Annotated in this window: 43 protein-coding genes and 1 pseudogene (1 of these 44 running past the window's edge); 14 read left to right on the top strand and 30 right to left on the bottom strand. The window is 67.0% G+C overall.

Going from position 1 to position 57671, the window contains the following annotated elements:
* The 3 genes in view from ASC91_RS26550 to ASC91_RS26540 are tightly spaced (at most 9 nt apart) and all read right to left on the bottom strand, a layout consistent with a single transcriptional unit that may run on beyond the window.
* A protein-coding gene (locus ASC91_RS26550) for a LysR family transcriptional regulator (protein WP_056204673.1) crosses the window boundary here: on the bottom strand, positions 1–54 show its start. It extends 846 nt beyond the left edge of the window; the window shows 54 of its 900 coding nt (coding positions 1–54); it begins with the start codon at positions 52–54; the stop codon falls past the left edge of the window.
* Positions 55–58: 4 nt separating this feature from the next.
* A complete protein-coding gene (locus tag ASC91_RS26545) occupies positions 59–928 on the bottom strand; it encodes a pirin family protein (protein WP_056204670.1) in 870 nt (289 codons plus the stop codon).
* Between the two features lie 9 nt (positions 929–937).
* Positions 938–1543 carry an FMN-dependent NADH-azoreductase gene (locus ASC91_RS26540; protein ID WP_056204668.1) on the bottom strand — a complete coding sequence of 202 codons (606 nt, stop codon included), beginning with the start codon at positions 1541–1543 and terminating at the stop codon, positions 938–940.
* Between the two features lie 111 nt (positions 1544–1654).
* On the opposite strand from ASC91_RS26540, the gene ASC91_RS26535 reads away from it, so the two are divergent.
* The gene (locus ASC91_RS26535) at positions 1655–2572 is read left to right on the top strand and encodes a LysR family transcriptional regulator (RefSeq protein ID WP_235532116.1); all 918 of its coding nucleotides are present in this window, start codon (positions 1655–1657) and stop codon (positions 2570–2572) included.
* Here the strand turns inward: ASC91_RS26535 and ASC91_RS26530 are convergent.
* The 3 genes from ASC91_RS26530 to ASC91_RS26520 all read right to left on the bottom strand — a co-directional run bounded on the left by ASC91_RS26530 (position 2534) and on the right by ASC91_RS26520 (position 4976).
* Positions 2534–3559: an SGNH/GDSL hydrolase family protein gene (locus ASC91_RS26530; RefSeq protein ID WP_056204665.1), complete on the bottom strand. Its 1026-nt coding sequence runs from the start codon at positions 3557–3559 to the stop codon at positions 2534–2536. The two genes, ASC91_RS26535 and ASC91_RS26530, sit on opposite strands and share 39 nt — an antisense overlap.
* 99 nt (positions 3560–3658) lie before the next feature.
* On the bottom strand, positions 3659–4420 hold the full coding sequence (locus ASC91_RS26525) for a TonB family protein (RefSeq protein WP_056204662.1): 762 nt from the start codon (positions 4418–4420) through the stop codon (positions 3659–3661).
* Between the two features lie 154 nt (positions 4421–4574).
* Positions 4575–4976: a MerR family DNA-binding transcriptional regulator gene (locus ASC91_RS26520; protein ID WP_056204659.1), complete on the bottom strand. Its 402-nt coding sequence runs from the start codon at positions 4974–4976 to the stop codon at positions 4575–4577.
* A 40-nt stretch (positions 4977–5016) separates the two neighbouring features.
* On the opposite strand from ASC91_RS26520, the gene ASC91_RS26515 reads away from it, so the two are divergent.
* Positions 5017–6075 carry an MBL fold metallo-hydrolase gene (locus ASC91_RS26515; RefSeq protein ID WP_056204656.1) on the top strand — a complete coding sequence of 353 codons (1059 nt, stop codon included), beginning with the start codon at positions 5017–5019 and terminating at the stop codon, positions 6073–6075.
* Between the two features lie 335 nt (positions 6076–6410).
* Here the strand turns inward: ASC91_RS26515 and ASC91_RS26510 are convergent, their stop codons facing one another.
* The 7 genes from ASC91_RS26510 to ASC91_RS26480 form a co-directional block, all read right to left on the bottom strand.
* Positions 6411–7220 carry a M48 family metallopeptidase gene (locus ASC91_RS26510; protein WP_056204652.1) on the bottom strand — a complete coding sequence of 270 codons (810 nt, stop codon included), beginning with the start codon at positions 7218–7220 and terminating at the stop codon, positions 6411–6413.
* A 5-nt stretch (positions 7221–7225) separates the two neighbouring features.
* Positions 7226–8026: a 1-acyl-sn-glycerol-3-phosphate acyltransferase gene (locus ASC91_RS26505; RefSeq protein ID WP_056204649.1), complete on the bottom strand. Its 801-nt coding sequence runs from the start codon at positions 8024–8026 to the stop codon at positions 7226–7228.
* Positions 8027–8167: 141 nt separating this feature from the next.
* Complete coding sequence (gene gmhB / locus ASC91_RS26500) at positions 8168–8812, bottom strand: D-glycero-beta-D-manno-heptose 1,7-bisphosphate 7-phosphatase (RefSeq protein ID WP_235532115.1); 645 nt, start codon at positions 8810–8812, stop codon at positions 8168–8170.
* 7 nt (positions 8813–8819) lie between these two features.
* Positions 8820–10949, bottom strand: coding sequence for a glycine--tRNA ligase subunit beta (glyS, locus tag ASC91_RS26495; protein WP_056204646.1), 2130 nt, complete (start codon positions 10947–10949; stop codon positions 8820–8822).
* Positions 10949–11881, bottom strand: a complete 933-nt coding sequence (glyQ, locus tag ASC91_RS26490; RefSeq protein WP_056204643.1) for a glycine--tRNA ligase subunit alpha — start codon at positions 11879–11881, stop codon at positions 10949–10951. The genes glyS and glyQ overlap by 1 nt, the downstream gene beginning before the upstream one ends.
* A gap of 29 nt (positions 11882–11910) precedes the next feature.
* Positions 11911–13353: an apolipoprotein N-acyltransferase gene (gene lnt / locus ASC91_RS26485; RefSeq protein ID WP_056204641.1), complete on the bottom strand. Its 1443-nt coding sequence runs from the start codon at positions 13351–13353 to the stop codon at positions 11911–11913.
* The gene (locus ASC91_RS26480) at positions 13350–14231 is read right to left on the bottom strand and encodes an HlyC/CorC family transporter (protein WP_056204638.1); all 882 of its coding nucleotides are present in this window, start codon (positions 14229–14231) and stop codon (positions 13350–13352) included. Before ASC91_RS26480 ends, lnt begins: the two co-directional genes overlap by 4 nt.
* Positions 14232–14345: 114 nt before the next feature.
* Between ASC91_RS26480 and ASC91_RS26475 the strand changes: the two genes are divergently transcribed.
* From ASC91_RS26475 to hslU, 5 genes are all read left to right on the top strand, one after another.
* Complete coding sequence (locus tag ASC91_RS26475) at positions 14346–15398, top strand: GTP-binding protein (RefSeq protein ID WP_056204635.1); 1053 nt, start codon at positions 14346–14348, stop codon at positions 15396–15398.
* Positions 15399–15555: 157 nt separating this feature from the next.
* Positions 15556–16191: an RNA polymerase-binding protein DksA gene (gene dksA / locus ASC91_RS26470; protein ID WP_235532114.1), complete on the top strand. Its 636-nt coding sequence runs from the start codon at positions 15556–15558 to the stop codon at positions 16189–16191.
* A gap of 249 nt (positions 16192–16440) precedes the next feature.
* Positions 16441–18198 (top strand): hypothetical protein, encoded by a 1758-nt coding sequence (locus ASC91_RS26465; RefSeq protein ID WP_056204632.1) that lies wholly within the window; start codon positions 16441–16443, stop codon positions 18196–18198.
* A gap of 57 nt (positions 18199–18255) precedes the next feature.
* Complete coding sequence (gene hslV / locus ASC91_RS26460) at positions 18256–18819, top strand: ATP-dependent protease subunit HslV (protein WP_056204631.1); 564 nt, start codon at positions 18256–18258, stop codon at positions 18817–18819.
* Positions 18816–20141: an ATP-dependent protease ATPase subunit HslU gene (hslU, locus tag ASC91_RS26455; RefSeq protein ID WP_056204628.1), complete on the top strand. Its 1326-nt coding sequence runs from the start codon at positions 18816–18818 to the stop codon at positions 20139–20141. The genes hslV and hslU overlap by 4 nt, the downstream gene beginning before the upstream one ends.
* 3 nt (positions 20142–20144) lie before the next feature.
* On the opposite strand, the gene ASC91_RS26450 is transcribed toward hslU, so the two are convergent.
* From ASC91_RS26450 to ASC91_RS26440, 3 genes are all read right to left on the bottom strand, one after another.
* Positions 20145–25907, bottom strand: a complete 5763-nt coding sequence (locus ASC91_RS26450; RefSeq protein WP_056204625.1) for an alkaline phosphatase D family protein — start codon at positions 25905–25907, stop codon at positions 20145–20147.
* 6 nt (positions 25908–25913) lie between these two features.
* Positions 25914–27818 (bottom strand): hybrid sensor histidine kinase/response regulator, encoded by a 1905-nt coding sequence (locus ASC91_RS26445; RefSeq protein ID WP_056204621.1) that lies wholly within the window; start codon positions 27816–27818, stop codon positions 25914–25916.
* Between the two features lie 118 nt (positions 27819–27936).
* Positions 27937–28569 (bottom strand): LuxR C-terminal-related transcriptional regulator, encoded by a 633-nt coding sequence (locus ASC91_RS26440; RefSeq protein WP_056204618.1) that lies wholly within the window; start codon positions 28567–28569, stop codon positions 27937–27939.
* Between the two features lie 158 nt (positions 28570–28727).
* Between ASC91_RS26440 and ASC91_RS26435 the strand changes: the two genes are divergently transcribed.
* Positions 28728–29504 carry a response regulator transcription factor gene (locus ASC91_RS26435; protein ID WP_200955353.1) on the top strand — a complete coding sequence of 259 codons (777 nt, stop codon included), beginning with the start codon at positions 28728–28730 and terminating at the stop codon, positions 29502–29504.
* Here the strand turns inward: ASC91_RS26435 and ASC91_RS26430 are convergent.
* Together ASC91_RS26430 and ASC91_RS26420 are read right to left on the bottom strand one after the other, a co-directional pair.
* Positions 29450–31762 (bottom strand): ATP-binding protein, encoded by a 2313-nt coding sequence (locus ASC91_RS26430; protein ID WP_082533040.1) that lies wholly within the window; start codon positions 31760–31762, stop codon positions 29450–29452. The genes ASC91_RS26435 and ASC91_RS26430 overlap by 55 nt on opposite strands.
* Positions 31759–32688 (bottom strand): ABC transporter substrate binding protein, encoded by a 930-nt coding sequence (locus ASC91_RS26420; RefSeq protein WP_235532125.1) that lies wholly within the window; start codon positions 32686–32688, stop codon positions 31759–31761. The genes ASC91_RS26430 and ASC91_RS26420 overlap by 4 nt, the downstream gene beginning before the upstream one ends.
* Before the next feature lie 126 nt (positions 32689–32814).
* On the opposite strand from ASC91_RS26420, the gene ASC91_RS29735 reads away from it, so the two are divergent.
* Together ASC91_RS29735 and ASC91_RS26415 are read left to right on the top strand one after the other, a co-directional pair.
* Positions 32815–33108, top strand: coding sequence for a hypothetical protein (locus ASC91_RS29735; RefSeq protein WP_157282161.1), 294 nt, complete (start codon positions 32815–32817; stop codon positions 33106–33108).
* Positions 33109–33159: 51 nt separating this feature from the next.
* Positions 33160–33879: a phosphatase PAP2 family protein gene (locus ASC91_RS26415; RefSeq protein WP_082533038.1), complete on the top strand. Its 720-nt coding sequence runs from the start codon at positions 33160–33162 to the stop codon at positions 33877–33879.
* 47 nt (positions 33880–33926) lie between these two features.
* Here the strand turns inward: ASC91_RS26415 and ASC91_RS26410 are convergent, their stop codons facing one another.
* Positions 33927–34691 (bottom strand): type III pantothenate kinase, encoded by a 765-nt coding sequence (locus tag ASC91_RS26410; protein ID WP_056204595.1) that lies wholly within the window; start codon positions 34689–34691, stop codon positions 33927–33929.
* Positions 34692–34809: 118 nt separating this feature from the next.
* Between ASC91_RS26410 and ASC91_RS30830 the strand changes: the two genes are divergently transcribed.
* A complete protein-coding gene (locus tag ASC91_RS30830; RefSeq protein ID WP_056204591.1) occupies positions 34810–36360 on the top strand; it encodes a methyl-accepting chemotaxis protein in 1551 nt (516 codons plus the stop codon).
* A gap of 222 nt (positions 36361–36582) precedes the next feature.
* Here the strand turns inward: ASC91_RS30830 and ASC91_RS26400 are convergent, their stop codons facing one another.
* Positions 36583–37065 (bottom strand): GreA/GreB family elongation factor, encoded by a 483-nt coding sequence (locus ASC91_RS26400; RefSeq protein WP_056204588.1) that lies wholly within the window; start codon positions 37063–37065, stop codon positions 36583–36585.
* Positions 37066–37288: 223 nt separating this feature from the next.
* Between ASC91_RS26400 and ASC91_RS26395 the strand changes: the two genes are divergently transcribed.
* The gene (locus ASC91_RS26395) at positions 37289–37978 is read left to right on the top strand and encodes a glutathione S-transferase (protein ID WP_056204585.1); all 690 of its coding nucleotides are present in this window, start codon (positions 37289–37291) and stop codon (positions 37976–37978) included.
* A 128-nt stretch (positions 37979–38106) separates the two neighbouring features.
* Here the strand turns inward: ASC91_RS26395 and ASC91_RS26390 are convergent, their stop codons facing one another.
* The 8 genes and pseudogenes from ASC91_RS26390 to nirB all read right to left on the bottom strand — a co-directional run bounded on the left by ASC91_RS26390 (position 38107) and on the right by nirB (position 51405).
* Positions 38107–40983, bottom strand: a complete 2877-nt coding sequence (locus ASC91_RS26390) for a TIM-barrel domain-containing protein (RefSeq protein ID WP_056204583.1) — start codon at positions 40981–40983, stop codon at positions 38107–38109.
* A gap of 5 nt (positions 40984–40988) precedes the next feature.
* The gene (locus ASC91_RS26385) at positions 40989–43379 is read right to left on the bottom strand and encodes a glycoside hydrolase family 3 N-terminal domain-containing protein (protein ID WP_056204581.1); all 2391 of its coding nucleotides are present in this window, start codon (positions 43377–43379) and stop codon (positions 40989–40991) included.
* A 500-nt stretch (positions 43380–43879) separates the two neighbouring features.
* The gene (gene cobA, locus ASC91_RS26380) at positions 43880–44629 is read right to left on the bottom strand and encodes a uroporphyrinogen-III C-methyltransferase (RefSeq protein ID WP_056204574.1); all 750 of its coding nucleotides are present in this window, start codon (positions 44627–44629) and stop codon (positions 43880–43882) included.
* Complete coding sequence (locus ASC91_RS26375; protein ID WP_056205252.1) at positions 44626–47367, bottom strand: nitrate reductase; 2742 nt, start codon at positions 47365–47367, stop codon at positions 44626–44628. The genes cobA and ASC91_RS26375 overlap by 4 nt, the downstream gene beginning before the upstream one ends.
* 30 nt (positions 47368–47397) lie before the next feature.
* A pseudogene (locus tag ASC91_RS30985) lies at positions 47398–47513 on the bottom strand (hypothetical protein); the annotation flags it as partial.
* A 29-nt stretch (positions 47514–47542) separates the two neighbouring features.
* Entirely contained in the window at positions 47543–47926 is a 384-nt protein-coding gene (nirD, locus tag ASC91_RS26370; protein WP_056204572.1) for a nitrite reductase small subunit NirD, read from the bottom strand.
* Between the two features lie 255 nt (positions 47927–48181).
* Positions 48182–48955, bottom strand: a complete 774-nt coding sequence (locus ASC91_RS26360; protein WP_056204567.1) for a type IV pili methyl-accepting chemotaxis transducer N-terminal domain-containing protein — start codon at positions 48953–48955, stop codon at positions 48182–48184.
* A complete protein-coding gene (gene nirB, locus ASC91_RS26355) occupies positions 48955–51405 on the bottom strand; it encodes a nitrite reductase large subunit NirB (protein ID WP_056205249.1) in 2451 nt (816 codons plus the stop codon). The genes ASC91_RS26360 and nirB overlap by 1 nt, the downstream gene beginning before the upstream one ends.
* Positions 51406–51743: 338 nt before the next feature.
* Here nirB and ASC91_RS26350 point away from each other — a divergent pair, with 338 nt between their 5' ends.
* A complete protein-coding gene (locus ASC91_RS26350) occupies positions 51744–53492 on the top strand; it encodes a bifunctional protein-serine/threonine kinase/phosphatase (RefSeq protein WP_056204564.1) in 1749 nt (582 codons plus the stop codon).
* 267 nt (positions 53493–53759) lie between these two features.
* Here the strand turns inward: ASC91_RS26350 and ASC91_RS26345 are convergent, their stop codons facing one another.
* Together ASC91_RS26345 and ASC91_RS26340 are read right to left on the bottom strand one after the other, a co-directional pair.
* Positions 53760–54224, bottom strand: coding sequence for a hypothetical protein (locus ASC91_RS26345; RefSeq protein ID WP_056204561.1), 465 nt, complete (start codon positions 54222–54224; stop codon positions 53760–53762).
* 60 nt (positions 54225–54284) lie between these two features.
* The gene (locus ASC91_RS26340) at positions 54285–55544 is read right to left on the bottom strand and encodes a nitrate/nitrite transporter (RefSeq protein ID WP_056204558.1); all 1260 of its coding nucleotides are present in this window, start codon (positions 55542–55544) and stop codon (positions 54285–54287) included.
* Between the two features lie 195 nt (positions 55545–55739).
* Between ASC91_RS26340 and ASC91_RS26335 the strand changes: the two genes are divergently transcribed.
* A complete protein-coding gene (locus ASC91_RS26335) occupies positions 55740–56996 on the top strand; it encodes an ANTAR domain-containing response regulator (protein WP_056204553.1) in 1257 nt (418 codons plus the stop codon).
* Positions 56997–57671: the final 675 nt, after the last annotated feature.

The raw sequence follows: 57671 nt of genomic DNA, 5'->3' as shown, positions 1-57671 counted from the left end.
GCCGCCGCTGTCGACAACGGCGACGAAGACTTCCATGGCCTGCAAGCGGTCCATGCGTTCAGGCGAGTCTGCCGGCCTGGAAGTCGCGCACGGCCTGCACGAGCTCCGCCTCGGTGTTCATGACAAAGGGGCCGTACTGCGCAATGGGCTCGCCCAGCGGCTTGCCGGCAATCAGCAGCGCGCGGGTCGGCTGGTCGCCAGCTTGCAGGCGTACGCCGTCGCTGCCGGGCGTGTTGGCGAGGATGGCCATGCGGCCCGAGGGCACCTGGCAGCCGGTCTCGAACTTCAGCCCGCCTTCGTAGACATAGACGAATGCATTGAACTCGGGCGGCAGCAATTGCTCGAAGCGGGCGCCGGGCGCGAAGTGCAGGTCGAGGTATAGCGGCTCGGTGCTGTCGCGCTGCACGGCACCCTCGACACCATGGCTCGCGCCGGCAATGACGCGCGCCTTGACGCCGTCGCGCTCGAACTCCGGCACCTCGTGGCTGGCCACATCGCGGTACCAGGGCGCGCGCAGCTTGTCCTTGGCGGGCAGGTTGAGCCAGAGCTGGAAGCCGGCCATGCGGCCCGCGTTCTGCTCCGGCGTCTCGCTGTGGATGACGCCGCGGCCGGCGGTCATCCATTGCACGCCGCCGTCGCTGATCAGGCCTTCGTTGCCGGCCGAGTCGCGGTGGCGCATGCGGCCATTGAGCATGTAGGTGATGGTCTCGAAGCCGCGGTGCGGGTGGTCAGGGAAGCCGGCGATGTAGTCGTCGGGGTTGTCCGTGCCGAAGGCGTCGAGCATCAGGAAGGGGTCCAGCCGGCGCTGCAGGTTCTGCGTCAGCACGCGGTTGAGCTTGACGCCGGCACCGTCGCTGGTCGGCTGACCAGCGACGAGGCGCTCGACCTCGCGCGGTTGGTTCAACAGGGAAGTGGCGACGGTGTTCATGGCGTTCTTTCAGGCGATCAGAAATTCGGAGATCTGGGCGCGGGCGTTGGCGAGGCCTTGCTCTGCGGCGAAGGCCATGCCCTCAGCGTAGACGAACTCGACATCGGTCATGCCCAGGAAGGCCAGCACGGCGCGCAGATAGGGCGTCATCTGGTCGCTGGGCTGGTCGCGATGGATGCCGCCGCGGCTGGTGACGATGTAGACCTTCTTGCCGGTCACCAGGCCGACAGGGCCCTTCTCACCGTACTTGAAGGTGACGCCGGCGCGGGCGACGGCGTCGATCCAGTTCTTGAGCTGGGCGGTGATGTTGAAGTTGTACATCGGCACGCCGATGACGACGGTGTCGGCGGCCTGCAGTTCGGCGATCAGCGCGTCGTCCAGCGCGACGCGGGCGGCCTGCTCGGGCGTGCGCTGGTCGGCTGGCGTGAACAGGGCGCCCAGCGCGGCTTCGTCGAGCACAGGTTGGGGTGTCAGCGTCAGATCGCGCACGGTGGTCGTGGCGCCAGGGTTGGCGGCGCGCAGGCCGGCGGTCAGTTCGCTGGCCAGGCGGGTGGAAACCGAACCTTGGTCATCGGTGGCACGACGGGCGCTGGCGTTGATTTGCAGGATGTTCATTCGGGTGCTCCAGGTTGGCGGTTGCGATGGAATGAACTCTAGGACTGTCCAATCAACTTCAGAAGTCGGTGATTTGCATATGATTGTTCCGCCAATGGATCAATGGGGCCAATGATGGAATCAGACGCCGACGACCTGCTGCTGTTTGCCCGCGTCATGGAGGCCGGCAGCTTCAGCCGCGCCGCCGAGCGGGTGCACTGGCCCAAGAGCACGGTGTCGCGGCGCATCGGCGCGCTGGAGACCCGGCTGGGCGAGAAGCTGCTGCAGCGCACGACGCGCAAGTTGACACTGACTGACTTCGGCGCCGGCGTGCTGGAGCACGCGCGGGCAGTCGCTTCAGAGGTGGATGGCGCGCTGGCGCTGGCCCTGCACCGCCAGCAAAAACCCAGCGGCCGGTTGCGCGTCAGCATGCCGGCGGACTTCGCCCAGGAGGTGGCGGCCGGCATGCTGGCCGAATTCGCGCTGGCCTACCCGGAGGTGCAGCTGGAGCTGGACCTGACGCCGCGGCGCGTGGACCTGATCGGCGAGGGCTTCGACCTTGCCATCCGCATGGGATCGATGGACGAGGACAGCCAGCTCGCCGCGCGCAAGCTGGCGACGACGCATTGGGGCCTGTACGCGTCACCGGGCTATCTGGAGCGGGTCGGCGAGCCGTTGTTGCCGCAGGCCTTGGACACCATGCACGGGCTGATGCTGCTGACCCGCCACGGCGAGCCCGTGCCCTGGCGGCTGCAGCGCGAGGGGGCCGAGCCCCACCTTGCCCGGCCGGCGCAGCGCACGTTGGCCAATGCGCCCAGCCTGCTGGCTCAGCTGGCGCAAAGCGGCGTCGGCATCGCCGGCATTGACCGCCTCATCGTCAGGGATGCGCTGGCGCTGGGCCGGCTGCAGCGCCTGCTGCCGGACTGGCACCTGCCGGGCTCGAGCTGCTGGGCGGTGTTCCCGGAGCGCCGGCTGATGCCGTTGCGCACCCGGGTGTTTCTGGAGGCGATGTCAGCCCTGCTGGACAACTGCCCGGCGCCGGGCCCTTGAGCCCGCCAGCGCCACGACGACGAGGCCAACGGCCAGCAGCGCGGCCATGTCGGGCTCAGGCACGGCCACCGCGAACACGGCTGCAGCGAGCTGCTGGTGCGCCAGGGTCGTGGGGTGGATGCCGTCCCAGAACAGCGCGGTGCTGAGATCGCAGCTGCTGGTGGTTGCTGCGCAGGCATTGGTCCAGTTGCTGAAGCCCAGCTGCGAGGCATTGTCCACGGCGCTCGTCATGAAGCCGTACATGTCGAAGACCTGTGCGCCGCTGCCAGCCAGCGCGCCGGTGAGGGCGGTGTCCATGGCGAAGCTCAGCGCCGAGGCCTGGCCGCTGGCGCCCATCGCGTTGGCCAGCGGCGTGAGGCCGAAGTTCGGCGTGTTCAGCACCAGCACATGCTGGGCGCCGGCGAGCTTGAGGCTGCCAACGATGCCGGCCATGTCGGCGGCGTAGCTGGCCACTGTCGCGGCAGCCGTGGCGTCAGCGTCGGCACCCATGGCGATCGCTTCCAATGCGACACGGATGTTGTTGCCGCCGCCGGCCACCACGTAAAGAGCGTTCGGATCGGCGAGGTTGCCGGTGGCGCCCAGATACATGCCAAGCTGGGTTTGCATGCTGTACGGGAAGCCCGGCAACTGCGGAATCTCGCCACCGTTCAGACTGGTCTGTGCACCACCGAAGGCGAAGTTATTGCCGCCGGCCAGTGAGGGCGATAGCGCCACGCCGAGCGATTGCGCGAAGTACTGCGTCCAGACCCAGCCATTGGAATACGTGCCCGCCGTCGACGGGATCTTGCTGTAGTAGCCGTCGCCCGGAATGTTGACGGGCGGCAGCCCACCGGGGCCCTGAGACAGCAGCAAAGCGTTGTTGCCGCTGTCGGACAGGCTGTCGCCGAAAACGACGAGTCCGGAATACGGGCCGGTGGCCGAGGCTGCGAAGGCGGCAGCACAAAGACCAATGCCCGCGAGCATGCGGGCGAGCAGACGGATGGACATGGAAACTCCCTGATTTGTGGCCGCAGGACTTCTAACGGCTCGACAACAGCATCTCCGCCCGTTGGCTCAGCGTCAACCCGGGGACGCCCGAGACTGAAATCAGTCGGTGTCGCTCTTGAAGGCGACTTCGACAGCGGCCTCGCGGGCCTTGCGGATGGGAGCGAAGCGCCATTGCTTGACGGCCTCGACGGCCGCCGTGCCCAACCGCGAATGGCTGGCCTTGATGACCGAGGCCTGCTGGACCGCGCCGTCAGGCCCGACCGTGAACTGCACCTGGGCAAAACCGTTGCGGAAGGTGCTCTGCTGCTGCATCTGGCGCGGGATGGCCGGTTCGACCTTGGCCAGCAGTTTCAGCGGCTCCTCGGCCTCTTCCTCGGCCGGCTTGGGCGGCGGCTCCGCGGCCCGTGCCGCGGCGGCCATCGGGGCAGCGGGGGCGGGCGTCGGCGCCGCAGAGGCGAGCAGCACGGGCGTGCGCTCAACTTCAGGTTCAGGCTCGGGCGCCGCCTGCGGCGCGGTAGCAACGGTGGTCGGGGGCGCAACAGCTGCGGCAGCGGTCGGTGCGGGTGCCGTGCCGGGCGTTGGGGCAGGCGCGGGCCGGGGCGCGGCCGCCACGGGAGCCGGAGCCGGCTTGCGCGGCGCGGCGGCTGGCGCCGGCGCCGGTGCGGGCGCCTGACGGTTGGCGCCCTTGTCGGCGTTGAGCTTGATCCAGTGGAAGACGGCGTCGGCGGCCTTCTGCGCACGCTCGAGGCTCTCGGCCTTGGGTGCTTCTTGTTGGGCGCTGGCCGCTTGGGCCAGCATCAGCAGGGCGCCCGCGATGGCGGGCAGGGCAAGCGCCAGGGTACGGCGCGGTCCGAGTGTCATGACAGCTCCACAAAGACATTTCGGCCGGTGGCAAATGCCACCTCGGTCGAGGGGCGGACTCTAGTCAGACTGTGGGATGGCGTCAGCGGGGTTTGTCCCGCATGCGACGCAATTTGAGGCCGCTCCCGGCAAAGCGTCACGCTTGGCCGATGGTTCAAGACCCCAGCAAGGCGCGGCAACGCTTCTCGTGCTGCTGGATCTCGGCCAGCGTGACTTCGATGTCGTGACGCTGCTGTTCGAGCTGCTGGCGGTGCTGCGCCAGGATGGTGAGGAAGGCCCGCAACTGGGGCGCAGCGCTGGCCTGGCTGTCATACATGTCGACGAGCTGCTTGATCTCCTGCAGGGCCAGGCCCAGGCGTTTGCCGCGCAGCGTCAGCTTCAGCCGAGTGCGGTCGCGCGGCGTGTAGACGCGGTTGCGGCCCTTGCGGCCAGGCTCCAGCAGGCCCATGTCCTCGTAAAAGCGGATCGCACGCGGCGTGATGTCGAACTCGGCGGCGAGTTCAGTGATCGTGTAGGTCGTTTCGGTCGCGGCGGGGACAGGTCGGCGGGAGGGCATGGCTACACTCAATTGACGTAAACGTCAGTCTAGAGCGGTCATGGCCAATCCACGCGAATCCGAACTGCATTACCCCCTGGGCGATACCCTGCCCCAACCCGGCGAGGCGTTGGACCTGGCACCCGGCGTGCGCTGGGTGCGCATGGGCCTGCCCTTTGCGCTGGACCACATCAACCTGTGGCTGCTGCGTGACCGTCTCGATGGTCGCGAGGGCTGGACCATCGTCGACTGCGGCATCGCCAGCGACGACACACGCGCCAACTGGGAGCAGGTGTTTGCCGCGCACCTGGACGGTTTGCCCGTGCTGCGTGTCATTGCGACGCACTTCCACCCTGACCACCTCGGGCTCGGGCACTGGCTGACCGAGAAATGGAACTGCCGGTTGTGGATGAGCGCGACCGACTACAACCTCGCCCGCCTGGCCAGCGGCTCGACGGTGGGCATGGGCGGCGCTTCGGCAGCGGCCTTCTTTGGCAGCCATGGCCTGACCGACCCGGAGTCGCTGGAGAAGATCCGCGCCCGTGCCGACTACTACCCCAAGATGGTGCCGGTCGTGCCGGCCAGCTACCGGCGGCTGATGGATGGCAGCGAGATCGACATCGGCGGGCGCACCTGGCGCTGCATCGCCGGCTACGGCCACGCGCCCGAGCACATCAGCCTGTTCTGCGAAGAAGCCAAGCTGCTGATCAGCGGCGACATGGTGCTGCCGCGCATTTCGACGAATGTTTCCGTCGTCGACGTCGAGCCCGAGGCCGACCCGCTGACGCTCTATCTGGACTCACTCAAGCGCTACCTGGAGCTGCCGGCCGACACGCTGGTGCTGCCCTCGCACGGCAAGCCTTTCACCGGCCTGCATGCGCGCATCGACCAGTTGCAGGAGCACCATGTCGAGCGCCTCGCCGAGGTCATCGCCGCCTGCCGCGCCGAACCGACGCATGCGGCCGGCCTGCTGCCCGTGCTGTTCAAACGCAAGCTCGACCTGCACCAGACGACGTTCGCGATGGGCGAGGCCATTGCCCACCTGCACGCGCTGTGGCTCAAGGGCGAACTCAGGCGCGAACTGGGCGCCGACGGCGTCTACCGCTTCCTGCCCGGCTGACGCCGGCGCCAAAGAGAAACGCCGCCGACGATCAAGATCGTGCGGCGGCGGTCCGGCTTAGCGCGGTACCTTCACTCCCTCCGGCTGGGCCGGCTGCGGGTACCTGTGTGACAGCGTCAGACGAAGTGTTGCGCTTTGTGAAGGCGGCAGGGTGACCGTGGCTCGGTAGTATTCACATGCAAGCCATTGCGGCGTCTTTCGGGCCGAGTGCCGGGCCGCCCCAAGCCGGCCCGCCTTGGCGATGTGCTTGCAGCTCAATGCTGCAAGCATCGCCGTCCCCCAGGGGGACCGGCCAGGTTGGCCGGCGTTCAGCCGGGCCAGACTGGACGAGGGGCCTACTGAACCACGATGGATTCCTCACGCAGCGCATCGCGCGAGCGCTCGAAATCGGGCAGCACGGAGCGCACCGTGTCCCAGAACGCCGGGCTGTGGTTCATCTCGCGCAGATGGGCCAGTTCGTGAGCAACGACGTAGTCGATGATGGCCGGCGCGAAATGGATGAGGCGCCAGTTCAGGCGGATGGAGCCGTCGGCGCTGGCGCTGCCCCAGCGCGTCTGCGCCGAGGACAGGCGCAGCGACTTCATGGCCACGCCGAGCTGGTCGGCGAACTGGCGGCAGCGCGGCAGGAAGTCCTCGCGCGCGCGGGCCTGCAGCCAGGACTGGGCCAGGTCTCGGATCTGCTCGGCCGAGGCGCCCTGGGGCAGTGGCAGGCGCAACTGGCGCGTGGCGGCATCCCACACCACCTCGCGCTCGGCAGGTGCCAGCACCAGCGTCAACGCTTCGCCGAGATAGGGCAGGCGGCCGCCGTCCAGCCACTCGATGCGCGACGCCTGGATGCGCTGCTGGCGTTCGCGCTGCTCGACGAGCTTGCGCAGGATCCAATCGCCCTTGTGATGCAGGGCGCGTTCGATCTCGTTGATGGGCACCCAGCGCGGTGCGCTGACGCGCAGGCCCTGCGGCCCGACGACGAAGCCGATCGAGCGCCGGCGCGCCCGCTTGAGTTCATAGCCGATGCGATGCTGGCCCAGCAGCAGCTCACGCCGCGCGCGCGGCGCGCCGGGCTCGGCTGGCGTGATCTCCGGCTCCACGTCGAACAGTGACAGCTGGCTGTCCTGCAGGAGTGGGGCCGGGCGCTTGGCGGGCATGGTGATCAGCGTTGGTTCGCCGCCGGGTCGCCGGCGACGCCGGCGGACGGAGGGTTGGCATAGGCCTCGGGGTCGAGGCGGCGCATCTCGGATTCGATCCAGTCCTTGACCTCGTTCATCAGCTCGGCTGGCGAGCGACCCTCGGGCCGGATCTGCCGGCCGATGGAGATGTCCACCACGCCCGGACGCAGCAGGAAGCTCTTGCGTGGCCAGCAGCGCGCCGCCGTCGCGGCGATGGGCACGACGGGCAGACCGGCCTCGATGGCCAGGCGGGTGCCGCCGGTCTTGTAGTCGCCGACCTGGCCGCGCGGGATGCGCGTGCCTTCGGGGAACATGATGACCCAGTTGCCCTGGCCACCGAGGCGTTTGCCCTGGCTGAGCACCTTGTTCCAGGCCTCCGTGCGGCGGCCACGGTCGATGTGGATCATGTCCATGCGCGCCATCGCCCAGCCGAAGAAGGGCACGTAGAGCAGTTCGCGCTTGAAGACATAGGCCAGCGGATGGCTGAGCAGGGCCGGGTAGGCAAAGGTCTCCCACGTGCTCTGGTGCTTGGACAGCAGCACGACGCCGGCGCGGCGGTCCGAAGCCGACGGCAGGTTCTCCATGCCCTGGATGCGCCAGCGGATGCCACAGATGAGGCGCGCGCTCCAGATGGCGACCTTGAGCCAGCCGGCACAAGCCCAGTAGACCGGGTCGCCGCGGCGGAAGATGGACAGGATGACGACACCGGTCGCCCAGGGGATGACGGTGACGACGAGAACCAGGACAAAGATCAGCGAGCGGATAGCGCTCAATAGCGTTGCCATCAGGACTTCCGAATCAATAGGTGCGCAACGGTGGCGCCAGAGTGCATGGCCAAGCGGATGCCGCAGAACCGGCTTTGCCGGGCTGCTGGCATCGCCCCCTTGAGGGGGCCGGCGAAGCCGGTAGGGGGTGGGCTCATCACTTCAGTTCAGGTCTCCGGCCTGGGTGTCGGGGGTCAGAACCTGGCCGCGCTGCACGGCAACGCGGCGGCGCTCCTCCTGGATGATGGCTTCGGCAAAGCTCATCAGGTCGTCGTGCACGCGGGCCGTGGGCACCTGCACGAGCAGGTTGGCGAGCTCGTTGGTGCCGAGGCTGCCGAAGGGGCCGGTCAGCACGAGGTGGGGCATGCAGCCGGCGTTCTGCGCCGTCAGCAGGTCGGTCAGCGACGCGCCGACCATGTGGATGGTGGCGAGCGCGACGTCGAAGCGCTCGCCGATCTGCTGGATGAGGCCGGGCAGGGGCTTGCGGCAGTCGCAGCCTTCTTCGGGCGTGTGCGGGCAGAAGAACGCCGCGTCCAGGCGCCCGCCCTTTTCGGCCAGCAACTGGTTCAGGCGGATGTGCACGGCATTCAGCGAAGCCATGTCCAGCAGGCCGCGGCCAATGCCGGCCTGGTTGGTCGCCAGCACCGTGTGCCAGCCGGCGTGATTGAGGCGCGCGACGGCCTCCAGCGCCCCCGGCAGCGGGTCGAGTTCCTCCGGCGCCTTGACGTGGTCGTCGCGGTAGCGGTTGATCGTGCCGTCCCGCCCGAGGATGACGAGCTTCATGCCGTGGGCGTGGTCGGCGCGCATTGAGGCTTTAGGCAAGGCGCGACAGGTCGGCGACCCGGTTCATGGCGGCGTGCAGGCGGCCCAGCAGGGCCAGCCGGTTGGCGCGGAGCAGCGGATCCTCGGCGTTGACCATCACGTCGTCGAAGAAGGCGTCTACCGGGCCCTTGAGCGCGGCCAGGGCCTTCAACGAACCGGTGTAGTCATGCTGCTCGAACAGCAGGTCGGCAGTGGGTTGGACTTCGGCAATCGCGGCGGCCAAGGCCTGCTCGGCGGCTTCCTTCAGCAGCGCATCGTTGATGGCGTGGGGCAGTTCGCCTTCGACCTTCTTCAGGATGTTGCCGACGCGCTTGTTGGCAGCCGCGAGCGACGCCGCTTCGGCCAGGGCGGCAAAGGCACGCACGGCTTCGAGACGGCGCGGCACGTCACCCAGGCGAGCGGGGTTCAGCGCCAGCACGGCGTCGACTTCCTGGGCGCTGTAACCCTGGTCACGCAGCGACACAGACAGGCGATCAGCGAAGAAGCTCAGCAGCGGTTCACGTGGGTTCTCGATGAGCTCGCCGAAGGCCGGCACGGCCGCGTCGATCAGCGCGGGCAGGTCCAGCGGCAGGTTCTTCTCGACGAGGATGCGGATGACGCCCAGCGCATGGCGGCGCAGTGCGAACGGGTCCTTGTCGCCGGTGGGCAGCTGGCCGATGCCGAACAGGCCCACCAGCGTCTCCAGCTTGTCTGCCAGCGCCACGACGGTGCCGGTGTGGTTGCGCGGCAGCGCGTCGCCGGCGAAGCGCGGTTTGTAGTGGTCCTCGATGGCGATGGCGACGCCGTCGCGCAGGCCTTCGTGGCGGGCGTAGTAGCCGCCCATGATGCCCTGCAACTCGGGGAACTCGCCGACCATGTCGGTCAGCAGGTCGCACTTGGCGAGCTGGCTGGCCTGCTGGACCTTGCTGTCCAGCACCTTGAACTCGTCGTCGGCGTCGACCGTGTAGGGCAGGGTCGCCATGCTCAGCTGGTTGACGATGGCATGCGCGATCGACCTGACGCGCTCGGCGCGCTCGCCCTGGCTGCCCAGCTTGCCGTGGTACACGACCTTGGCCAGGCCCGGCAGGCGGTCTTCGAGCTTCTTCTTGCGGTCCTGGTCGAAGAAGAACTTGGCGTCGGCCAGGCGCGGGCGCACGACGCGCTCGTTGCCCTGCACGACGGCGCCGGCGTCGGCGGGCGCGATGTTGCTGACGACCAGGAAGTGGCGGGTCAACTTGCCTTGAGAGTCCAGCAGCGGGAAGTACTTCTGGTTGGCCTTCATCGTCAGGATGAGGCACTCCTGCGGCACGGCCAGGAACTCGGCCTCGAACGCACAGGTCAGCACATTGGGGCGCTCGACGAGGGCGGTGACTTCGTCGAGCAGGGCCGCGTCATCGATGGGCGTGAGGCTCAGCGCATCGGCCGCACCCTTGAGTTGGCGCGCGATCTCGGCGCGCCGCTCGGCAAAACCGGCGATGACGGCGCCCTGGTCACGCAGTTGAGTGGCATAGCTGTCGGCCGATTTAATGCTGACCGTGGGCTGGGCGGCTTCAAAGCGATGGCCGCAGGTCGTGCGGCCGGCAGTCAGGCCCAGGGCCTGCACGGGCACGATCTCGCTGCCGTGCAGCGCGACGAGGCCATGGGCCGGGCGCACGAACTTCACGTCGGTCCAGCCGTCTTCGAGCTGATAGCTCATGACCTTGGGGATGGGCAGCTTGGCGAGGGTTTCATCCAGCGCCTTCTGCAGGCCCTGCGCGAGCGTGGCGCCGGCTTGCATGCTGTCCCAGAACAGCGCCTCGGCCTTGCCGTCGGGCAAGCGCTTGAGTTGCGGCACGACTTCGGGGCCGGCGCCGATGGAGGCCAGCTTCTTCAGCAGCGCGGGCGTGGCCTGGCCATCAGCGGTGAGGGCGACGGCGACCGGCATCAGCTTCTGCTGCACGGCCTTGTCGGCGGCCTTGGCGGCGACGTTGGCCACATGCACGCCGAGGCGGCGCGGCGACGCGAACGACGTGACGGCGGCGTCCGCAGCGGCGAGGCCCTGGGCCTTCAGGCTGTCGGCCAACACGCTGGCGAAGGACTCGCCCAGCTTCTTCAGCGCCTTGGGCGGCAGCTCTTCGACAAACAGTTCAACGAGCAGATTCATCAAGCGGCCGCCTTCTTGCTGTTCTTCAGTTCGATCTGCGCGACGACTTCATCCGCCCAGGCCTTGGGGGCCATCGGGAAGCCGAGGCGCGCGCGGCTGTCCAGATAGCTCTGCGCAACGGCGCGGGCCAGGTTGCGGATGCGGCCGATGTAGGCCGCGCGCTCGGTCACGCTGATGGCGCCGCGGGCATCCAGCAGATTGAAGCTGTGGGCGGCCTTCAGCAGCTGCTCGTAGGCGGGCAGGGCGAGCTTCTCGACCATCAGCTCCTGGCTCTTCCTTTCATGCGCGGCAAAGGCCGACAGCAGGAAGTCCACATCGCTGTGCTCGAAGTTGTAGGTCGACTGCTCGACCTCGTTCTGGTGGAACACGTCGCCATAAGTCAGGCCGTCGGTGTAGACCAGGTCATAGACCGATTCCTTGCCCTGCAAGTACATCGCCAGGCGCTCCAGGCCGTAGGTGATCTCGCCGGTGATGGGCTTGCAGTCGATGCCGCCGACCTGCTGGAAATAGGTGAACTGCGTGACCTCCATGCCGTTCAGCCACACCTCCCAACCCAGGCCCCAGCAACCGAGCGTCGGGTTCTCCCAGTCGTCCTCGACGAAGCGCACGTCGTTCTTCTTCAGGTCGAAGCCCAGCGCCTCCAGCGAGCCGAGATAGAGCTCCAGGATGTTGGCCGGCGCGGGCTTGAGCACCACCTGATATTGGTAGTAGTGCTGCAGTCGATTCGGGTTGTCGCCGTAGCGGCCGTCCTTGGGGCGGCGGCTGGGCTGCACATACCCGGCCTTCCAGGGCTCGGGGCCGAGGGCGCGCAGGAAGGTGGCGGTGTGGCTGGTGCCGGCGCCAACTTCCATGTCGTAGGGCTGGAGCAGGGCGCAGCCTTGCTTGGACCAATAGTCCTGCAAGGTCAGGATGATTTGCTGGAAGGTCAGCATGAGGCGAGGGGGAGAGGGGGTGGCCGATTCTATGAGGCCGCCCTGCGCACGCCCGCCAGGGCCAACAGGGACAAAAGCCAGAGCGGCCAAAGCCCCAGCGCGGCCAGCCAGCGGGCATAGGGCGTGGAGCCGCTGCGGCCGTCGACTTCGACCTCCAGCACGCCGCGCTGCAGGGCGGGCAGCCGGGCGGTGATGTGGCCGTGATGGTCAACAAGGGCAGTGGCGCCAGTGTTGGTCGAGCGGGCGACGGGGCGCTGGAACTCGAGAGCGCGCATCTGCGAGAACTGCAGATGCTGGTCCTGGATCATGACGGTGCCGAACCAGGCCAGGTTGCTGACGTTGACGAAGGCGGTCGCCGCGTCGGGCCCGACGGCGCTCTGCACGAAGTCCTCGCCGAACAGATCCTCGTAGCAGATCAGCGGCCGCAGCCTCTGGCCGGCGACGGCCCAGGGGCGCTGGTGGCCGCCGCGGGCCTGGTCGTCCAGCGGGATGTTCATGGCATGCACGAACCAGCCAAAGCCCGGCGGGATGAACTCGCCGAAAGGCAGCAGATGGCGCTTGCCGTAGTGGTAGTCGCTGCCCAGGGCGACGACGGAATTGACGAAGCCCTCGTCGGCATTGCCGAGGAAGGCGCCGAGCAGTGCGGGGCGTTCGGGGCGGGCCAGGCGCACGAGGGTGGCGCGGTCCAGTTCGGCCAGCGGCAGCGGCACGACGGACTCGGGTGTGATGACGACCTGGCCGCGCGCCGACTCGATGAGCCGGGCCAGCAACTCCAGATTGGCGGCGAAGCGGGCCGGGTCGAACTTCTGGTCCTGCGGGATGCTGGGCTGGACCAGGGACAGGGCCAGGCGGCCCGTGGAGGTCGTGAAGTCCTGCGGCAGCAGCAGGCCTGCCAGCGGGATCAGGAGCGCAGGCGCGGCCCAGGCAACGGCGCCGCGCTTTAGCCATACCAGGCCGGCGGCCGCCAGCGCTGCCAGCGCGGAGATGCCGTAGACCCCCACCCAGGGCGCCCAGCCCGCCAGCGGGCCGACGGTGTGGGCATAACCCGCCGCGATCCACGGGAAGCCGCTGAGCCAGGTCGCCCGTGCCAGCTCGGCCAGCAGCCAGGCTGGCGCAAAAGCCAGCAGCCGCCAGCGGCCCGGCGCGATCCAGCGCGCGGTCAGGCCCAGGGCCAGCGCGTAGAAGCCGCTGAGAAAGGCCGCCAGCAATGCCACCGCCAGCGCGGCCAGCAGCCAGGGGATACCGCCGAACTGGTGCATGCTGATATGCAGCCACCACAGGCCCGAGGCCAGCCAGCCAAAGCCGAACAGCGCGCCGACGAGGGCCGCGAACCTGGGGGTGGCCTGCTCGATGGTGGCGAACAGCAGCGCCAGCGCGATGGGCTGCAGATACCAGGCGCCGGTGGGCGCGAATGAGGCCGTGTGCAGCAGGCCTGCGGCCAGTGCGACAGCCGCAGCCCTCGCGCCCTTCACGCCTCGGTCTCGTCTTCGGGGGCGCGCGTGACCTTGAACCAGCGCACCGCGCCGCCGCGGGTCAGCATGACGGCGAAGTTCAGGCCGCCCACCTGCACGGTCTCGCCGCGGCGCGGCACGCGGCCGTGCTCATGGGCGATGAGGCCGCCGATGGTGTCGAAGTCGTTGTCCGGCAAGGCCAGGTTGAAGCTGCCGTTGACGGCCGCGATGGTCGCGTCGCCGGCGATGCGCTGGCTGCCGTCGGCCAGGGTGTAGATGCCGGATTCGCCATCCTTGTCGTCGAACTCGTCCTCGATCTCGCCGACGATTTCTTCGAGCACGTCTTCGATGGTGATGAGGCCGGCGGTGTTGCCGAACTCGTCGATGACGATGGCCAGGTGGTTGCGGTTGGAGCGGAAGTCGCGCAGCAGCTCGTTCAGGCCCTTGCTCTCGGGCACGAAGACCGTCGGGCGCAGCAGGGCGCGCAGGTTCAGCTCAGGCGCGCGCTGCATCTTGAGCAGGTCCTTGGCAAGCAGGATGCCCATGATGTTGTCGCGGCTGCCCTCGAAGACGGGGAAGCGCGAATGGCCGGTGTCGATGACGAGACCAAGCAGCTCGTCATAGGGCGCGTCGATGTCCAGCAGGTCCATGCGCGGTGCGGCCACCATGGCGTCGCCGGCCGACAGCTCGGCCATGCGCAGCACGCCTTCCAGCATCTGGCGCGACTCGGGCTCGATCAGCTCGCGCTGCTCGGCGTCGGCCAGGGTATCGATCAGTTCGCTCTTGGAGTCGGGGCCGGGGTGCAGGAACTCCAGCATGCGCTCCAGCAGGCCACGGGCCTCGGGCGGGTGTTTGGCGGCCCCGCGAACTGGGGGCCTGCCTGAATGCGGTTCGCTCAAGGGGAGCTGTCAAGGTATTGCGGAAGGGACAGAATAGCCGATTGATTTGACAAAACCTTGTGCTGGGCCTCCCAGCCCCCATATCTGCCGCCTTCGACGAAAACGGTTCCCATCATGTCCAAGCCCCAAGGCCTCATTCCCGCCACCATCCTGACCGGCTTCCTCGGTGCCGGCAAAACCACGCTGCTCAAGCGGGTGCTGACCGAGGCCCATGGCCAGAAGATCGCCGTCATCGAGAACGAGTTCGGCGAAGAGAACATCGACAACGACATCCTGGTGTCCGACACCAACGAGCAGATCATCCAGATGAACAACGGCTGCGTCTGCTGCACCATCCGCGAGGATCTGCGCACGACCCTGTCCGACCTGGCCGCCAAGCGCCGCAAGGGCGAACTGGACTTCGAGCGCGTCGTCATCGAGACCACCGGCCTGGCCGACCCCGGCCCCGTCGCCCAGACCTTTTTCATGGACGACGAGATCGCCGAGAGCTATCTGCTGGACTCGGTGCTGACGCTGGTGGACGCCAAGCACGCCGAGGAGCAGCTCAACAGTCGCCAGGAAGCGCGCATGCAGGTGGGTTTTGCCGACCAGATCTTCATCAGCAAGGCCGATCTGGTCGAGCCGGCGGCCGTCGAGGCCTTGGTGCACCGCATCAAGCACATGAACCCGCGGGCACCCATCCAGACCGCCCATTTCGGCGAGGTGGCCCTGGCCAAGGTGTTCGACCTGCGCGGTTTCAATCTGAACGCCAAGCTGGAGATCGACCCGGATTTCCTCAAAGCGGACGCTCACGACCACGGCCATCATCACCATGATCACGATCATGAACATGGCGAGCATTGCGACCATCCCCACCACCATGCCCATGATGACGACGTGAAAAGCTTCGTCTTTCGTGCCGACAAGCCTTTCAACCCGGCCAAGCTGGAGGACTTTCTGGGCGCCATCGTGCAGGTCTACGGTCCCAAGATGCTCAGATACAAGGGTGTCCTACACATGAAAGGCACGGACAAGAAGGTCATCTTCCAGGGCGTGCATCAGATGATGGGCTCCGATCTCGGCCCGAAGTGGATGCCGGGAGAGAAAAAGCAGAGCAAGATGGTGTTCATTGGTATCGACCTGCCAAAAGAGGTACTGATGCAAGGCTTGGAAGGCTGCTTGGCGTGATGTTTTTTTGCCCCGGGAGCACCGTTTCCCGGGGGGTGAAGGCTGAAGATTCCCTGTGGCTACAATCCGCCGCGCTCAAAATTGGGCAGCCGGCTGAAAAGCAGTGGGATCAAGGTCTGACACCGCGCCGATGCAAGCCCTGAGCGAGGAGAAGACAGTGAGCAAGACCCCGGCCCCCAAAACCGCCCCCAAGGGCGCCAAGAAGACTGACCCCGGCGCCGACGTCGCGATGCTCGAGGCGCCCGCGCCAGCCAACCGGTTCGCCGACCGGTTCGCTCCGCCCAAGCCCCCCGTGCGTGGCGCTGGCCATGTCGACGAGACGCCGCGCGTGGCCGCCAAAGGCGACCCCAAGCTGGTCAACGCCTGGAAGACCAAATCGGGCGCCGAGCTGACGGACGCCGAGGTGCTGGCCATGCCGGACTCGGAGTACATGAACGCGAAGCAGATCGAGTTCTTTCGCGCCAAGCTGACCGAGCTGAAGGACGGCGTGCTGTCCAATGCGGGCGAGACGACCGAGCATCTGCGCGAGGACACGACCATCGTCCCCGATCCGGCCGACCGCGCCACGATCGAGGAAGAACACGCCCTGGAGCTGCGCACCCGTGACCGCGAGCGCAAGCTGCTGAAGAAGATCGTGCAATCCATCGCGCGACTGGACACCGGCGAGTACGGCTACTGCGACGAGACCGGCGAGCCCATTGGCCTGGGCCGCCTCATCGCCCGCCCGACGGCCACGCTGTCGCTCGAAGCGCAGCAGCGCCGCGAGCTCAAGCAAAAAATGTTCGGGGACTGAATGGAGCCCCTCGTCCAAGGTGAACCTTGGCCGGCCTTGCAGGCCGCGCTGCGGCATGAGCCGCAGCCCTTCGCCAGGCACGGCGCGCCCACAGGGCGCACCGTGTCCGGGCTCAGCCCCCGAGGGGACGGCGATGCTTGCGGCGTTGAGCCGCAAGCACATCACCTGGGCGGGCCGGCTTGGGAGCGGCCCGGCGCTCGGCCCGTGGGTCGCTGACACCCGTTCGTTTCCACGAGGCATAGTCCAGACATGTCCGAATCCAAGCCCGCAGACCCGAAGGAAGGCGACAGCTTCTTCCGCAAGGTGGCGCGCTTCGTGGCCAACCCCACGACGGACTGGGCCGAGATCAATTCGCGCCAGGACGACCCCGAGGGCGACCTTGCCAAGGCCGAACTGCGTGCGATGGTGGAGCGCAAGCGCCGCAACGATTTCGTGCGCAAGCGCGAGCTCGACATGCTGCGCCGCATCCGCCGCGAGGGCCTGACACCTGAGCAGCTCGCGGCCCTGGCCTCGTCGCCGTCCCGGATGGGCGACGACGAGCGCATCAGCGAGCCCAATTCCAAGATCGATCTGGGCGTGAAAGCCAAGATCGACGAGATCGAGCAGCAGATGGTGGGCGAGAGCTTTGCGACGACGCAGGCTGTGCCCAAGCAGCAGCCCGGGTTCTTCGACACCAGCACGCGGCCGGTGGCCTTCTCGTCCTCCGTCGCGGCGCCGTCGCCTGCCGAGGCCAACGGCGGCCGGGTCAGCGAGTTCTCGACGCCGCGTGAGGTGCAGCGCCTGCAGGCGCCGACGCCGCCGGCTGCCGTGACCATGGGCGCGGCCATCCCGCCGCTGTCCGACTCGCCGCCCAGCCGCCTGCCCGACCTGCCGCCGCTGGACATGCCGCTGTCCTTCACGCTGGCCGAATCCACGCCCGATGTCGAGGTGCAGGAGGTCGTGCACGACCCCGAGCTCGACGAGGCAGTCATCGCCTTTGCGAACGCCGACTACGAGAACAGCGAGCGTGCCCTGACCGAGCTCGTGCGCCCGGGCGGCAGCCGCAATCTGCACGGCGAGACCTGGCTGGTGCTGTTCGACCACTACCGCGCCACCGGCGCCCAGGGCAAGTTCGAGGCGCTGGCCGTCGAGTACGCCCAGCAGTTCGGCCTGTCGGCACCGCAGTGGTTCTCCATGCCCAAGCTGGTGGCCGAATCGACACGCCAGTCCAACCGCTCGCCCATGGCCAAGGCCAGCCAGGTCAGCTGGACGGCGCCCTCCACCGTGAGAGCCGAGGATGTGACGCTGCTGCAAAAGCGCAGCGAGACCCTGCCCATGCCTTGGGTCTTCGACTGGGGCCCGCTGGAAGAGATCGAGATCGAGGCCGCCATCCAGATGCGCCAGCTGTTTCGGGTCTGGGCCCAGCAGCAGGTCGACCAGCGATGGGTGGGCGGCGACCGCTTCCTGAACCAGCTCAAGGAGCTGGCGCCAGTGGGCGAACGCGACACCGACCCGGTGCTCTGGATGCTGCGGCTGGAAGCGTTGCGCCTGGCCAACCGACCCGATCAGTTCGACGAGGCCGCCATCGACTACTGCGTGACCTACGAGGTCTCGCCGCCGTCCTGGGAGCGCGCCAAGTGCCGCGTGCGCATCGGCGGCGAAGGCTCGTCGACCAACAGCCCGGCCACGAGCTCGATGCAGAGCGAGGCGCAGTCGACCTTCCTCGACACGAGCGTTGCCGAGGCCAGCCTGGCCCAGCTCGAATTGATGGGCCAGATGAGCGGCGATATCTCCGACAGCCTGCGCACGCTGTCCACCGAGGTCGGCGACGCGAGCATCATCAACATCTCCTGCACCAAGCTGATCCGGCTGGACTTCATGGCCGCCGGCGACCTGTTGAACTGGGTGCTGCAGCGCCGGACCGAGAACCGCATGGTCGTCTTCACCGACGCCCACCGGCTGGTCGCGCTGTTTTTCGGCGCGATGGGCATCAACGAGCATGCCAAGGTCAAGGTGCGGATCAACTGATCCCGCGGCCGCGGCCGACCTTGCGAAACCGCGGCTGAACCTCAACTGGGACGGCCTATGTCTTCAGAATCTTCTGCCGTCTATCACGGCACCACCATCGTTTCAGTGCGCCGCCAGACGCCCACCGGCTGGCAGGTCGCCATCGGCGGCGATGGCCAGGTGACCCTGGGCAACGTCGTCGTCAAGGCCAGCGCGCGCAAGGTGCGCAAGCTCTACCGTGACCAGGTCCTGGCGGGCTTCGCGGGTGCCACGGCGGATGCCTTCACGCTGTTCGAGCGCTTCGAGGCCAAGTTGGAAAAGCACCAGGGCCACCTGGTGCGCGCGGCGGTCGAGCTGACACGCGACTGGCGCACCGATCGCGTGCTGCGCCGCCTGGAGGCCATGCTGGCCGTGGCCGACAAGACCGCGTCGCTGATCATCACCGGCAACGGCGACGTGCTGGAGCCCGAGCAGGGCATCGTCGCCATCGGCTCGGGCGGCGCCTATGCCCAGGCGGCCGCCAAGGCCTTGCTGGCGCACACCGATTTGAGCGCGTCAGACATCGTCAAGCGCTCGCTCGAGATTGCTGGCGAGATCTGCATCTACACCAACCAGAATCACACCCTCGAGGTGCTTGAATGAGTTCGATGACCCCACAGGAAATCGTCTCCGAGCTGGACCGCCACATCGTCGGCCAGCAGGCCGCCAAGCGCGCCGTCGCCATCGCGATGCGCAACCGCTGGCGCCGCCAGCAGGTCGATGAGAAGCTGCGCGGCGAGATCACGCCCAAGAACATCCTGATGATCGGCCCGACCGGCGTTGGCAAGACCGAGATCGCCCGCCGCCTGGCCAAGCTGGCCGGCGCGCCCTTCATCAAGGTCGAGGCGACCAAGTTCACCGAGGTCGGCTATGTCGGCAAGGATGTGGACTCCATCATCCGTGACCTGATCGAGGTCGCCGTCAAGCAGGAGCGCGAGGGGGCCATGCGCCGCTGCCAGACGCGCGCCGAGGACGCCGCCGAGGAGCGCATCCTGCAGATACTGTTGCCGGGCAGCCCGAGCTCGCAGGACGGAGACAACGCGACGCGCCAGACCCTGCGCAAGCGCCTGCGCGAGGGCCAGCTCGACGACAAGGACATCGAGCTCGACCTGCTCGCCCCCAGGCCCACGATGGAAGTGCTCGGCCCCTTCGGCAACCAGCCAGGCATGGAGGACATGGCCGAACAACTGAAGGGCATGTTCAGCCAGTTCGGCGGCACTCAGAAGAAGACGCGCAAGCTCAAGGTCGCCGAAGCGATGAGGTTGCTCATCGAAGAGGAAGCGGCCAAGCTCGTCAACGAGGAGGAGATCCGCGCCGCGGCGCTGGCCAATGCCCAGGAGATGGGCATCGTCTTCATCGACGAGATCGACAAGGTGGCATCGCGCAACGAACACGGTGGCGCCGAGGTCTCGCGCCAGGGCGTGCAGCGCGACCTGCTGCCGTTGGTCGAAGGCACGACGGTGTCGACCAAGTACGGCCTCGTCAGGACCGACCACATCCTCTTCATCGCCAGTGGCGCCTTCCACCTGGCCAAGCCCAGCGACCTCATCCCCGAGCTGCAGGGCCGCCTGCCCATTCGCGTCGAGCTGGATTCGTTGTCGGTCGCTGATTTCGAAGCCATCCTGACCAGCACCCACGCCAGCCTCGTCAAGCAGTACCAGGCCCTGCTGGCCACCGAAGGCGTCACGCTGGACCTGCAGCCCGCGGCCATTCGCCGCCTGGCCGAGATCGCCTTCGAGGTGAACGAGCGCACCGAGAACATCGGCGCGCGGCGGCTGGCGACGGTGATGGAAAGGCTGCTCGACGAGATCAGCTTCGACGCGCCGCGCAACTCGGGTCAGACCGTGGTCATCGATGCGGCCGCGGTGGATGCGAAGCTGGGCGCGTTGGCGGCAAATGAGGATTTGAGTCGGTTCATCCTCTGAGGTTCAAACCAGCCGCTTGCTGATGGTTTTCGGCGGGGCGCCGCCCGGGCGGCTGAACTCCACGTCGAGGTCGATGCCATTGGTGTGGAGGATTGCATAACCATCACCCGTCTGGGCGAGGTGTGAGGTGACCTTCACCGTCAGCTCGCCTTGCGGGAAGGTCTCGTTCAGCACCAGATCGCTCGGACGGCCGTTGGCGAACGGGAAGGGCGCGTAGAGGCCCGAGCTGTGGACGGAGAGGACCTTCGCCGCCCTGCCGCTCGACGCGGTGATCTCGATCTCCGCGACCAGGCTGTGATGCTCATCGCCCGACAGGAACACCGTGTTGGTGATCCCGTTCTCGGCGATGAAGGTCAGCAGCCTTTCCAGCGAGGCTGGGAAGCCGTCCCAGGCATCGCTGTGGCGCGCGCCGCCTGCGGGGTCTTGCTTGGTCTGCAGGCGGCGGGGCAGCAGCAGGGAGGGTGTGGCCACGAACTTCACGGCCTCGCGGTGGCGCTTGAGCCAGGCCTGCAGGCGTTGTTCCTGGCGATGGCTCAGGATGGACTGCTGCGCTTGCGGCACGGTGGAACCGCGTGCCGTGCGCCCGGTGCGCGTGTCAGCCAGATAGAAGGGGAAGCCGGCATGCAGGAAATGCATGTCGGCGGTCGCGGAATGACTGAAACGCCCATGGGCCATGCGTTGGTATCGGCGGAAGGCGCTGAAGCCGTGGCGCCGCAGCAGGCGGTTGCGCAATGCATCAATGGGGCGCGCCTGTTCGACCTTCTCCGGCGTGGGTTCCCAGTTGTCTACGATCTCATGGTCGTCCAGCAGCATCTGCACCGGCATGCTGCGCAGCAGGCTGCGCATGCCGCTGGCGCGCAGGGCCTTCTGGTGAGGCTGGTCGTAGCGTTCGTCGCGGCGCATCGGGTCCATGAGGCCGGCAGTGGCGTCGGCGTAGATCTGATCGCCGACCAGCAGCGCGAAACCCACCTGCGGGCCCTCGAGCGTGGTGTCAGCCAGCTGCTGCAGGTTGGCCTGTGCTACCGGGCCATCCATGAGGCCGGCGGGGTACTGGCAGCTGGCCAGCGCGAAACGGGTGCCATATTGCGGTGAGGTGGCGGTGTGCTGGCTCAAGGCCGCCGCCAAGGCCCCGGCCTTGACGAAGGCGTTCTGCAGCACCGCGGTGGGCTGGAGCTTCACCCACTCCTGGGCTTGCTGAAGGAGCTTGGCGGTTTCCAAGGGCTGCGCGACCAGCAGCGCGCGCAGGCCCGAAGGAGGGTTGGCCGACGTCGGCTGCGGGATGAATGGCCATGCTTCCTCGCAGTCGACCACCTCGTCACGGGCATACGCCAGCAAGGCGAGATAGTCTGACCCGGTGCTGCCGTCCGAAGGAACGGCGGGCTGGGCGAACAGCCATCGCTCACTGTTGTCGTCGTCGCCGACGACCACGCCGGCCGGGTTTTGCCCCAGCTTGAATTGACCACCGGCTTGAGACACCGGGAACAGGCAAAGCGTCGCCCGACCCTGAACGGGGTGGGACATGCAGGCCAGCCGGACGACGCTCGTCGCCTTGTCGGACAACGCGATGCGGGGCCCGATCCATGGCGAAAGGAAGACATGCCTCGCCTCTTCGGGCTCGAGCGGGTCAGGAAGCTCGTCGTCCTTCAAGCTCAGGAAGCGCTCAAGGTCTTCGAAGACAGGAAGCGAATCCCTGCCGATGAGCACGTCCTGATGGCCCAGGTTCGCATACGGCCCCTCATCGGGTTTGGGATGGTCCAGGCGCACACCGGCACCGGCTAGGTGGCTTCCCAGTAGGTCCTGCGTGTTCACGTCGACCAGCCCGTTGTGCTGACCATGGATGATCATGGTCGGGATTGGACTCCAGCGCTCGCGCAGCTGTCGACGTGTCACGAACTCGCCACGGCCGCGCTGGTTGGTGATGACCTGGAAGCGCGTGAAGTGGATGGTCTGGGCCACGGTCTCCAGGTTGATGGGGCCGAACAGGTCGTCGATGGCCTCGAGCGTCTCATCGCTGAGATTGGCGGCATCGAAGTCGCGTCCGTAGAGCGCGTCCATGCGGTGGCGCGAGGCGACCCAGGGTGTGGTCTTGAAGGGCCACAGCGGGTTCTCGACGTCGTAGTCTGCGTCGGGGTAGGGGAGGCTCGCCAGCAGGCGGTCCAGCAGCTGATCGGCAACCTTGGGCTCGCGAGGCGGGCGGAACTGATAGTCGTCCTTCATCAGCAGCCGCCGGGCCGACTGCAGCACGAAGGCGCGGAAGATGTTGCTGTCGGTGTAGCGCAGCAGCGGGCCCTTCTGGCTCAGGATGACGCGGTGCACGCAAGGGTGGCTGGCGCCTTTTGCCGGCGGCTCGGCACCGTTGAAAGCGGTGAGCGTGGCGAGGTGCTCCGTGGTCAGCCAGGAGTCGACGCTGAGTTGCGTCACGCCTGAGCGCACCTTGCGCGGGTCGGTGAGCAAGGCCATGCTCAGCATCACGCAGCCGATGCAGTGCGCGAGCACGTCGACTTCCTTGCCGGTGGCATTGCGGATGTGCAGCAGCGCCGCGGGGATGTCGACCAGCGCGGCCTGCTCCATCGGCCAGGGGTAGGTGGCGGTGGCGAGCGCGGTGCTGGTGCGCAGGTCAACCACCCACACCTCGCGGCCCTGGCGGCAGAAGAACTCCGCCGCGCTGTTGGGCGCCAATGATTCGTGTGTGAAGGTGTTGCCGCTCACGCTGTAGCCGTGCAGCATGACCAGCGGCCGACCGCGGCGCTCCACGGTGGGCGGTGGCAGGTAGCGGGTCAGCCGGATCTTGACGGGCACATCGCCGCTGTTCTTGCAGAAGTCGATGAGCGAGGGCCGGCATCGACCTGCAGCGGGGCGCGGATCCTGGATGGCTTCCTCGTAGGGCCCGGGCATGCGGTCCACCCACAGTTCGGTGATCTCGGGTGAGGGCAGGCCCGCAATGGGCCGCGGCAAGCGGTCGGGTTCTTTCAGCGACGGCGTGTCGGGCTTGCGGAAGGTCCACAGATGGATGCTGATCAGCACACGCAGCCACAGCAGGCCGAAGCAGGCGAGGTCCAGCAGCGCGCGGGCGTGGTCCTGCTGACCCGTGATGCGCAGCAGCGGGAAGCCCTGGCTGGCGAGAAAGCGCATGTCGAGTTCAAGGAGGGGCCGCTGGCTGTTCGGCATGCCCGGCATGCGCGTAAGGGAGAGTCGGGTGAGCTGGTGCCAGGGGTTGGCACGGCGGTCGTAGGTCAGGCGCTTGACGCCGGAGATGCCCTGGCCTTCGCGAGGGCCCTCTGCGTCTTCCCAGGGCATGAGCACCTTGCCCACGTAGAGCTCGTAGTCAAAGCGGCGAACCTCGCCTGCGCGCGAGGCCATGCGCCACAGGTCACCCGCGTACTCGAGCCAGTCCTGCAGGCCGGCGCTGGTCTTGTTCGGCTCCTTGATCTTCTGGACGATGTCCCGCAGGCCCCGGTTCAACGCCCATGGGACAAGGGTGCGCAACCGGCGCTTCAGCGACGAAGAGCGCTCACGGTGCAGGAAGCGCAGATCGCCGCGCAGTTCCGCCTTGAATTTGATGTGCTGCTCGCGCTGAGCATCACTGGCCACGCGCAAGTGTTTTTCGTCCCAGGTGCTTTGTTCAAAGATGCGGATGACCGAGCTGTGGCCCGGCCTGACTTCCACCTTGCGGTTCATCGGCGTGCGCAGATCCTCGGGATGGAAACGTTCGTAGGCCAGCGTCAGCTCCACCACATGCGGTTGGGGTAGCGTCGTGTTGAACTGCAGGGGAACCGTGCCGACAAGGCGCTCGACGATCTCGATCTCCGTCGGCCGCAAAGGCGCGTTGGGGCGGGTGTCGTCCGGCTGTGCCATGCGGCGATTGCGCAGTGGCGGAAGCGAACTGGCGGGAGGAAAACTTTCCCAGTGCCGGCGCACCGCGCGCAAGGCTGTCGCGGCGATGGTCAGCGCCGGGTTGGCTCCCAACGACCCCGGGATGATGGAGCCGTCCAGTACCAGCAGGCCGTCATGGATGGGCTCATCATTGGGCAGTCGCTCCCGGCCTGCGTCAAAGACGCGGCCGAAGCGGTCAACCACGCCATCGGCCGCCGTCTTGGCCATGGGGCAGCCACCGAGTGGATGCACCGTCAGCACGGGGCCGCGTGGCTGGGTGACGAGTTGCTCCAGCTTGGGCGGCAGCAACCGCCACATCGGGTTGGCGATGAGCCGGGCGGCCGGCTTCACATCCAGCGCGCGCCGTTCCAGCTCCTCATGCGCCTGGGTGAGGTCGCGGGCCTTGCGGGCCTCGGGCCAGTGAATGCTCAACGTGCCCGGCTCGGCGGGCCGGTCGCGCGGGCGCAACGGCCGCGGCAAGTGCAACGAGCCCGCGGCATCGTCGTGGCCGATGACGCCGACCAGCAGCGTCTTGCCCATGGCCGTCGAGTCCACGGCCAGGGGATCGGTGCCGGCGCCTTCCGCGCCATGCCTTGTGGAGTCGCCTTCCGGCATGCGGTGGATCAGGCTGGCCGTGGTGACGAGTTGCTCGAACAACGGCTTCAGCGGGCCGGGTACCGAGAACTCCTGGATGCGGAAAGGCCGCTTCACTTTTGCCGAAACGGGCACCGTGATGGAGCCGGTGATGGTCGGGCCGACCCCTCGATCCTTCAACCCGACTTGTTCATCCGCGCAGCCCTTTGTTGCCTCGGGCATCTGGGCCACGGCGGCGATGTTGTCGCCATTGCATGAGAAGCGCTCGCCGAGCCGGGACGAAAACACCAGCTTGTCGGTGCGGGAGCGCAGCAGGATCTCGCTGCTGCCCAGCGTGCCTGCCGCGAGGATGACCGTGTCTGCATACAGGTGGAGCTCTTTCGGCTCTCGCTGCTGCAGCGCAGGCGATGTATGCACGACGCGTACGACCCAATCGGGCCTGCCTCGCCAGTGTGGATCGTCCTTGTCGCTGCGTCGCAGGGACAGCACCGTGGCGCCGGTATAGATTTCCGCCTCGCGCCACTTGGCCAGCTCCAGCAGGTTGGCATCCAGGCTGTTCTTGGCGCCAATGTTGCAGCCTGTCATGCAATCGCCGCAGAGCGTGCATTGGTTGAGCTTGACCTGCGCCGAATTGGCTTCGTTGGCCATGGCTACCGACAAGGGCGGCATATCAGCTGCGCGGCTGGAGAGCTTGCTCAGTGCCTCGGTCTTGGGCAATCCGCTTTTGTTGCTGGCGCCCGGGTGGAGGGTGATTCTGTTGCGCACCTGCCGTTTGTTGCGTATCGCAAAGCCACCCAACAGGTACTTGGCCTCCTTGAACAGCCCGGCCTGCTCCAGTTCGTAGACCAGCTCGTGCAAATCGCCGGGGGGAAGGTCTGTCAGCTTTGGCTTCAGCAGCACGCCCGCATTGATCAGCGAGCCGCCGCCCAGCCCATTCGCGACGAGAGCGTTCACGTCTTCCCCCAGGCGCAGGTCGAACAAGCCTTCGTGCTTGCCGCCCACGCGCCCCGTCTGCTGCTGCCCCATGCGCATGTGTCCCGGCAGCTCGCTGAAGTGCGACGGGAACTCGCCCGGCAGGTATTCCTTGCCCCGTTCCAGCAGGCCGATCCGCAACGGCTTGCCGGTGGTGCCCGAGCTCCTTCCCGCCAGCTCGGCGGCGGCCATGCTGCCGCCGTAGCCGCTGCCGACGATCAGCACGTCGAAGCGACGCTTGTCGACGTCAGAGGTCCAGAGCTCGCCGAGCCCTTGGGACAGGCGTTGTCCTGCGGCCGGAGCCGCCGTGGTGCTGCCGCTGTTCATGTCCGATCACCTCCCTGGTGAGCTGGCTTCTTGCTGGCTTGGTCGGCTGGAAATATTGAAATCGCGGACGACCTTTTGGGGATCAACGGGCTTGATCATCAGCGGGATGCCGGCCGATATGACCGTGCGCAACCGTTGCGGTGCGGTGTCTCCGGTGATGATGACGGCGTGTGCCTCTGGGCGCACCAAGTGCAGCTGCTGGATGACGTCAATGCCGCTCTCGCCGTCTCGCAGGCGCAGGTCAGACAGGATCACGTCGATGAAGACGGCCTGAGCGATCTTGAGCGCCTCTGCGCCAGATGCGGCCAGATGCACATTGCAGCCGCGCAGCAGGGCCTGGGTGCTCTCGCGGACGTCCAGTTCGTCGTCGATGACCAGCACCGACAAGCCCACCACCTCGGGCGCCGCGATTTCAATGACGGGTTCTTCTTCGAGGCTGGAAAGGGGAAGCCTCAGCTTGAACGTGGTGCCGACGCCGAACTTGGATTCCAGGGCCAACTGCACGCCGAGGAGGGCACACAGGCGACGAACGATGGACAAGCCCAGCCCCAGGCCTTCGGAGCGGTCCCGCTCCGTGCTTGCCACTTGATAGAACTCCTGGAAGACATATTCGAGTTCCTTCTCTGCAATGCCCACGCCTGAATCGGCCACGCTCAGCACTGCGTCATCGCCGTCTCGTTGCAGGGATAGGCGGACGCTGCCTCCACGGCGCGTGAACTTGAGCGCGTTGTCCGTGAGGTTTCGCAGGATGCGGGAGAAGAGTGTCTCGTCGGTCGCTACCGCGAGGCTCTCGTCACACTGCAGTTCCAGGTGGATGCCCTTGAGGTGTGCCACGGGTTCCATGGCCTGCTGGTGCCCGGTCAGCAGCGCATCGAGGCTGCAGGGCGCGAGTCTGGGCGTGACGATGTCGGCGTCGAGCTTGGAAATGTCCAGCAGGCCTTCGAGTTGCTTGGACAAGGCCTGGTTCATCGACTCCAGCTTGTTCACGATGCCGCGCGTGTCCTCGTCGATCTTGGATTGCCGCAGCACGCCGAGCCATACGGTCATCACGTGCAGCGGCTGGCGCAGGTCGTGGCTGGCGGCTGCAAGAAACTTGGTCTTGGCCCGGTTGGACTCATCGGCGCGTTGCAATGCCAGCGTCAGCTTGGCGTTGAGCTGCTGTTCAACCTGGTGGTGCTCGTCAGCGCGTTGCAGTGCCTGCGTCAGCTCTGCATTGAGTTGCTGTTCAACCAGACGGTGCTCTTCAGCCTGCTGCAGTGCCCTCGTCAGCTTGGCATTGAGCTGCTGTTCGCCGTAGCGATATTTGCTTGATTCCTCGAACACCTTGTTGACCTGCTTGCCCAGGCCGACCAGGAAGAGCAGGAACACGATGATCAACCCCGCGAGCCACCACTCCCCCGGGCTTGGGTTCTGCAGGCCGCCGAGAAACATCCAGGTCCCGGCCAGGGGGATGAGCATGGGCGCGGCAAACGCCAGGAACAGGGAGCGGTGGCCTGAGGTGGTGACGGTCGAGGCGGTTGCCGACGACAGCAGGATGATGGAGATGGCCGCACGCTCGGTGGCGTCGAAACCGCCGAAAGCCACCAGGGGCACGGCCATCAGCACGCCATTGATGGCCAGCAGCCAGGCGATGCGGCGCATGGAGCCGGTGCCCTCGGTAGCGGCGCGTACGAACTTGGTCGTGTAGCGCATGCGCCATCCGGTGACCGCGATCACGGCAGCCTCCCAGGCGACAGGCGGCCATGCTTGCGTACGGTTCAACCAGATGAAGGCGATCAAGCTCGCCGCGAGCAGCATGCCGACCTGCGCACGCAGGCTCTGGCTGAGGAAGATGTCCTCGAAGCGCCCATAGATGAAGGATTGGATCAGCTCATCCTGCCGCTCGTCGTCGGTTCGAGTTTCTGATCGCACGTCTTCGAGCTCCCGCGCTTTGTTGGCCCTTCCCTTGGGCGCCGCGGATGATGGGAGCTGGCTCGGGCTAGGTCAAGGCTCGCAAGCCCTGACTTCGCGCTAGATGCCGTGCCCCTTATCAGTGCGGCAGCATCTGCGCGCTGCCCGTCCAGCGCAGCAATTGCATCAGCGACGGTGCCTGCGTCTTGCCCAGCAGGTTGCGCACATGGCTGCGCACGGTGCTGACGCACAGACCGAGGTGACGGGAGGCGGCCTCCACCGGCTCACCGTCGGCCAGCAGCATCAGCACGTGGCGTTCGGCCTGGCTGAGGCGGCACTGGCGGGTCAGCGCGTCGATGCGTGCGGCCTGGGTCAGCACCGGCTGGTCCAGATGGATGACGAGCAGCAGGCAGCCGTCAGGCCAGCCCGAGGCACTGCTGATGGCCGGCGCAAGCGGCGCCGCGTGCAGCCAGCCGGTCGCAAAGCTGGGCGTGAACCACAGCCCGGTGCGCGAGGACGAGCCCGCGGCCGCCAGCGCCAGCACCTCGCCCAGGCGCTGTGCGTCCAGCTGCCCCAGGCCCATCAGGTGTTCGGACCGCGACTGCCAGAGTCCCTCTGCCAGCAAGTGCTCCGCACTCGTGTTGACGAACAGAAGGCGCCGATCGGGCAGCAGCACCATCAGCGGTTGGGGCAGGGCGCCCAGCACCTGGCGTGGCTGGGCTTCGTGGCCGACTCGGCGTTCGGTGTATGCGACGGGAACAGCTTGCAGCATTTGGATCTCCCTGAGCCTGTGTGGCGCAAAGGCGCCCTCGTTGATGTCATCAAGTTTGGTGATTGCAAGCCGGCATCGCCATTGCCTAGAAGCACACCAACCCATGCCACCGCGCATAGACCAAAAGGCCTGGCCAAAAGGCTTACCCGCAATCCACGATGGCGCGTTCCTGCGCCGATACCATGCAGCCCAGCGGGAGACTGCCGATGAAAGTTCTGTTGATTGATGATCACCCCCTGTTCCGAGAAGGCGTGGCACTGCTGCTGAAACCACTGGTGGAAGCACTTGAAACCTGGGAGGCGGGCAGTTGCGAGGAGGCCTTTGCGGTGCTTGCCGAGCGCGGCGACGCCGATCTGGTCATGATCGACCTCGGCCTGCCAGGGCTGTCTGGTCTCGAGGGTCTGGGCCGGCTGCGGCGTGATCATCCTGAGGTGCCGGTCGTCGTGATGTCCTCGGCCGATGACAAGGACACGGTGCTTGCCGTGCTAGATGCGGGTGCGATGGGCTTCATTCCCAAGAGCTCGACGTCGCAGGTCATGCTGGGTGCGCTGCGCCTCATCCTTGCCAAGGGCATCTACCTGCCGTCGTCGGTGTTCCTCGGCGGCCGTGCGCTGACTCCCGCCATGCCGGCACCGCTGGCACCGCCTGCGCAGGGGCGGCGCCCCGTCGAGCTGGGCCTGACACCGCGCCAGGCCGACGTGCTGCATCTGCTGCTGCAGGGCAAACCGGCCAAACTGATCGGTCGGCAGCTGAACCTGTCGCTCAGTACCGTCAAGGCGCACACCTCGTGCGTGCTGCGGGCATTGAACGTGACGACGCGCACCCAGGCCGTACTGGCTGCGAGTCGCATGGGACTGTGCTTCGAAGAGCCGGTGCCGGCTCAAGGCTCTGCCGTTGATGCCAATGATTCCCTCATGGCTTCCAGCAACCGCTGAAGCCCGATCGGTTTGTGCAGCAGCCGGGCGCGGCAGGCTTGGGCTTGCGGCTGCAGGGCGGCTTCCGTGTTGGCCGTCACGATGACGGCGCCAATGTCTTCGTCATAGTGCTGGCGAAGCCGCGCGATGACCTCGAAACCATTGCGCCCAGCGCCGAGCTGGTAGTCGGTGACGATGAGATCCGGCACACGCAGATGCTGCTGCAACTGGGCCAGCATGTCGTCGCAGGAGGCCGCTGCAACGACGTGGCAGCGCAGCGCGAGCAGCGCGTCGACCAGGGCCTGGGCATTCGTCTCATCGTCGTCGACGACGATGATGAAACGACCCTCAAGCGCTTGTTGGCTGGCCGCAAGCCTTGACGAGACCTTCGCTGACCGCGTGGCGGGTCCGGCCAGCGGCATTTCGACGCGGAACACCGAGCCTTTGCCTACACGGCTGTCCACGCTGAGCCGGTAGCCCAGGATGTGGGCGCTGCGCTGCACGATGGACAGACCCAGCCCCAGGCCCTTCTCCTGGCCCGTGCCGGGCGCCTCGATGCGGAAGAACTCTTCGAAGATGGCTTCCTGGTAGCGGGGCTCGATGCCGGGCCCGCTGTCCCAGACCTCCAGTTCCACCCTGGCGCCGCGACGCCGACAGGCTACCAGCACGCCGCCTTCTCGCGTATAGCGGATGGCGTTGGCCACCAGATTGCCGGCGATGCGCGCCAGCAGCGCGGCGTCGCCCTTCACGACGACGTCACAGGGTCGCACGCGCAGCTTCAGGCCTTTCTCAGCCGCCTGCGGGGCCCAGATCTGTTCCAGCCCACGCAACAGCCAAGCCAGGTTCACATCCTCGATGTGGGCCTGCACCGTGCCGGCATCGAGTTTGGAGATGTCCAGCAGATTGCCGAACAGATTCTCCATCGTTGCGACGGAAGACTGGATCTTGTCGGCCAGGGCCAGGTGCTCGGAGCTGGACAGGCGTGCCTGCAGCACGCCCAGCAGCAGGCTGATCGAGTGCATGGGTTGGCGCAAATCGTGGCTGGCGGCGGCGAGGAAGCGCGTCTTGGCGGCGTTGGCGCGTTCGGCTTCGTCCTTGAGGCGGGAGAGTTCCTCTGCACGGGCGGCAAGGCCGTCGCGGGCATCGGAAAGCTGGGCCGTGCGTTCGGCAACCTTGGCTTCAAGACTGGTGTAGAGGTCGTGCAGGCGGGAGGACATCTGGTTGAAGTCCTGGGCGAGGTCTTCGATCTCGTCTTGCCGTCCCAGCTGGATGGTCTTGCCCAGATTGCCAACGGCGAATTGGGCTGTGGCGCGGCGCAGGGTCAGGATGGGGGCCGCCATGCGGCGAGCGAAAGCGATACCGACCAGCAAGGCAGCCATGCCACCCAGTGCCATCAGGAGCAGCGTTCGGCTGATGGTGGCCCAGACAGGGCGCAGCGCCTCGCTGCGCCGCTGTTCCATGAACAGGATCCAGTCTGTACCCGGTATGCCGGCTCCCGTCGCGATGACCGGTTGATGCTGGAGATCCAGGGTTCGCAGACCTCGGACCAGGATGGGCTCCGACGCGGCATGAGCACGCGCCTGAAGGACCGCTTGCGATGCCGAAAGGTCGATCCGGCTCAGGATGTCCGTCGCGCGGGGATGTGCGATCAGCGTGCCATGGCCGTCTACGATGAAGGCCACGCCACCCTCGCCAGCCTTCAGCCGCGCGACCACGTCACCCAGCAGTCGCAGATCAATGGTGGCGACGATGGCGCCGACACCGTCGAAAGCAGACATGCGAACGGTGGGCAGATGGTCATCCCGAAAGAAGGTCTTGCCCATGCGCACGCCATCTCGGTCATCGAATCGAGCCAGCTCGGGCTCATCCAATGCCGTGCCAAGCCATGATCGGTCCATGGCCTGTTTCGATACATGCAGAAGCTCCCTGGCTTGACGATCGACTACTTGCAGGTCTGTGATCGCGGGAACCAGCCGCATCAGCCGATAGAACTCCTCGCGTCGCTGCTGAAGGCCGAAGCCTGGGCCTTCCCAGGGCATCTTGGCGACATCGCGCAGGCCGGCATCAATGACGGCGAGGTAATTGGCGATCTCGCGCGCGGCGCCTTCTGCCTGGGCGGCCTGAACCGACTGAATGTGCTCTGAAGATTCCTGATACCCGAAGTAGGTCTCGGACGCTCCGGATACGAGCAGCACGAGGAGCGTCAGTCCGCAAAACCAAACCGCGTAGCGTCTGGACAGGGGGCTGTGGGTCGGCCGTTCCGGCGATGCTGAATTCATCGAATGACGATGTCCGCTCGGCGAATGACCGCCGCATCGGGGCGCGGGGAGCCAGAGTCGCCATTGGCACGAAGGATCAAGGTGAAGCGATGCGGCCTCTCGACGGGTATGCCGCCGGGGCGCTCCCCGTCACAGACGCGGGCCACCAGATCGGCAAGCGCGTCCATCACGAATGAAGTGTCCTGCTCGTAGGCCATCAGGGCGCCGGCTCTGACCTCTCTCGCAGTCGAATGCATGGCAGGCACCTTCAGCCGCCGGAGATGGTCAATGATCTCCGGCTCGGCGACATAGGCGATGTAGCTGGGAGGGATGTACCAGGCGTCGTAGCCTGTGGCTACCGGCGCGGCCAATTGTTGATCAAGCTCGACCTTGCTTTCGGCAAGGAAAACGGTGACCTCGAGGCCCAAAAGATGGGCAGGTTGGGTCAGCCTGGCTGAGCCGCCGTTTTTCTCGGCCCAGGACCGATCGGCCAGGACAGCGACCCTGCGGATGTGTGGAAAGGCGTCCTTCAGGATCTCCAGCCGCTTGCCGTCGACAACGTCGAGCAGCGATACGCCGGTGTTAGCGGAAGCGCTGAACTGGAGCGAGTCCCGGATGCCGGCCGCTACTGGGTCTGTGTAGCCGGAAAAGACGAAGGGTGTCGGGCTTGGCAGCTTTGCCGCCCGCATTGCAGATTGCCCTGTCGGGGTGACCACCACAGTGGGCCGGCCCTCCAGCGCAGCCTTCAGCGCCTTGTCGATCGCCACGATGTTGCCCGCATCCGCTTGATGATGCCGGATCGAGGCTTTGACGGACAACTCCGGGTGCCGTCTGGACAGCGCAGCCGTGAAGCGCTTGTAGACCGGGTCAGAAGCTTCGGGCCACGATCCGATGTAGGCAATCGATGGACTGGCTGGCGTTTGGCAACTGTCGGCGCTCATCAGCATGGCCAAGCCCATCACTATTGAGGTGGTTCCCAACGGTCTGAGCAACTGACCTATTTGCATGCCGGTTTACTGCCACTACCCTTGCGACGCTGACGCCGTGTCAGAACACACCAACGGAGGAATGTAATGAGAGAAATCGAATGGGAGCAGAAGACGGTCTTGCTTCCGTGCCACGTCTGGCTGAGGGTCGTTCCCAAGGGCACCCCAAATGAACCCGTCACCTGGCCCAAGGCTGACGACCGGCCGCCGTTCATTGCCGAAGTCGCATCGTATGCAAAGGGCGCGGCAGCCACCGAGCTCCAGTGTTTTCCCTCAATGGCTTTGGGCACGGAGCAGGCTGCTCATGAATGGCGCGACGCACACCCGGGCTGGTTCAAGGATGCGTTGTCGGTGCATCTGGTGAAGATCGATAAAAGCTGATTTCACAACGGTTCAAGCCAGAGGCAGCACTCTGGCGCCAGGGAGGCGAATATGAGCGAATGTCCTTGCGCAGATGACTGTCTGTTTGCGGATGGCGAATGGAAACCCGATCTATTGACGGATGCCGGGCGCAATCCGCCAGACCTGCCCCTGAACTGGCGCAGCCTGATCACGTTGGCCGTACCGCCGCAGCGGAGACAGGCCTACGAATGCCGATACCTGGTTGAGCTGAAGGTCGAGAGGCCGGCCAGGAAGACTGCGATCTGCCAGCAGGCAGAAGGCACCGTGTATTCGGCAACTGAAACGATCCAGGCCATCGTCGGGCCGCTGGTGTTCGGAACCAAGCCCGCCACGTGGACCGCGCTGAGGTTGCTGTACGACAACCTCGACCGCCCGATCTACTACTTCAAGCGGGTGTTCAGCCGGGGGCGCCCGTTCATGTGCTGCGAGGACGTTGAACCGATGTACCCCAAGGGCGCGCCGTTCTATCCTGCCCACCCTGCCTATCCCAGCGGACATTCGACGCAGGCGCACGCGCTGGCCTACTTCTATGCGCGCCTCTTTCCGCAATTGACGGACAAGTTGCTGGCCGCCGCTGCCGATATCGCCCTAAACCGTGAGGTGGCCGGCCTGCACTACCCGAGCGATTCGCTAGCAGGAAAGCTACTGGCTGGGCAGGTGGTCGATCTGTTGCTGCAGGCGGCGAACTTCAAGGCCGCCGCCATCGCGGCCGCTGCAGACTGGCCCGGTGCGAGGACTGATCTTCTCTGATCGCGGCAGCCGTCGGGTTGTGCGGCCGGCGGCGTCGTACGTGTGGGTCAAGTCCGCGCCGCGTTGATCGCCAGCAGCCCATCGAAGATCAACCCTTCGATGAGTTCATGAGGCGCATCCAGCGCCGGCGCCACCTTCCAACCTGCACCGCCCGTCATCAGCAGCAGGGGCTCGCGGCCCTCGCGCTTGGCCAGCAGGCGGAACATGCGTTCGATGGCGCCGGTGATGGCGAAGGTGCCGCCCGTCGTCAACGCGTCGCTGGTGTTGGTCGGGAAGTCGCGCACCTCGCCCGTCGGCACACGCAGGCCGGCGGTGCCGCCTTCCAGCGCGCGCAGCATGATGCCGTGGCCGGGCAGGATGAGGCCGCCCAGGAACTCGCCGTCGGTGGACAGCGCGTCCACCGTCACCGCCGTACCCACCATGACCACCAGCACCGGGCCTTCGAAGCCGCGCTTCTTGGCGTGCGCATGGGCGCCGATGACGGCCACCCAGCGGTCGGCGCCCAGGCGCGTCGGGTGGTCGTAGCCGTTTCTCACGCCGGCCGCCTCGGCGGCGGGCACGACCCAGCGGGGCACCAGGTCCCAGTGCTCCATCTGCTCCTCGACACGGCGGCGCACCGCGTCGCCGGCCACGTTGCTGCCCAGAATGCGTGACGGCGGGGCCAGGGCTTGCCAAGCCTCGTCGGCGAGGCGGTCGATGTTCTCCAGGAAAACGGCACCGTGCTGCGTCGGCGGGCTGCCAGGTTCGGCGCCGTCTTCATAGACGGCCCACTTGAGCCGGGTGTTGCCGATGTCGATGGCCAAAAAGCTCATGGTGGGCTGTGCCGTGAACGATGCCGCGAGCCTACCAGCGCATTTGTATCTGCCCGTGCGGGTTTCTGCTTCAATCAGCGGCTATTTCTGATTGCCCTTTCCCACGAGGAGAACCGCCATGCTGCGACGCCTGCGTATCCAAGCCCGCCTCTGGCTGGCCTTCGGCATCATCCTGGCGATGACGGCGCTGCTGGTTGCCGTCGGTGGCTTTGGCCTGAACGTGTCGCAGAAGGCCATCCAGGGCATCACGCAGAAGCTCATCCCGACGTCCAACATCACTGTTGCGGCCCGCAGCCACCTGTTGCAGAGCAAGACGGCCACATCGACGCTGGTGGCCTCCATCTTCAACAAGGAAGGCATGGCACGGGCCCGCAAGGAGTGGGACGGCGCCCAGGCGGGCCTGGACAAGGCGATGGACGACTTCGGCAAGATGACGACCGAAGACAAGGGTCGCGAGGCGCTGGCGAAGTTCCGTGTGCTGATGGCCGACTACCGCAAGGCCGTCAAGCCGGTGGCCGACAAGATCAGCGCAGATGGTTTCGCCGACGCCCAATCGGCCTTCGAGGAGATGAAGGCTGCGGACGTCGCCTATGAGCCGGCGCTGTCCATGCTCAACAACATCGAGGCCGACCTGAAGAAGCGCGGCGATGACATCTTTGCGACGGTGGACAAGCTGGTGGGCAACGTCTTCGTCGGCTTCATCGTCGCCTTCGTCGTCTGCGTCATCGTGGGCGGCGCGCTGGCCGTGCTGATCTCGCGCTCCATCATCGGCCCGCTGGTGGCAGCCAAGCGCTTTGCCGAACGCATGGCCGGCGGTGACCTGTCGCGTGCCCCCGAGGCCAGCGGCACGGACGAGTCCGCCGAGATGATGCAGGCCCTGGCCGCCATGCAGAAGTCGCTGTCCGAGATCGTCGGCCAGGTGCGCGAGTCGGCCGAGAGCATCCAGGTCGCCTCCAGCGAGGTGGCCAGCGGCAACATGGACCTGTCGCAGCGCACCGAGCAGACGGCGTCCAACCTGCAGCAGGCCTCCAGCTCGATGACGCAGTTGACCGGTACCGTCAGTCAGAGCGCTGACTCGGCCATGACGGCCAAGCAGCTGGCCGGCGCTGCCGCCGAGACGGCCGGCCGCGGTGGCGAGGTCGTGTCGCGCGTCGTCAGCACCATGGGTGAGATCAACAACGCCAGCCGCAAGATCGCCGACATCATCGGCACCATCGACGGCATCGCCTTCCAGACCAATATCCTGGCGCTGAACGCCGCGGTGGAAGCGGCCCGCGCGGGCGAGCAGGGCCGCGGCTTCGCAGTCGTGGCCGGCGAAGTGCGCTCGCTGGCCCAGCGCTCTGCGGAAGCGGCCCGCGAGATCAAGGCGCTGATCGGCGCCAGCGTCGAGCGCGTCGAGGCCGGCACGCATCTCGTCAACGACGCCGGCACGACCATGACCGACATCGTCGGCTCCGTGCAACGTGTGACCGACATCATTGGCGAGATCAGCGCCGCCGCCGTCGAGCAGAGCCAGGGGCTGCGTCAGGTCAACGGCACCGTGACAGAGCTGGACCAGATGACGCAGCAGAACGCAGCGCTGGTGGAAGAGTCCGCCGCAGCGGCTCAGTCGCTGAAGGAACAGGCCGTGCGGCTGGCGGGGCTGGTGAGCAGCTTCAAGCTGAGCTGACCGGGACTGCCGGCAAGCGGGCGTCGCTGCTGCCGCGTCGACGGGTGAGCCGATGACGGCAACCTCTACAAGCCTTGCAGTCAGTGCGACCGAAGTGAATTGATGTGCGCGAGGCCGAGAGCCCGAACGAACTCCGCATAGCTCGCCAGGAGTTGTGCGGAGCTTCCTGAAGGGGTTGGGGCGATTGATTTCTGATCAAGTCGCCGTGACCTTGCTTGCGGCTCAATGAACCCGCAGCACCTCAAACCGCTGTCGGATCAGAGCCGCCTGTATCGACACCTCGTCACCCTCACATTTGCCCAGCATGGCCTTGCCCAACGGGGATTCGCTGCTGATGACCTGAATGGTCTGAGCGCCGCTGACCAACTTCATGCTGCCCCCAGCCGGGCCGAGAAAGAGCTGTTGCTGCTTGTCGTCGGCATCGACCAGGCAGACCAGCGCGCCGAGCTGTATGCCTTTGCCGGCGTCGTAGGGGCGCGGGCGGAATTGGCGCCAATTGGCCATCGCCTGGCGGATGGCTTGGGCGCGACGAGCTTGGCCGGTGGCCAGGTAGGCCGCTTCCAGACCCAACGTGTCGTATTTGTTCTCGGCGATATTTTCTTCGTGAGTTGCCGTTTCATGGGCCGCCCGCGCTGCCTGTTCGGCTTGCAGCAGGTCTTCGGCGAGCCGTTCCAACACCTGCTGCTGCAGCAAGAATTTATCCATGATGAAAGGTAGACATCTCGAACAAGCGGGCGCGGATCGTGATTGTGAAGGGCTCCACCAGCTTTCGAGGCTTCTGTTGACTGCAGCCACACTTCGGCCTTGGTCGAATAACGCTTGTCACGGGCCTCTGGCGAGGCCCCGCGGTGCGACCATTGGCCACCCAGCCTCCAGTGACCTGGGGCTGCGATCCAGATCGACGTGCGTAGCTGCACAGACCTCACCCATGCACGCATCGACCCTGACACCGCACGCACCACTCACCACCCCAGGGCCACAGTTGCCGCGGCTCTACACCTTTCGCCGCTGCCCCTACGCCATGAGAGCACGGATGGCGCTGCTGCAGGCCGGGCGGGCCTTCGAGGCGGTGGAGGTCAGCTTGCGCGACAAGCCAGCAAGCTTGCTGGCCCTATCGCCCAAGGCTACGGTACCAGTGCTGCAGTTGCCCGATGGCAGCGTGATCGAGGAGAGTTGGGACATCATGCGCTGGGCACTGGCCGCGCCCGATGCGCAGGGCTGGTGGGCGCGGGCGCAGTCGCCTGCGAACCTTGACCTGGTACAGCGAAACGACGGCGACTTCAAGCATCACCTGGACCGCTGGAAGTACTCCCAGCGCTACGCGAGTGAGACCCTCACGCCAGACGCACACCGCGACAGGGCGCTGGATGTGCTTCTGCGACCGCTAGAGGCACGGCTGCAAAGCGCGCCCTGCTTGGGCGGCGCCACGCCATGCGCCACCGACTTGGCAGTGTTGCCCTTCGTCCGCCAGTTCGCCTCGGTGGAGCCGGGATGGTTTGCAACGCTGAACCTGCCATCGGTATGTTCCTGGCTGAACGGCTGGCTCGTCAGCCCGCTATTCGTTGCGTGCATGTACAAGTTACCCGCGGAAGGTGCGATTCGCTTTCCGTCGCTCTAACGCTTGCTTGGCCGTCGATCAAGCGATCGGTCGCCGCTCGGCATCGTTGGCCTCATCACAAATCGCGTCGATCTGTTCAAGCCGTGACGCGGCGCCTTCTGCCGTGGTCCCATTCGCCGACGGTGCCCTTACAGCGCCTTGACGACGATACGGTCTCCTGAATAGGTCACGGGAATAGCAGGCGCATCGAAGTCGACGGTGCGGTCGCCGGGTTTGAGGAAGCGGATGTTGAAGGTTCTCTTCGTCACCATGCCCGCATAGCCCCCGGAGCGCGGCCCGATGGTGACTTCGGCGCGCTTGTCGTCATAGACAAACGGGATGCGCGTGTACTGGCCGGCCTTGTACGAGTTTGAGATGCCGTCGTCTTCGTAGAGGCTGTAGCTTCCATCGGCACCGGTATAGACGTGGATGGTCAACGGCGCGTCGGGCTTCTCGTCCACATATTGCGTGACGGGCCCCATGGGCACGATGGCGCCCGCTTTGACGTAAAGGGGTATCTGGTCCAGCGGGGCGGCCACGGTTCGCGTCTGGCCGCCTTTGACCGTCTCACCCGTCCAGACGTTGAACCAGGTCGATGTGCCCGGGAAGTAGACCGGGCGGGACGTTGCGCCATACCGCGTCACCGGCGCCGCCAGCATCGATTTGCCGAACAGGTATTGGTCGGCGATCTTCTTGGCCGTGGCGTCTGCCGGGAAGTCGAGTGCCAGGCCGCGCATGATGGGTGCGCCTTCGTAGTGGCTGTCCGCGGCAGCCGTGTAGATATAGGGCATCAGCCGGTAGCGCAGCTCCAGGAACCACACCATGTTGGCCCGCATGGCGGACCCTTCGGGCGAGATTTCGTGGATCTCGCGCTTCACGCCTTCGCCGTGGCTGCGCATCAAGGGTGACAAGGTGCCGAACTGCCACCAGCGCTGATTCAGCTCCTGCCACTCCTTCAGGTCTTCGGCGGTACGCACGCCGCCTGCCACGCGGTTCTCCTGAAGCCCCGCAACCGACTTGTCCTGAAACCGGGCTTCCTGGGAATAGCCGCCGATGTCGTGCGTCCAGTTGGGCACGCCTGAAAACCCGGTCTGCACTCCTGCCGAGATCTGCTTGTACAGGTTGTCCCAGGTGCCGACGACATCCCCCGACCACACGGCCGCCGCGTTTCGCTGCACGCCCGCGAAGCCGGAGCGGGTCAGGATGAAATGGCGCACGTCCGGGCGGTCCCGCTGCAGGCCGTCGTGAACGGCCTGGGTGCTCATGGTGGAGTAGGCGTTGGTCACCAGCGCACCCGGCCCCATCTGCGTCGGCGTGATCAGTTCGGCGAGTTCCTCGGGGCTGGCGTTGGAGCGCACGTCGGGTTCGGTGTTGTCCATCCACCAGGCGTCGAAGCCGAGGTCGACCAGGGGCCTCTTCATCTGGCGGTAGAAGACGTCCCGCGCTTCCTGGTTGTAGGGCGAGAAGTGGCTGTTGAGATGGCCTGCCCCCACCCAATCCTTCATGCCGAGTTCGACATTGCGGCGCCACATATAGCCCTTGGCGTCCAGCTCCTTGTAGTTGGCGGTGTTGGGATAGAACTTGCCCCAGATCGAAATCATGATCCGGGCATGCTGGCGATGCACTTCATCGACCATGCCCTTGGGATCGGGGAAGCGTGCTGCATCGAAGGCATGGCTGCCCCACTGGTCCTCCGGCCAGTAGAACCAGTCCTGCACGATGTTGTCGATGGGCCAGCGGTTGGCGCGGTAGGTCTTGAGCACGCCGAGCAACTCGGCCTGGGTGCGGTAGCGCTGCCGGGACTGCCAGAAGCCGTAGGCCCATTTCGGCATCATCGGCGGGATGCCGGTGACCTGGTGGTAGCCGCGGATGACGCCCTGGATGGAATCGGCGCCGATGAAGTAGTAGCTCAGGCCGGTGCCGGCTTCGGACGCAAAGCGCAGCGAATGCCTGTCGGCGGCCGGCTCGGGGTCGGAGTGGTGCAGCGAGATGAGACCGCTCGTCGGCCGCCATTCGACATGCAGGCTGACCGGCTTGCCTGGGCTGAACGGCTGCTCGAAATTGTTGTACCAGCCGTTCCAATTCGCGCGCCAGATGCCATGGTCGAAGAGGGTCTTGCCGTCGACCTTCAGCGTCACGTAGTCCGAAGCGAACAGGCGCATCTTGTGCAGCCCCGGCTTGTCGGAAGTGGCCGTGCCCTCCCAGACGACCCTGACCTTCCTGCCGCGGGTGGCGGCCTTGCTCAGCGCGGCGTCGGTGGGCCAGTAGTTGCGGACATCGCTGAGGAACTGATAGCGGATGTCAGGCTCCACGCGGGTCAGGATCAATTGATCGTCGACGTAGTACTTCGCCGTCAGGCCGCTGGCGCCGTCCAGCGCGGTGAGCTTCAAGTCACGGCTGGCCAGCCCGAAGCGCTGCGGGTTGCCGAAGCGCGTGACGGAGGCGTTGTCCCAGAGCACGCCGTAGTTCCTGTCGGACACGACGAACGGGATGGCGATGTCCATGTTGTGCTGGCGCAGCTCGACGTCTTCGCCGTTCAAGTCCATCTGCGCGTTCTGGTGCTGCCCCAGGCCGTAGAACGCCTCGGTCGTGCCCCGGTTGAACTGGGCGGAGGGAGCGACGTAGGGCCGGCCCTCGACCATGACCGGCTGGAGGTCGGCCCGCTCAGTCGTCAGCACGGCGACACCCTTGGCGTCAAGGAAGGTGACCCGGCCATCCTTCAGCGACACCTGGGCCGACGCCTTGCCTGCATCGAGCGTCACGGCGTCGGGGCCGGCCTTCACGGTGAAGCGTCCGCTTGGCTTGGCGACGGCCATCAGCGACTCGATCTGCGCACGCGCCGGATCGTCGACGCCGACGACCTGGATGATCGACTCCGTGATGGCATTCAGGCGCAGCTCCTTCACGCTGCCCGTATCGGGCCTCACCAACACGCCCGTGGGCGTTTGCTGGTAGGTGCCGGCGAAGGAAGCCGCCGTCGCCAGCAACGTCGTGGCGAGCACGGAAAGCGAGAGTGATGGCGTCATGTCGTTCAGGCCGCAGCAACCGTCAAAGTGGTGGTCTTCAGATCGACGCTGTTGGGGCCGGCCATGATGGTGAAGCTGCCGGGCTCGACGACGCGCTTCATGTCCATGCCGTAGAACTGGAGTTCTGCTGGCGTGATCGTGAGGGTGACGGTCCGCTTTTCGCCGGGTGCCAGCGTCACGCGGGCGAAGCCCTTGAGTTCCTTGACGGGTCGGGTCACCGACGAAATGTCATCGCGGATGTAGAGCTGCACCACCTCGTCGCCCTGGCGCTTGCCGGTATTGGTGACGTCCACCGAGACCGTCACGCTGTCCGCCGGCCCGATGGTTGCCTTGGACAGGCGCGGCGCTGACAGCGCAAACGTCGTGTAGCTCAGGCCGAAACCGAAGGGATAGAGCGGTGTGTTGTCGCTGCCGAGGTAGCCGCGGCTGGCCGTTGGCTTGGCGTTGTAGTACACGGGCAGTTGCCCCACGTTGCGGGGGAAGCTGATGGGCAGCTTGCCGCCCGGGTTGGCGCGGCCGAACAGGATGTCGGCGGCCGCATGGCCGGTTTCCTGCCCGAGGTACCAGCCTTCGATGATGGCGCCGGCCTTGGCCTTCAGCAGGTTGATCGCCAGCGGTTTGCCGTTCAGCAGGAAGACGACCGTCGGCTTGTTCAACGCGAAGATGGCGGCCGCCAGGTCGTTCTGCTGGCCGATCAGTTCCAGCGAGTCGCGGTCGCCCAGATGGGTGTCCGACCACGCCTCGCGGGTGGTCTGTTCGTTGTCGCCCAGCACCATCACGATCGTGTCTGCCGCCTTGGCCGCCTCGACGGCCTCCGCGATGAGGCGGGCATTGACCGCCGGGGCGATGAAACGCACTTCGTCTTCCGTCCACTCGCGCTTCTCGGTCAAGCGCACGGCTTCCCGGTACTCGAAGGCGAAGCCCTGCGACTTCGCTTCGCTGGCCAGTGCGTCGTGGATGGACACCACATGGCGGGGAATGTCGGAGTAGCCGCCGATGGGCGTGTCCTTGGCATGCGTGCCGAGCAGCAGCAGCTTGCCGACCTTTTTGCCGTCGAGTGGCAGTACCCCGTCGTTCTTCAACAGCACGACGGATCGCACCGCCGCTTCACGCGCCAGGGCCACCGCGTCCGGTGTGGCGGTCAGGCCGTCCGCCTTGCTGGCGTCGACATACGGGTCTTCAAACAATCCGGCGAGGAACTTCAGCTCCAGGATGCGGCGCACGACCACGTCGAGCTCGGCCTCCTTGATGCGGCCGGCCTTCACCAGGTTGACGAGCTCGGGGAAGCCGCCGGTGTCAGGCGTTTCGATGTCGACCCCGGCGGTGAAGGCGCGATAAGCCGCCTCCTTCATGTCAGGCACCAGCCGGTGGCGCGACACCAGATCCCCGATCGCGAAGTAGTCCGAGACCGTCAGGCCCTTGAAGCCCCATTCGCCGCGCAGGATGGTTTTCAGCAGCCACGGGTTGGCATGTGAAGGGATGCCGTCGATCTCGTTGTACGACGGCATGACGGCCGCAATCGGCGTCTCGCGGATGATCTTCTCGAACGGCGGGAAGAAGACTTCGCGCAGCACCCGCTCGGAGATCTGCGCCGGCGCGGTGTTGATGCCGCGCTCGGGCTGACCATGGCCGGTCATGTGCTTGAGCGTCGCCAGCACCTTGGCCGGCGCCAGCTTGCGCTCGGTGCCGGAGAAGCCAATGACCGCCGCCTTGCCCAGCACGCTCGTCAGGTAGGGGTCTTCGCCGAGGGTCTCCTCCACGCGGCCCCAACGCGGATCGCGGCAGACATCGACGACCGGCGCCAAGGCGAGGTTGGCACCCCGCGCCCGCATCTCCCGCGCGCAGACCGAATAGATCCGCTCGATCAGCGCTGGGTCGAAGGAGGACGCCAGGCCGATCGCCTGCGGGAAGCAGGTCGCGTCGCGCGCCGCGTAGCCATGCAGACTTTCCTCGTGCATGAACAGCGGAATGCCCAGCCGCGTGCGCTGCACCGCCCAGGCCTGGGCGGCATTGACATAGGCTGCCGTCTCGGCCGCCGTGCGGTTGGCCATATTGGCATCTGCGCCGGCGTTGGTGTTGTCCACGCCCTTGCGGTCACTCGGCCGGGCAAGCATGCCCAAGCCGTGCGGCAGCGCCTGCGCGGCCTGCGCCGCGTCGAAGTCGCCGCGTTCGTTCTGCACGCGGTTCTTGCCGATCCAGATGCACATGGTCTGGGCCACCTTCTCCTCCAGCGTCATGCGGGAAAGCAGGTCCTTGACGCGCACCGCCACGCCTGCGGACGCCTGCTTGTAGAGCGGCTGATCGGACTGAGCCGCCACCGCATGGCCTGCCGTGGCAAGCCCGACGGCACCGACACCTTGGACAAAATTGCGACGCGTCACACCGGCAGTACTCATGGGTCTCCTTCGTAGGCGGTTCAGTCTGGGCGCGCACCCTAACGCATGGCGGCGCATGGCGGCAGGCACTGGCGGGAAAGGGGGCTCACCCGCGCGGGGCAGAGTATTGCAACCCGCCAGTCGGCGCGCGATGCCTAAGCACGCTTGCGGCCGCAGTGTCACATCCACGTCTTGGACGGCTGCGCCGCCCGCTAACCGCGAACGTTGAATGTCAGCTTTGCGGCCGCTCAACAGGCCTGGTGCGGACTCCGATTCGGGTCGGTTCCGCCAGCTCGTTGGCCACGATAGCTGTCGTTGACCCGCCCGGCGCCCCGGGTCACGGTCGTCTCAAGCGCGAGCGTCGGTGAATGGCCGGTCCCGGTGGTCCAGCAGTCGCTCAGTCGGCACCCCGTTCAATGACAGTTGCCGCCGACAGCGGCCATCAGGTCGCGAAATCTGGGTGGCAGCGTTCAGCCTGGAGCTGCTCTCGCCGCGGTCGGGATCAGTGCCGAGCGGGCTCCTCAGCCGACCTTGCGTTGGCCATGCTGCACCGCATCGAGCGCCGCATGCGCAGCCACCTCGCCGATCACCAGCAAAGCCGGGCTCTTCAACCCCTCGCGCTCGATGCAGTCGGGCAGCTCGGCCAGCGTCGTCACCGCGTGGCGCTGCTGTGCCGTGTGCGCCGCGCTGACGATGGCGGCCGGCAGATCCGGGCGCAGACCGGCACCCAGCAACTTGGCCGTGATGTCGGCCGCGCGGGCCACACCCATATAGATGACCAGGGTCAGGCCCGTGCGGGCCAGGGCTGCCCAGTCGGGCTCGGCACGTCCTTCGCCAGGGTGGCCGGTGACGAGGACGACGCCGGGCGAGGCGCGACGGTCCGTCACCGGGATGCCGACGGCGGCGGGGCCGGCGATACCGCTGGTCAGGCCGCTGACCACTTCGACGTCGAGGCCGGCCTCGCGCAGCGCGTCGACCTCCTCACCGCCACGACCGAAGACGAAGGGGTCACCGCCCTTGAGGCGCACGACGCGGTGGCCGGCGCGGGCCTCGCGAATCATCAGCGCGTGGATGAAGTGCTGGTCGGTACTGATGCAGCCGCCGCGCTTGCCGACGCGCAGCAGTCGGCCCTTCACAAGGGCCAGCACGCGTGGGTCGATGAGGTCGTCGGCGAGGACGACATCGGCCGCCTCGATACGCTTCAAGGCGCGGACGGTCAGCAGTTCCGGGTCGCCAGGGCCGGCGCCGACAAGGGAGACGGTGTGGTTCATGCCGGAACTTCCTCAGGCGTTGTGTTGACGAGGCGGCGCAGCGCCGGCAGGCAGGAGCCGCACTGAGTGCCGCAGCGCTTTTCGCCCTGCAGCTGCGACAGGCGCTCGGCCGGGCTGCCGCTGCAGCGGGTCAGGGTCAGGCGGATGACGTCCTCGCGCACGTCAAAGCAGTTGCAGACCTGCGGGCTGGCGGCCACGGTGTTGGTGGGCGGCGTGCCGGGCGACAGCAGCCAGCGGCCAACCGTCGATGCCGCAGTGCGCTCGCGCCAGAGGTCGACCAGCCAGGCGCCTTCGTCGTGCTGGCCAACACGCAGCAGGGCCTGCAACGGCGCGGCCTGCAGATCGTCGCCGTCCAGGTTCAGCAGGCGCAGGCGGCCGCGCTGGGCATCGGCATAGCGCAGCACGGCGGGGCTGTTCAGGCCCAGCACGGCGGCGAGTTCATCGACCAGCTCGGGCGCGGGCGCTTCGGCGCAGGCGGCTTCGAAGGCCCAGCCCACTTGTTCGCCCTTCGCCGGTTCGGGCAGGCAATGCGCGTAGCCGAAGCGCGGCATCAACGCGCGTAGCTGCTCGCGCAGGCGAGGGCCGTCTGCGGGTGCGACCCAGGCGCAGGCGCTGAGGCGCCAGGGCAGGTCGGCCGGCTCGATGGCGACGGCACTGAACTTCAGCTCGGGCTGCTTGGAGTCGGGGCAGAAGGCGCCCTGCGTCACGGCGTTGACGCCGAGCTGGGCGCCGATGAACTCGTCGCCCCAGTGCATGGCGACGTCGGCGCCGGCCAGGGGCACGTTCTCATCGAGCTTGAGTTGCAGCACGACTTCGCCGCGGCGCGAGCGCACGTGCACGAGTTCGCCGTCGGCCAGCTTGCGGCGCGCGGCGTCGCTGGGGTGGATGCGCACCAGCGGTTTGCCTTCGTGGGCAAACAGGCGCGGCACGCTGCCGCTGCGGCTCATGCCGTGCCACTGGTCGCGCATGCGGCCGGTCGTCAGCGCGAAGGGGTGCTTGGGGCTGGCGGTTTCGGCAGTGGCTTGATACGGCTTGGTGATGAAGCGGGCGCGGCCGTCGGCGGTGGCGAAGCGGCCATCGGTGTAGAGCCGTGCCGTCGGGCCGGTGACGAAGGGCCACTGCTGCGGGCCTTCGGTGTCCAGCGTGACCCAGGACAGGCCGGTGATATCGAGGTCGCGGCCGCGCGTGGCTTCGCGGTGTTCCAGCCAGAGGTCTTCCGGCGTCGTGGCCGTCAGGCGAGGCTGTCGGCCCAGGCCGGCGTCGATCAGCGCGGCGATGTCGCTCACGATGCGCCAGTCGGCACGGGACTCGCCGGCCGCCGGCACGGCCGGGCGCACGCGGCTGATGCGGCGCTCGCTGTTGGTGACCGTGCCTTCCTTCTCTCCCCAGGTGGAGGCCGGCAACAGATAGTCGGCGTAGCGCGCCGTGGCCGTGTGGGCGAAGGCTTCCTGCAGGATGACCAGCTCGCAGCGCTCCAGTGCCTGGCGCACGGTGGCCTGGTCGGGCATTGACTGGGCGGGGTTGGTGCAGGCAATCCACAGCGCCTTGATCTCGCCGCGGGCTGCGGCCTCGAACATTTCCACGGCCGTGTGGCCGCGCTTGCCGGGCAGGTCAGGCACACCCCACAGCGAGGCGATCTCGGCCCAGTCCTCGGCCTTGCCCGGGTCGCGGTGGCCCGGCAGCAGCGTGGCCATGCCACCGCTCTCGCGGCCGCCCATGGCGTTGGGTTGGCCGGTCAGCGAGAAAGGGCCGGCGCCGGGCTTGCCGATCTGGCCGGTGGCCAGGTGCAGGTTGATCAGGGCCGTGTTCTTGGCGGTGCCGCTGCTGCTCTGATTGAGGCCCTGGCAGTAGAGGCTGAGCGAACTCGGTGAGGTGGCGAACCATTCAGCGGCTTGCCAGATGTCGGCCTCCTTGACGCCGCAGACCTGGGCCGCGCGGGAAGGCGCCCAGTCGCGCACCAGTTCCTTCAGCGCGTCGAAGCCTTCGGTGGATTGGGCGATGAAGTCACCCGCCGTCCAGCCCTGCCAGATGACGGCATGCAGCAGGCCGTGGCACAGCGCCACGTCGGTGCCGGGGCGGATCTGCAGGTGCAGGTCGGCGAGCTCGGCCGTCTCGGTGCGGCGCGGGTCGATGACGATCAGCTTGTGTGCGGGCTTGTTGGCGCGCGCTGCTTCGAGGCGGCGGAACAGGATGGGGTGGGCCCAGGCCGGGTTGGCGCCGCTGATCAGCACGCAGTCGGCCAGCTCGATGTCCTCGTAGCTGCAGGGCGGCGCATCGGCGCCCAGGGCCTGCTTGTAGCCGACCACGGCCGAACTCATGCACAGCCGCGAGTTGGAGTCGATGTGCGGCGTGCCAATGACGGCGCGGGCCAGCTTGTTGAAGGCGTGATAGTCCTCGGTCAGCAGCTGGCCGGAGATGTAGACGCCGATGGACTCCGGACCATGCTCGGCGCGGATGGCCAGCAGCTTGTCGGCAATCTCGCGGTTGGCCTGATCCCAGCTGATGATCGCGGGCTGGGCCCCACGCTCGGCGCGACGGGCGGGCTCGCGCAAGCGCTGGTGCTGGATGACGACCGGCGTGGCCGTCAGGTGCAGGTTGGTGCCCTTGGTGCACAGCCGGCCGAAGTTGGCCGGGTGGTCGGGGTCACCGCGCACGCCGATGATTTGGGTGTCGTCATGCTCGATCACAACACCACAGCCGACGCCGCAGTAAGGGCACGTGGATTTGGTTTCGCGCATGGTCATACCCGCCCTCGGCTGTGGAGCCCCTCGCTTGGCGAGGGGATGAGAGGGGAGTGCGCCATGTCACTGCAATGCGGATCGCGCTTCCGCGCGTATCCGCAGCCGACGCCACAGTAGGGGCAGGTGGACTTTGTCTCGCTCATGTTCTTCTAGCCAGGCAGGTCTTCGCCGCTCAAGCCACCGCAATCGAAATCTTCGGGCCTGCGACAGGGGCAGGAAGGTCCAAGGCCAGCGTGGCCAGTTCCGTCTGCAGCAGGAAGACTTCACCGCCCTCCAGCTTCACGCGGAAGCTCGGCGTGCAGCCCTCATCGGGTTCGCGGGCCGTGCCGTCGTTCAGGCCGATCGTCCAGTTGTGCAGCGGGCAGGCCACGCTCTTGCCGAAGACGATGCCCTGGCTCAAGGGGCCGCCCTTGTGGGGGCAGCGGTCCAGCAGCGCGAAGACCTCGTCGTCGGCGTTGCGGAACAGCGCCACGTCGATGCCGGCGGTGCGCTGCACACGGCGCGAGCCCAGCACGGGGATGTCCTGCAGGGCGCAGATGCGGGTCCAGTCGTCCATAGCGTCTACCTCAGTTGTCCAATCCGAACCTGACGGGCCGAGCGACGGGCCGCTCCCTAGCCGGCCCGCGCTGGCGATGTGCTTGCCGGTCGATCCGGCAAGCATCGCCGTCCCCGCGGGGGCTGAGGCCGGACACAAGGCGCCCAGTGGGCGGCTTGTGCCTGCCGAAGGGCTGCGGCGCGAGCCGCAGCGCGGTCTGCAAGACCGACTGGACTCGCTCGCGTTCAGCGACGCGAGGCTGGGCGAGGGGCAGATTCATGCCAGTTGGCGGGCAAACTGCCCCGTCACGGTTTCCATCACGGCGAGCAGGTTCTCGCTCGCCACGAAGACGTTGCTGGCCGTTTCCGGCCCCTGGCTCTCGCCGGCCAGTGCCGACTGCAAGAAGACCCATTGGTTGCGTGCAAGATCCAGGTTGTCGCGGATGGCGGGCGTTCCTTCAGGGGCCGAAGCCAGCACGCGCATGGCGGTCTCGAACTCGGCGCGGGCCTTGACCGTTTCCTTGCTCACGACGTCGGATCGAGCGCCCTGCTGGCCGGCCATGAAGAACAGGGCCAGTCGCTGCGACAGCATGCGCTGCCGGCCCGACATGTTGACCAGCATCGCGGTCGCCGTGGTGGAGCGCTGCTGCAGTTGGCCGGTGGCGACGTGGGCCAGGCTGAGCATTTCGCCGGATGTTTGCAGCAGTTCGTCGACGCGCTCGCGGCTGGGCTTGCTCTGCAGCAAGGCGCGGTAGTCGCCAAAGCGGTGCTGCATGGCCTTGTAGCTGCCGGCGATCTCGGGCGTGGGCGCAAAGGCGAGCAGTTCGCTCAACTGGCGCTCGAAGCGGGCCTCGCTGGCCTCCAGCACCTGGCGCGCACGCGGCGCCAGCTCGGGGCGCAGCTGGCCCAGCCAGGCCTTGCCCATGCGCTGGCTGAGCATGCGCTGGGCGCCGGCCTTGTCGATGGCTTCGCCGAGCTGGCTGATGCGGCTCTGAGCCAGGGCGGGCCCGGAGGCCAGGCTCGCGAGAAGAATGACGCGGCGGTTCAGCATCAGACGGCCACCTTGTCGAACTGGCGCAGGTCCACGTGGGCCTTGTCGAAGTCGAACCACGGGTCGGGCTCACCGTCCAGGCTGAACTGCAGCTGCGCCCACAACGCCTTGCGGTTGTCGGCGTCCTCGAGGATCTTCTTCTTCACATGATCCAGGCCGACCCGGGCGACGTAATGCACCGTGCGCTCCAGGTACCAGCCCTCCAGCCGGTAGAGTTGCAGGAAGGCGCCGCTGTACTCCAGCACCTCCTCCGGCGTCTTCAGCTTGCAGAAGAACTCGGCCACCTCGGTCTTGATGCCGCCGTTGCCGGCAACGTAGATCTCCCAGCCCGAGTCGACGCCGATGACGCCGACGTCCTTGATGCCGGCCTCCGCGCAGTTGCGCGGGCAGCCCGACACGGCGATCTTGACCTTGTGCGGCGCGTACATGCGCCACAGCGCCCGCTCCAGGTCCTTGCCCATCTGCGTCGAGTCCTGCGTGCCGAAGCGGCACCATTCGCTGCCCACGCAGGTCTTCACCGTGCGCAGCGCCTTGGCATAGGCATGGCCGGAGGGCATGCCGATGTCCTTCCAGACGTTGACGAGGTCTTCCTTCTTCACGCCCAGCAGGTCGATGCGCTGGCCGCCGGTGACCTTGACGGTGGGGATCTGATACTTGTCCACCGCGTCGGCAATGCGGCGCAGCTCCGAGCTCGTCGTCTCGCCGCCCCACATGCGCGGGATGACCGAGTAGCGGCCGTCCTTCTGGATGTTGGCGTGCGAACGCTCGTTGATGTAGCGGCTCTGCGGGTCGTCGATGGCCTCCTTGGGCCAGGTCGAGATCAGGTAGTAGTTGACGGCCGGGCGGCAGGTGGCGCAGCCATTGGGCGTCTTCCAGTCCAGCGCGCGGAACACCTCGGCCGAGGTCAGCAGATGCGCCAGGCGAATCGTGTCGCGGGCGTCCTGGTGGCTGGCGTCGGTGCAGGCGCAGATGGCCTTTTTCTTCGGCGTGGCCGAGTAGTCGCCGCCGGCGGTGAACATGATGAGCTGTTCGACCAGCCCGGTGCAGCTGCCGCAGCTCGCGCTCGCCTTGGTGTGCTTGCGCACCTCGTCCAGCGTGAACAGGCCCTTGTCGCGGATGGCCTTGCAGATGGTGCCCTTGGCGACGCCGTTGCAGCCACAGACCTCGTCCGTGTCGGCCATCGCGGCCGCGCGGCTGACGCCCTGGTGGCCGACGTCGCCGATGTTGGCCCCCGCCTCGCCGAACATCAGCTTGTCGCGGATGTCACCGATCTTGCGGCCCTCGCGCAGCAGCTTGAAGTACCAGCCGCCGTCCACCGTGTCGCCATACAGGCAGGCGCCGACGAGCTGGTCGTTCTGGATGACGAGCTTCTTGTAGACGCCGGCGAAGGGGTCGCTCATGACGATCTCTTCGGTGCCCGCGCCGCCGGTGAAGTTGCCGGCACTGAAGAGGTCGATGCCGGTGACCTTGAGCTTGGTGCTGACCGAGGAGCCGAGGTAGCGGCCGATGCCGAACTGGGCCAGGTGGGTGGCGCAGACTTTGCCCTGCTCGAACAGTGGCGCGACCAGGCCATAGGCAATGCCGCGGTGGGCGGCGCATTCGCCCACCGAGTAGACGCGGGGGTCGGTCACCGTCTGCATCGTGTCGGTGACGACGATGCCGCGGCTGCAATGCAAGCCTGCTTTCTCGGCCAACGCGGTGTTGGGGCGAATGCCGGCGGCCATGACGACGAGGTCGGCCGGTACGTCGATGACCTGACCGTCCTTGCCCTTGAGCTTGATGGCCTGGACCCGGCCCGAGGGGCCGGCCACCAGTTCCTGCGTCTGCGCGCCCAGCATGAAGGTCAGGCCGCGGTCGACCAGCGACTTGCGCAGCAGGTCGCCGGCGACGCCGTCGAGCTGGCGCTCCATCAGCGTGTCGACCAGGTGCACGACCGTGACCTGCATGCCGCGCAGCATCAGCCCGTTGGCGGCTTCCAGGCCGAGCAGGCCACCGCCGATGACGACGGCGTGCTTGTATTTCGTCGCCGCGTCGATCATGGCGTTGGTGTCGGCAATATCGCGGTAGGCGATGACGCCATCCAGATCCTTGCCAGGCACCGGCAGCACGAAGGGATTCGAGCCGGTGGCGATCAGCAGGCGGTCGTATTCCGCCGTCGTGCCGTCGGCCGCGATGACGCGGCGGCGCACGCGATCGATCTCGGTGACCGTCTTGCCCAGGTGCAGCGTGATGCCGTTCTCCTCATACCAGGAGAGCGGGTTCAGGATGATCTCTTCGATCGTCTGCTCGCCGGCCAGCACAGGGCTGAGCAGGATGCGGTTGTAGTTGGGGTGCGGCTCGGCACCGAATACGGTGATGTCGTAGAGATCCGGCGTGATCTTCAGCAGCTCCTCCAGCGTGCGCACGCCGGCCATGCCGTTGCCCACCATCACGAGCTTCATCTTCTTCATGCCGGACTCCATACAACAAAGCTGGTCTGCCCTTTGCTTTGCAAGGCATGTGCCAGCGATGAAGCTGGCCTTCAGACCTGCCGCAGCGTGAGAAATCAACCTCAAACGCCCAGCGACGCCCCACGCCGAAGCGTTTGCTAGCCCGGTGCGGGTGCACTCATCCCTGAAACTGCACCAAGATGAAGCCCCTCGTCCAAGGCCTTGCCTTGGCCGGTCCCCCGAGGGGACGGCGATGCTTGCCGGCTCGACCGGCAAGCACATCGCCAGACGGGCCGGCTTGGGAGCGGCCCGGCGCTCGGCCCGCAATACCAACCGCTCACTGACAACGACTCACGCGCATGCGCTTCGAACTCGATACCGGCCTGTCCAGCCTGCAGGGCAAGCGTCCTCGCAACGAGGACTTCGCCGGCGTGCAGGCGCCGGCTGCGCACGAGGCCGAGCGCGGCTGGGTCGCCGCCCTGGCTGATGGCGTCAGCGGTGGTGAGCATTCCAACGGCGATGGCCTGATGGCTGCCCAGACTTCGGTCATGAGCCTGCTGCGCGACTTCCACGGCGTGCCCGCCGACTGGGACACCAGCGTGGCGCTGGACCGCCTGCTCGGGCACCAGAACGCATGGCTCGCCTCGCACAACCGCCGCCCCGGGCCGGACGGTCAGCCGCGCGAGGCGCTGACGACGCTGACGGCCATCGCACTGCGCGGCCGCCGCTACGCGTTGGCCCATGTGGGTGACAGCCGCGCCTGGCTGCTGCGCGACGGCCAATGCCTGCTGCTGACCCAGGACCACCGCATGGAGCGCCGCGACTTCGCCGGCCTCACGCGCGCCCTGGGCCTGGACGATGCGCTGCGCCTGGACCACAGCGCCGGCGAGCTCAAGGTGGGGGACCGCCTGTTGCTGACCAGCGATGGCGTGCACGGCTCCCTGCGCAGCCGCCAGATCGCCGACCTGTTGCGCACCACGCCAGGCGCGCAGGCGGCGGCCGATGCGCTGACCGCTGCGGCACTGGCGGCTGGCAGCCACGACAACGCGACCGCCCTCGTCCTCGACGTCAAGGACCTGGCCGACCCGGGCCTGAACGACCTCGCGGCATTGGGCCGAACCTTGCCCAGCCCCGGGCCGCTCGGTGTCGGCGCGACGCTGGACGGCTACCAGGTCACCGCCGTCGTCGCCGACAACGGCGTGCACCGCCTTTTGCAGGCGCGCGAGCTTGCCACCGGGCGCCTCGTGGCCCTGAAGATGCTGCGCCCCGGCCGCGCCGACGATCCTGAAGAGCGCGCCATGCTGGCCCACGAGATCTGGCTGGGCCTGCGCCTGGCCGAGGCACCCCGGCACCGTCGGCGTGGGGGTGAGAGCGGTTTTGTGCGCGTTCATGCGCCGGCCGATGGCGCCACCCACTTCTACGCCGTGTTCGACTGGCATGGCGGCCACACGCTGGAGCAACTGCTCGCCAAAGGCCCGCTGGATACGGTCCAGGCTCTGGGCCTGGCCAGCGCCGTCGCGCGCTCATTGAGCCTGCTGCATGCCGCCGGCGTCGTGCACCGCGACATCAAGCCGGCCAATCTGCATCTGGGTGAAGATGGCCAGTGGCGCGTGCTGGACCTGGGCGTCGCCCTGAGCCCACGCGCGCCCGCGGCCTCGCACGAGCTGCATGCCGGCACGCCCAGCTATATCAACCCCGAGCAATGGCAGGATCCGCCTACCCCGGCCGACGCGGGTTCTGACTTGTTTGCGCTGGGCGTGACCCTCTACCAGGCGCTGACGGGCCGCCTGCCCTATGGCGAGATCGAACCCTATCAACTGGCGCGCTACCGCCGCGAGCCGGCCAGCGTCAGCCGGCTGCAGCCCAGCGTGCCCATGCCGCTGGACCGTCTCGTCATGCGCGCCGTCGCTCGCGAGGCCAAGGCGCGTTTCGAGACGGCCGACGAGTTGCTGCTGGCGCTCGAACGGCTGGCCGCCCGCGACCAGCCCGCCTCCGCGCGCCCGCCCAAGGCCGCGCGCGAGGCGGTGAGCGTCTGGCAGGTCGGCCTGGGCCTGTCCGTGCTGCTCAACCTGCTGCTGATTGCCTGGCTGGCCTTCCTGCCGCGCTAGGGCCTGTTAACGCTACGGCAACGGGTCGCGTTGTGGCCAGAAAAGCCGCGAGCAAGGCGAAAAGCGGAGCCGGGTTGGACACCCGGCGAGCATTTGCAACGCCGCGCGCGGCTTTTCCGGCCACAACCCGAAGGGAAGGCCCGCCGTCAGGGGCCACTCGGCGTTGCGCCACTGGCCCGCACGCGAGTGCGGGCGGCGTGCCGCGCCTTGATTGGCCCCTGGCGGCGGGCCTTCGCGACCCCTTGCCGTAGCGTTACCAGGCCCTATTCAGAGCCCAAGGCGGTCGCGGTTGATGCCCTTGACCTCGACATCAAACGTGCAGGAGCCGCTGGCCTGGTCGGTCGTGAACTCGACAGTGCCTGCCGCATGGCCGACCGTGTCTTTCATCTCGAAGCGCGTGAAGTGGAATTTGCCAGCCGTCACGCGCTGGCTCTTGCCTTGCACGCGGATGACCGAGCGCCACAGCGACTCCATGGACAGCGTGTAGTCGCCTGGGCCCGTGATGTCGACGGTCTTCAGCTCGACGTTGCTGGTCGGGGCTTCGCCGCCGTCCAGCGTCATCAGCCGAAAGCGCGACAGCCTGCCCGTCGCGCCCGCCTTGCCGCTGGGCGAGTAGTTGAAGTCGGCGTAGCTGTCGGAGACGCGGATGTCGGCGCCGGCAATCTTGCAGCTGGTGGCGGCCTGGGCGCCGGCGGCCAGACCGACGAGGGTGAGGGCGATGAGGGTCTTCATGCGCCCAGTGTGCCGAGCGTTGCGCGTCGGGCTGTCCCTCGCGCGAGGGGCAGCCGCGACTCAGATGCGTTGGTAATGCACCGGATCGGCGTCCTGGCCGGCCGTGGCGGCTTGGCGTGCGCGGCCACCTTTCTCGGCCCAGGTGCGCGTCCAGCGGATCTGCATGACACGCATGACGCCCAGCATCAAAACAGCCAACACCGCGAAGACGACAAAACCCCACATATAAGTGCCCGCATGCTGCTTGGACATGCCCATCAGATTGGGCACCAGGCCGCCGCCCAGGGCGCCGATCTCGCCGATCATCGAGCCGGCCACGGCCGTGGCCGCGGGCCAGCGCAGCGGCACCAACTGGAAGAGGGCGCCATTGCCCGCGCCCAGGGCCGCGAAGCAGACGATGAGCAGCAGCGTCGTCAGCACGAGGGACCCGCTGCTCATGCCGATCAGGGCCAGCGTGATCGCGACGACGACCAGCACGAAGGTCAGCATGTTGACGCCGCCCCAGCGGTCCGACAGCCAGCCGCCCACCACGCGCACCGCCGCGCCCATGAAGGCCGCCAGCATGGTCAGCTGGCCGGCCTGCACCTTGGAGACGCCGAACTGGTCGTAGTAGTAGGTGGGCAGGAAGGTGGTGAGGCCGATGAAGCCGCCGAAGGTCACGCCGTAGATCAGGCTGAAGGCCCAGCCATCCTTCTCGAACAGGCAGGCGACGTGCTCGCGCAGCGAGGCATGCGCGTCGACATCGGGCGGCTCCTTGGCGAAGACGATCATGACCAGCATTGGCACCAGGATGGCGGCCGCCGCGAAGGCATAGACCGTCTGCCAGCCATAGGCCTGGGCCAGCGGCGGCGCGACGAGCACCGACACCGCCGTGCCGACATTGCCCGCGCCCACCAGGCCCATGGCCAGGCCCTTGTACTGCGGCGGGAACCAGCCCGAGCCCAGGCTCAGCGCCACGCCGAAGCTGGCGCCGGCAATGCCCAGCAGCACGCCCATGGCCAGCAGGTCGTCATAGCTCTTCACCATGAAGAAGCCATACAGCATGGCCACGGCGATCATGCCCATCTCGACCAGCGTCGCGTTCTTGCGGCCGATGTATTGCGACAGCAGACCGAGCGGGAAGCGCATCAGCGCGCCGGCCATGATCGGGATCGACAGCATCAGCCCCTTCTGGGCCGGTGTCAGGTGATAGGTCTCGCTGATGAAGGGCGCCAGCGCGCCATTGAGCACCCAGATGCAGCAGGAGAACGCGAAGTAAAGGAAGGCGGCGAACAGCGTGGGGCTGTGGCCGGCTCGTTTGAAGTTCTGGAATGCGGACATCTTGGGCTCTATCGTGCTGGCTGCACGCGCCCACGCCAACCCACCGGTCGCGTGCCAGGGCGGCAAGGACGTGCAGCGGGAGGGTTTCCGCACCATTGCGGGAACCACGGCCGATACTTGCAAGCCTCATGCCCACCCGCCGGCAACGTCGCTGGCCTGTTTCTTGCGCCGTTTTGGGGCGTGAAGCCTGAAGCCATGCCTGATACCGCCGCTCCTACCTCGCTGCCCCTGCTGCCCTCGCTGATCTGCAGCCCTGAACCGCCGCCCCAGGTGGCCGCTTTGCAGGCCCTGGGCTGGTCTGTGTGCACCGTTTCGGAGCTTGCGCCGCCCGCCGACGGTCCGGCCGTCGGGCTGCTCTGGTGCCCGGACCGCACCGCCTTGGCGCAGCTTCTGCACTCGGAGCGGGCTTTCGGCTTGCCCGTGGTGCTGCTGTCGCCGCCGCCTCAGGGGCCCGAGCGGCAGGCTGCGCTGGCCCGCGGTGCCGTGCAATGGCTGCCGGCCGATGTGGATGCCAGCGTGCTGGGCGAGGCCTTGCTGTGGGCGCGTGATCTGACTGCCCAGCAGCAGGCCCGCGAGCTCGCCGCCCAGGCCAAGCTGGACGAGCGCAAGTGGACAGAACGTGCCAAGGGCCTGTTGATGCAGGCCCGCGGCATCGACGAGGCGGCCGCCTTCGCGCTGTTGCGCAATACCGCGATGCAGACCCAGTCCAAGTTGCCCGAGGTGGCGCGTGGTGTCGTGCACACGAGCGAGCTGGCCGAAGCGCTGGAGCGCGCCGGCGCCCAGCGCATGCTGAGCCAGCGCCTCGTCAAGCTGCAGGCCCTGCGCCAGTGGCCGCGCCTCACGCCGCCCGAGCGCCGCGAGGCCCAGGCCCTGCTGGACGCGTCGGCCGAACGCGTGGCGGCCAATCTCGCCCGGCTGGCCGAGCTGCTGCGCCACGATCTGGCCGAGGAGTTGTCTGCCGTATCGGCCGCCTGGGCTCAGCTGGACGCCGCGCTGGCCAACCGCCAGCCCGACCTCGGCCGCAGCGACCGGGCAGCCCAGCGCCTGCTGGAAAGCAGCGAGACGCTGGTCGCCCGCCTGTCCGAACGCGCCGGCCAGCGCCCGGTCGGCCTGTTGGCTCAGGTCACGCGGCTGCGCTTGCTGAGCCAGCGCCTGGCCAAGGAAGGCCTGCTCGCCCAGGTCATGCCTGGCCACGACGCCAGCGGCCTCGCCGCGGGGCTTGATGAATTCATCAAGGCCTATGACAGCGTGCGCGCCGCGCCACTCGCAGGCCCGACCCTGCAGCCGGCCTTCAAGGACGTGGACGAGGCCTGGCTGCTGCTGCTGCGTGGCCTGCGCGTCGAGCAGGGCGACGCGGTGCAGCGCATGCACCAAGGCAGCGAGAGACTGCTGCAGGCGCTGGAGGCGTTGATTCAGGCGTTGCAGGGGTCGTTGCAGTTGATCTTGGGATGAGGTGGTTCTTGGGGAGCTTTTGCGAAGAGCGCTATTGCTCGGTGCATTGCCGGGACATTGCCGGGAGTCCGTCCCGGCGGCCGGGTAACTTTCTTCTGCGGCGCCAGAAGAAAGTCACCAAAGAAGAGGCGCTGAACCGCACACGAGCACCACACCGCCAAGTGTGGCGCGCGAAAACTCTCACTTCCGATTTGGGCAGACGCGACCCGCTGCGCTCTCGCTGCTGTCCCTGTGACGAGCGCCACGCATCGCCACTTCACGCCGCTTAACGCCGGCTGCACGCCGGGCTTATCAATGAAGGCGGCGTCGCTCGGGCGACGTGTCGGGCAGGTGAGCGCGGCAAGTCGCGTCGCCCGAGCGACGCTGCATCGGTCTTCCTGGTGAGAACGGCGTGCAGCCGGCGTTAAGCGGGCAGGTGGTGCGATGGATGGTGAAGGTGATAGGGACAGCAGCGAGAGCGCAGCGGGTCGCTTCGTCCCGCAAAGCCGGAGGACGTTTTCGCGCGCCGCTGAGGGCGGTGACGCGATGGCGTGCGGTTCAGGGCCTCTTCTTTGGTGACTTTCTTCTGGCCCCGTGTATAGACCGGGGACATAGGTAACGGGTGTGCCAGGACATGGGTAACGCTTTCGGGGTTTAGAAGCCCCGGAAGAAGCCCATGGTCTGGACGGAGAAGAG

This window comes from Pelomonas sp. Root1237 (assembly GCF_001425055.1).
GTDB lineage: Bacteria > Pseudomonadota > Gammaproteobacteria > Burkholderiales > Burkholderiaceae_C > Pelomonas.
This window is presented reverse-complemented; position numbering and strand designations above follow the sequence as displayed.

What these genes read in the sequence shown, in the direction of transcription:
- ASC91_RS26545 (WP_056204670.1), bottom strand. Translation starts at nt 928, where the DNA reads ATGAACACCGTCGCCACTTCCCTGTTGAACCAACCGCGCGAGGTCGAG.
- ASC91_RS26540 (WP_056204668.1), bottom strand. Translation starts at nt 1,543, where the DNA reads ATGAACATCCTGCAAATCAACGCCAGCGCCCGTCGTGCCACCGATGAC.
- ASC91_RS26535 (WP_235532116.1), top strand. Translation starts at nt 1,655, where the DNA reads ATGATGGAATCAGACGCCGACGACCTGCTGCTGTTTGCCCGCGTCATG.
- ASC91_RS26530 (WP_056204665.1), bottom strand. Translation starts at nt 3,559, where the DNA reads ATGTCCATCCGTCTGCTCGCCCGCATGCTCGCGGGCATTGGTCTTTGT.
- ASC91_RS26525 (WP_056204662.1), bottom strand. Translation starts at nt 4,420, where the DNA reads ATGACACTCGGACCGCGCCGTACCCTGGCGCTTGCCCTGCCCGCCATC.
- ASC91_RS26520 (WP_056204659.1), bottom strand. Translation starts at nt 4,976, where the DNA reads ATGCCCTCCCGCCGACCTGTCCCCGCCGCGACCGAAACGACCTACACG.
- ASC91_RS26515 (WP_056204656.1), top strand. Translation starts at nt 5,017, where the DNA reads ATGGCCAATCCACGCGAATCCGAACTGCATTACCCCCTGGGCGATACC.
- ASC91_RS26510 (WP_056204652.1), bottom strand. Translation starts at nt 7,220, where the DNA reads ATGCCCGCCAAGCGCCCGGCCCCACTCCTGCAGGACAGCCAGCTGTCA.
- ASC91_RS26505 (WP_056204649.1), bottom strand. Translation starts at nt 8,026, where the DNA reads ATGGCAACGCTATTGAGCGCTATCCGCTCGCTGATCTTTGTCCTGGTT.
- gmhB (WP_235532115.1), bottom strand. Translation starts at nt 8,812, where the DNA reads ATGCGCGCCGACCACGCCCACGGCATGAAGCTCGTCATCCTCGGGCGG.
- glyS (WP_056204646.1), bottom strand. Translation starts at nt 10,949, where the DNA reads ATGAATCTGCTCGTTGAACTGTTTGTCGAAGAGCTGCCGCCCAAGGCG.
- glyQ (WP_056204643.1), bottom strand. Translation starts at nt 11,881, where the DNA reads ATGCTGACCTTCCAGCAAATCATCCTGACCTTGCAGGACTATTGGTCC.
- ASC91_RS26475 (WP_056204635.1), top strand. Translation starts at nt 14,346, where the DNA reads ATGTCCAAGCCCCAAGGCCTCATTCCCGCCACCATCCTGACCGGCTTC.
- ASC91_RS26465 (WP_056204632.1), top strand. Translation starts at nt 16,441, where the DNA reads ATGTCCGAATCCAAGCCCGCAGACCCGAAGGAAGGCGACAGCTTCTTC.
- hslV (WP_056204631.1), top strand. Translation starts at nt 18,256, where the DNA reads ATGTCTTCAGAATCTTCTGCCGTCTATCACGGCACCACCATCGTTTCA.
- hslU (WP_056204628.1), top strand. Translation starts at nt 18,816, where the DNA reads ATGAGTTCGATGACCCCACAGGAAATCGTCTCCGAGCTGGACCGCCAC.
- ASC91_RS26450 (WP_056204625.1), bottom strand. Translation starts at nt 25,907, where the DNA reads ATGAACAGCGGCAGCACCACGGCGGCTCCGGCCGCAGGACAACGCCTG.
- ASC91_RS26440 (WP_056204618.1), bottom strand. Translation starts at nt 28,569, where the DNA reads ATGCTGCAAGCTGTTCCCGTCGCATACACCGAACGCCGAGTCGGCCAC.
- ASC91_RS26435 (WP_200955353.1), top strand. Translation starts at nt 28,728, where the DNA reads ATGGCGCGTTCCTGCGCCGATACCATGCAGCCCAGCGGGAGACTGCCG.
- ASC91_RS26430 (WP_082533040.1), bottom strand. Translation starts at nt 31,762, where the DNA reads ATGAATTCAGCATCGCCGGAACGGCCGACCCACAGCCCCCTGTCCAGA.
- ASC91_RS26420 (WP_235532125.1), bottom strand. Translation starts at nt 32,688, where the DNA reads ATGCTGATGAGCGCCGACAGTTGCCAAACGCCAGCCAGTCCATCGATT.
- ASC91_RS29735 (WP_157282161.1), top strand. Translation starts at nt 32,815, where the DNA reads ATGAGAGAAATCGAATGGGAGCAGAAGACGGTCTTGCTTCCGTGCCAC.
- ASC91_RS26415 (WP_082533038.1), top strand. Translation starts at nt 33,160, where the DNA reads ATGAGCGAATGTCCTTGCGCAGATGACTGTCTGTTTGCGGATGGCGAA.
- ASC91_RS26410 (WP_056204595.1), bottom strand. Translation starts at nt 34,691, where the DNA reads ATGAGCTTTTTGGCCATCGACATCGGCAACACCCGGCTCAAGTGGGCC.
- ASC91_RS30830 (WP_056204591.1), top strand. Translation starts at nt 34,810, where the DNA reads ATGCTGCGACGCCTGCGTATCCAAGCCCGCCTCTGGCTGGCCTTCGGC.
- ASC91_RS26400 (WP_056204588.1), bottom strand. Translation starts at nt 37,065, where the DNA reads ATGGATAAATTCTTGCTGCAGCAGCAGGTGTTGGAACGGCTCGCCGAA.
- ASC91_RS26395 (WP_056204585.1), top strand. Translation starts at nt 37,289, where the DNA reads ATGCACGCATCGACCCTGACACCGCACGCACCACTCACCACCCCAGGG.
- ASC91_RS26390 (WP_056204583.1), bottom strand. Translation starts at nt 40,983, where the DNA reads ATGACGCCATCACTCTCGCTTTCCGTGCTCGCCACGACGTTGCTGGCG.
- ASC91_RS26385 (WP_056204581.1), bottom strand. Translation starts at nt 43,379, where the DNA reads ATGAGTACTGCCGGTGTGACGCGTCGCAATTTTGTCCAAGGTGTCGGT.
- cobA (WP_056204574.1), bottom strand. Translation starts at nt 44,629, where the DNA reads ATGAACCACACCGTCTCCCTTGTCGGCGCCGGCCCTGGCGACCCGGAA.
- ASC91_RS26375 (WP_056205252.1), bottom strand. Translation starts at nt 47,367, where the DNA reads ATGCGCGAAACCAAATCCACGTGCCCTTACTGCGGCGTCGGCTGTGGT.
- nirD (WP_056204572.1), bottom strand. Translation starts at nt 47,926, where the DNA reads ATGGACGACTGGACCCGCATCTGCGCCCTGCAGGACATCCCCGTGCTG.
- ASC91_RS26360 (WP_056204567.1), bottom strand. Translation starts at nt 48,955, where the DNA reads ATGCTGAACCGCCGCGTCATTCTTCTCGCGAGCCTGGCCTCCGGGCCC.
- nirB (WP_056205249.1), bottom strand. Translation starts at nt 51,405, where the DNA reads ATGAAGAAGATGAAGCTCGTGATGGTGGGCAACGGCATGGCCGGCGTG.
- ASC91_RS26350 (WP_056204564.1), top strand. Translation starts at nt 51,744, where the DNA reads ATGCGCTTCGAACTCGATACCGGCCTGTCCAGCCTGCAGGGCAAGCGT.
- ASC91_RS26345 (WP_056204561.1), bottom strand. Translation starts at nt 54,224, where the DNA reads ATGAAGACCCTCATCGCCCTCACCCTCGTCGGTCTGGCCGCCGGCGCC.
- ASC91_RS26340 (WP_056204558.1), bottom strand. Translation starts at nt 55,544, where the DNA reads ATGTCCGCATTCCAGAACTTCAAACGAGCCGGCCACAGCCCCACGCTG.
- ASC91_RS26335 (WP_056204553.1), top strand. Translation starts at nt 55,740, where the DNA reads ATGCCTGATACCGCCGCTCCTACCTCGCTGCCCCTGCTGCCCTCGCTG.